The organism is Halorubrum sp. GN12_10-3_MGM, from assembly GCF_005435235.1.
In the GTDB taxonomy this organism is placed as follows: Archaea; Halobacteriota; Halobacteria; order Halobacteriales; family Haloferacaceae; genus Halorubrum; species Halorubrum ezzemoulense.
Genome location: NZ_SGUB01000017.1, coordinates 1 through 57,671 on the forward strand (window position 1 = coordinate 1; position 57,671 = coordinate 57,671).

Sequence of the window (57,671 nt, forward strand, 5' to 3'; positions counted from 1 at the left end):
GTGGAACATCCTTTCTCGTGGTCTTGAAGAAGTAGGAGTGGGATACTCCGAATCAACGCCTGTGGAGACTGCGCTCCCTGTGGATACGCCTGTATCTGCAAAGCGCGTCGTGGAAACAGGAAGCCCCACCCTCAAGGAGCGAACGGCGTCAGCCGTGAGCGAGTAGGGTGGGGTAGTTCACCGTACGCTAGTTACACAGGGTCTACACTGAGCGCTTGAGCGTCGACCGATTTTTGTGAAATGATACCATACACACAGTTGCTGATGCCCTCCGCAGATTACGGGGACGAACCTCCTTTGAGGGCCGGAGGGACAGGGGGCATCAGCCTTTTGTACGCTGGTAGTACGCCTTTGGTGGAAAACATTTAGCCGTATGTATTTCAGCTACAACCGCTAATTGTCGGCATGTGTATGCCCTCCATCTTCAACCAACTGGACGATCACCCGGTCTCACTTGTGGCCGGATTTGTGACCGTCGCCGGAGTGTATGTACTCACTCCGGCAGTGTGGTACACGGCGTTGATCGCGGGAATGATCGTGTCTGGCGTTCTTGAATTTGCGATCAAGGAGGTACCGCCTGACACCGACGAGTACGACCCGGAACAGTACCCGCTGTGGGCAGCCGCGGATTCGGGTGATGTTCCAACCGACGGCCGCAACACCGACTCTACGGATGATGCGTTGTCAACACTCCAAGAACGATATGCCAGCGGTGAGCTCAACGATGCGGAATTTGAAGACAAAGTTGAACGACTACTTGAGTCCGACAGAGATGACGCGCAATCGCATCTGGAAGAAGATTCTGTCACGGAAAAGTTGGAAAAGTAACTGTAGACGGCTCCCGTAACTTAGTTCTGCACTTCCTCCCTGCGTTGGTTGATGAACACGCGCCCGACGGATGTGCTTCCGAACCTGAAACACGTCTCGGAGCATTATCACCGAGCGCACGTCTTCTGAAACGATGCCCTCCAAACGGACGTTCGCGAGGCGCTTAGGTGCGCTCGTGGCAACCGGGCTCGGTGTTAATAGGCCCATTGGAGCACTGACTTCAGAACCCCCGCCCGCTGGAACGCTCGCAATCAACGGATCCGGTGAAACGGGAGCGGCGACAGGTAGCTCGGCCAAACACAGCCCTGCGCGGCAACTCCACTCAGCGGTTGCTAACGGGGCGTACAAGCCGGCCGCAGTTACATCACGGGGAGTTGACACCGTGGTTACTGCGCGGTTTAACCCGAGCCTGGTAACGATGACGGGGGTCCCACAGGGGGTTGCGGCCCCGATCCGTGACCTCCTCTCTCGGTACGACAGTGTATCGCTTGACCGACTCCAACAGGTGGTTGGCGGAACCGCACTCACGACAGACGGCCCTGAGGGCTGTGGTGTCATCGTCGGTGACATCGACGCACGGACACTCCGTCGAGAACTCACTCGAGACGCCGATCTCATCCGAGAGCCAGCCACCAAGGCCGGCTTTACCCGGTTCAAGTCGAAACGCACCACCACGACGCTTGGTGTCCGCGCGGACGAAGTTGTCATCGGGCACGCTTCATCGATTAGCAGTGCGGTGGCCCACCGCGACGCTGGTATCAGCGGTCACGACACGGAGCACTCACGGACAGACACAGACTACGGATCGCTCCCGTCACGGCTCCACGGAGACGCGACGGTCTGTGTCGACTTGGGGACAGAGACGCGGGAGTATCTGCGACGCACCCTCTCGGACGCACCGAAAGCGCTCCGGACGGCGGTTGATGCGGCAGCCGCAGTTGGCGTCGCTTGTAGTGTGACCCCAGACGGCTCAGGGCCTTCGAAGTCTCTGTCAGCCACGCCCCCGACAAGCCAGCATGACACTGCCGATACTCCGATGACGACGTTTCGGTACGGCGCAGTAGCCGATCCGAAACGGCTCGACAGAGAGACGGCAGAGGCGATTGCGCGCGCCGCACGCGAGGGAGAGTCCTCGTTTAGTGACGCAACCGTCTCTAGACACGGGCGTACAGTAATACTAGAAACTGCCGCCGACGGCGATATATTTGCGCCACATGCCGAACTGGCGGGGGTTACCGTCGGCGACGTTGAGTCGCTGTCAGACTCATGAGTTCCAACATTGCGTCCACTCTCGACACACGGCATCGGTTGCCGTATGACCCCAACGCAGCTACAGCGGTACTCCATTACCGCACAATCAGTTCGACGATGCAAGACCGACAAAACCTCCAAATACGACCGCGAGACCGAGCGAGGACAGGGCAATGAGTTCTGAGAAGGGCCCCACAGAATCTCCAGATGAATCGACGCCGGATACGGACACACGAACCGAGCGCCACTCGCCGACAACTTCCGACCGTGTTCTGCCACGCTCCGAGTCGGGATCGGTTGTCGACCGGCTGACCACTCGACACGCCGTTGGTGTCGCAGTGATACTGGCGCTTGCTGCGGGGCTGTTCGTCGCTCCCAGCGTGTACGGCGCCGTAACCGGTCCCGACGGCACCGTCGCTGTGATCGAAATCGACGGAGCGATAGACTCGTCGACAGCACAGCACGTCGAAGACAACCTCCGAGACGCCCGCATGAACGACTCCATCCAGGCGGTCGTCTTGGAAGTTGACAGCGGTGGCGGCCTGCCTGCACAGAGCGAACGGATGTACGCTGCGGTCGACCGTACTGCCTCGGTGATGCCGGTATACGCCGCAGTAGATACGCTCGGAGCGTCCGGCGCGTATCTCGCGATTGCGCCTGCCGATCGCATCTACGTAGCTCCGTCCGCGCAGGCGGTCGGTAGCGTCGGTGTTGCGGGGGCCGCGCCGGCTCCAAACGGGCCAAGTGCGGGTACGACCGGCCCTGACAAACGAGGTAGCGATCCGGACACACAACGCGAGCGGCGACAAACGCTCGCCAACCTCTTCATCGAGAACGTGATCGAACAGCGCGGCGAAGAGATCGAGCTTGACCGAGAAGCGATCGCGCACGCCGATGCTTATCTCGGAACCGAAGCCGTTGCCAACGGATTCGCGGACCGATTTGGCTTTGTCGATGGAGCAGTCGCTGATGCCGCAACTGAAGCCGGTATTGACGACTACGCGGTCGACACGCGTCGTACCGAGAATCGCGTTCCGGGGGGTATTCCGCTCTTACAACAGGACGACAGTACTGTCGTCGTTGTCGACGACTCTGAAAGCGATCTCAACGACGATCTTATCCTCGCGGTGGCACCGCAAACATGGGACGAGACTGTCGGCGAGGAAATAGTCATGACAAGCTACACTGGACGACTGCCCACGGACCAACTCAGTAGTGAGACGAACGCCGACGACGCCCGCACGCAACACGACGATACCGGCGCGACGAACGGAGGTGAGCCCGCATGAGCGTTAATCTCCGAACGGCAATCGGCGCATTCGCGCTCATATTCCTGGCTGTTGTCGGCGTCGCCGCAGCCGGGGGTGTCCTCTTAGATACGGCCCCACCGGATACGGAGCCTGTTACAGACGACCACTGGCGGCTCGACTCCGTCGAACCGGAAACCGTCAGCGAGGGCGGTGACATCGAAATGGAGAGCGGCGAGCCGTCGAACACGGTCGTCGTCCACCTCGGAAGCAGTACGACTGGCGCCGGTGGCGGGCTGCCCGTGCTTCCGATTGAGGACGGTAATGCCCCCACGGAGGCAGATATTGGGACGCTCGGTGGCGCCCGGCGTGGCGTCACACCGCTTACCTCGACACTCATCGAGAACGGCCACGAGGTTCGGTTCTACGGCGGAATCAGAAGCGGTGAGCGGCTCCAGTCGCTGCTCGCTGATGCGGATGCGTTCGTGACGACCGCCCCCGGCGCACTCTCAGGACCAGATGCTGATGCCGTCAACTCGTTCGTTGAGGCGGGCGGCCGAACCCTCGTCGCGAGTGACCCAGGCAACGCCGGGGCATTGACCGACTTCGGATCCCCGTTCGGCGTCTACGGCGACGCCGGCTACGTGTACGACATGGAGCACAACGACGCGGGCTACCTCAGCGTCCTCGTACAGCCGCCCGAGTCGACGCCGCTTACTGAGGGGGTTGAGCAGGTCGTCCTTCGTGGCGCGGCGTCCGTTGGCTCTGCTGACGATTCAGCAACGCTCACCACGGCGGAGACATCGCGTCTTTCGACCACTCGGGAGTCTGGCTCATACACGGTCGCAGTACGGAGCGAGTCTCTCGCAGTAGTTGGAGACTCGAGTTTCTTCGCGCCCGAAAACGCCCGTCGCGCCGATAACGGCGTCTTCATCGGGAACCTCGCTGACTTCCTCGTGAGCGGTGACGCGCCTGACGTGTCGTTCGGACCGCCGACCGGACCGGGCGGCGGGACTCCACCGGGTGGGGGTATGCCGCCCGGTGGCCCGACGCCGCCCGAGCCGCCTGAGCCGCCAGAGAACGCGACGGCTTAGCATCGGTTCATCAGCCGCTGCGTGGATTTTTGCTCTAATATTCCATAGGGCTAACTGCCGGTGCTATTCGTGTGTTCAGGGGAAACCAACGGGTTAGTCACAGTTCTGGAGACGATACAGAGTCAGCCATCTGCCCCCTAAAACGAGACTAACTCTCAACTCTCAGTAGCTCTTCGCCGCGCACACCAGCCGATCAAAAATAGCCTTCAACGACACTAACCACTCCGTTTCCAGTTTCGATCTTGGCACACTCATTCGGGTCGCTGCCGAGAAGACAGTCTGCGCGGTCACCCACACCGTTATCCAGTCGGACATCTACTCGGTAGACTGCGCGTTCGAGACGTGTCTGGATGCTGACGGTGTCTTGTGGACCGACAGAGACGGTCCGAGTGAACGCGGTTTCGCCGTTGTCGTCGGTGATTGTGACGTGAACATTGTGGGTACTATCGTCGTAACTCCTCAGTACCAGACTCTCACCACTAACCCGACGTGTATCTGGGTTTCCTGAGTGGTCGGTTGTGCGATGCGCAGCGCGGTAAGCCTCTTTTGCGGGCATGTACAGACGGTGGAAATCCAGTCCATAATAAGTTGAGTCACCGTTACCGGACGTGAAACACCAATTTCGCGACTTTGCTGACCTATGCCGGCTCTGTCACTGGCCCAGAAACACCGGACCCATGTATATGTCATCTCGACACTCTGGGGCACACATGCGACTTGAGATAGAATCGCTCGGCAAGCAGTACTCAGAGGGTCTTTGGGGGGTTCGAGACATTACCCTTCGACTCGGTGCTGGTGTACACGGCCTCGTCGGTCCGAACGGTGCTGGGAAGTCTACTCTCATGCGCATGCTCACGACGGTGACGCCCCCGACAGAAGGAGCGATCTACTGGGACGGAACTCGGGTGAGCGAATCGCCCGGTGTCGTCCGAAGCCTACTCGGATATCTGCCACAGGATTTCGACACTTATCCGACGTTAACGCTTGAGGAGTATCTCGAGTACGTGGCGGCGCTACGGGGGCTTGATTCCGAAGCGGCGAGCGCGCGGATCGAAGCGTTGCTCGACCTCGTGAACCTCACCGACGTGCGTGATCGGCGCCTCGACACGTTCTCTGGTGGTATGCGGCAGCGGGCAGGGATTGCACAAGCGTTGCTTAACGACCCCGAGCTGTTGGTCGTCGACGAACCAACCGTCGGCCTCGATCCGGAGGAGCGCGTTCGCATGCGTAATGCGCTGGCTGACACCGCTGATGATCGCGTCGTGATTTTTTCGACACACGTCGTCGCGGACATTGAGGCGACAGCTGACACGGTTACCGTGTTAGAAGACGGGCAGTTACTCACCCACGCACCAACCGAGTCGCTGATCAAGTCCGTTGACGGCGATGTCTACGAATGCCGGGTCTCCCAGTCGACGCTAGAGCAACTCGGACAAGAGTTCCCCATCTGTAACACCGTCCAGCGGGCAGACGGCGTCGATGTTCGGCTCGTCGCGGAGGATCCGCCGACCACCGACGCCGAGCAGGTCACCGCATCGCTCGAAGACGCATATCTCCAAACGGTTACGCATGCGAACTGACGTCCGCCGAGCCTATCATATTGCTCGGACTGACATTATCGCTCGTGTTCGGTCGCGAAAGCTACTCATCTTTTTTTGCCGTTGTCATCTATGTCGGATACCTGATCAACTCGGGCTCGTTTGGCGTCTTCTATACGGTTTCCAACGGGCCGAACGTCAACGGCGCGCTGACCTCTCACCTCGTCGGGCTCAACGCTGGGATGGCCGGATCAGCGGTCATGCTTCTGGCCGGATTCTACGTGCTTCGCGGGTCGATTGAACGCGATGACCGCCACGGGCACCTCCCGGTGGTAACCAGTTCACAGACCAGTAAACCGGTGTACCTACTCGGAAAACTACTGAGCAACACCGCCGTCGGCGTTCTCACCGCAGCGGTACTCGCAGGCGCAGCGGTCGTCAACCACTCGATCTACGGGGTCGGTGCCACCGACCCAATTGCCATCAGCTGGCCAGTCTTTGTGATGGTCGTTCCACTTACCGTGTTTGTTGGCGCGGTCGCGATGCTGTTTGGCACGATCAATCTGCTCGCTGGAACCCTCGGTCGGATAGCGTACTTTTTCGGGGCCATCTTCTTGCTCTCCGCACAGTCGGCGCGTCCGGAAACGGCAGTCCCGGCCGCTGTCCCGACGACTGTGAAAGCGCTCGATATTGTCGGGCTCACCCTCGCGTACGATCTCACCTTCGAATCAATACAGGCCGCTGTGCCGGGATTCGAGAGTAGCTTCGCGAACTTCGGAACGGGTGGATCCAACGCGCAAACGTTCCGGTACGAGGGAGGCCCGTGGCCGGCGTGGTTCTTCGCTCAGCGATTGGGTACCGTCGCCGTCGGACTGGCCGTAACGCTTGTCGCGGCACTGCCATTTAATTGGTTTCGGACGACCGGCGGGGTAGTGGAGAAGGTACGTCGGCGCCTCCCGCTCGACGAGACTCCCCCTGAGACTGCGACACAGACAGCGTCCAATCCACAAACTCCAACAGACACGGCTGATCCGGCTGTGTCCCCTTCGCCTGTTGGTGATGATGTCACGATTCCTCCGGTTACCCGTCGTGGTGCCGGCGGGTTTCGGCGCGTCCTCACGATGGAACTTCGTCGTCTCCTGCGTGGACAACCGCGTTGGTGGTATCTCGGTGCGGGGCTGTTGGCGGTCGTGCCAGCTGGAATCGCCCTCACTGGTGGTGGCACTGAGGGAGCTGCCCGGGGGCTGCTCTCGTTGGTCGCGGTCTGGCCACTCTTCGTTTGGTCACAGATCGGCTCACAGACCGCTCGTCATGGGATTCGCCCTCAAGTTCTCACGTCCGACTACCCGGTTGGCCAGCTTGTCGGCGAGTGGATTGCCGGCTGTTTAATCACCATCGTCGTCGGGGCCGGTGCGTTTGCGATCGCTGTGGCCACAGGAGGTCCCACCGCACTCATCGGAGTGACGGGTCTCGTCATCTTCCCGCCGTCGCTCGCACTCGCTGCTGGGTTATGGACTGGATCGCCTCGGCTGTTCGAAGCGTTGTATCTCGGACTTTGGTACATCGGTCCGCTCAACGGTGGATTCGTTGCTGACTTTGCCGGCGTCACCGCTCGGGGCACGTCGTTGGGAGTCCCGATTGTCTTCGCCGCCGTCGGTGTTGGTCTTGTTGTTGTCGCCGCACAGACACGACGGGTGTACACGAATCTGGGCTAGCTTCCTTCAAAAATTCGACGCAAGTTATCCTGGGCCCTCCTCTGATTACGAATGTTCTATTCTCTCTCACGCAACATCAACAGCGCCCACAATCCCCAGGTCGTTGGCACAGAGAGCGCAAGCCCATTCAACGGCGAATACACCACTGTTCCAATAGCGAACGTCGCCACCAACCAAACCAGTAGTGCCAGCTCTTTCGATTGTATCCCCCCCAGCATCCGGATAGGTACTGATGCGGTTGATTCAAAATTGTACTGTCGCGTTTCAGTGCCGGAAACGCAGGTCTGTAGTCCACTATCCTTCATCACCGAAACCGATCTTAACATCCTCCCTGACCTGAAAGGCGAGGTTTTCGCCCCGAATTTTCTGTCATGGAGAAACTGTCGTCGCCGGCGCTGGGTGTCCGGCGTCGCTACAGTTGACATCCTCCTCCGCGTAAACGCGGACGAATCCCCCGGCTTCAGCCGTGGGAGGATGTCAAGCGCGTCGTGAACCGCCTCGGGGTCAAGCCCCGAGGCTTCCCGTTTCAACGACGCGACTTACAGGAACCGACAAAGACTGTCCTCCATCGGTTTCCACAGCGGTCGCAGTCTCCACGGGCGTCGATTCGGCCTGTCCCAGACCTAACTCTTGAAGGCCGCGAAAAAGAACGTTGTACGACGCATTCGCGTCTCTATCCGCCTCGAACCCGCAACTCGGACAACTGTGTTCCCGCACCCACAACGGTTTGTCCGTCTCGACACCACATTCAGCGCACTCTTTGGTCGTCCCCGCAGGATCTACTTGGACGACGTGCGTACCGTACAGGTCGCCCTTGTACTCCAGCATCTCGATGAATCTGCGCCACGCGGCATCCTGCTTATTCCGAGCGTTCCCACGCTGTTGAAGCATTCCCGAGACGTTCAAGTCTTCCACGAACACGGCGTCATACGTCGTGACGAGCCACGTCGTGAGCTTGTGCTGGAAGTCTTCAACCCTCCGCTTGATTCTGCGCTTAATCTTGGCAACCCCACGGCGCTGTTTCTCCCAGTTGTTGCTCCCGTGTTCTTTCCGGGAGAGATTGCGCTGCTCCCGACGCAGGCGTTCGTACTCGTCGGAGAGGTCAAGCCAGTCCACGCTGTTGCCGTCAGACGTGTAGATGTAGTTCTGGATGCCGAGGTCGAGGCCAACGCAGTCCTCAACATCCACGTCGTCTACAGCGGGTTTCTCGGGGAGCGTGGTGTCTTCGACTTCGAGGCCGAACGTGACGTACCACTCACCCGTCGTCTCTTTCTTCAGCGTCACCTCTTTGATGTCTGCGTTGTCGGGGATGGAACGGTGATATCGAATGGGGATGTCACTGATTTTGGAGAGCCAGATTGTGGCAGTCCGGCCACTCGTGTTTTTGAGTTCGAAGCCAGACTGCGAATACGTCATACTCTGGTACTCGCTTGGGGACTTCCAGTTGAGCCACCCGACCTTGTGCCCGTTCTGCTTCTTCTCGGAGAGGTTCGAGAGGTTGTCGTAGAAGCGTTCGACGGTCTTCTGTAACGCCTTCGAGTGGACTTTGGAGAACACAGGCCACTCGTCCTTCCATTCGGTGAGGCGTTTCTGGTGTTGGTACGCCGAACCGATGTTGTCCTCGTCGGTGTCGAGGACACTGTATTCGTAGCGGGTGTGGTTGTATGCTTGGCGGTGGATGTCGATGTGGCGTTCCACTTCCGCAGTCACACCTGTTCGGTCAGGGTAGGCGCGGAAGCGGTAGTCATACCACATCGCCGTACCTCGATTATCGCTGTGTTGCTAGTTAATGGCTTGTGTCACGGAGTGTCGGCTTCATCCACGGGGTCAAGCCCCGTGGCATTCGCCTCGACAGCCTGTAAACTTTCAAGTCCACGGCGAACACAGTTCTGATAACTTCTTCCTATGTCTCATACACAAGACCAACCCAGCACGTGGCTCCTTGATATGGATGGAGTGCTGATACATGAGGAGGTTGCTCTCCCGGGGGCGAAAGAGTTCATCGGCCGGCTTCAAGAGCAGGACAAGGAGTTTCTCGTGCTCACGAACAACTCAATTTACACGCGTCGCGATCTGTCTGCCCGTCTTGCGGATGTGGGTATTGATGTTCCAGAGGAGCGGATTTGGACCTCGGCCGTGGCCACGGCACAGTTTTTGTCAAATCAAGTCCCAGATGCGTCCGCCTACGTTATCGGTGAGGCTGGACTGAAGACAGCGCTCCATAAGGTGGGCTACACGCTGACCGATACTGACCCAGATTTCGTCGTTCTCGGGGAGAGCCGCACGTATTCGTTCCAGAATATCACACAGGCCGTCCAACTGATTGATCAGGGCGCGCGGTTTGTCGCAACGAACCCGGACGCTACCGGACCCTCACCTGAGGGCCCACTCCCGGCTACCGGCTCCGTTGCTGCGCTCCTTACGGAAGCCACTGGGCAAGAGCCGTACTTCGTTGGCAAACCCAATCCAGTGATGATCCGGAGTGGCCTCAATCGGATCGGCGCGCACTCCGAATCGACGGCGATGGTAGGGGATCGCATGGACACCGATGTCGTGGCCGGCATCGAGGCTGGCCTGACTACGTACCTCGTACTCACTGGGTCGACTAGTCGTGACGAACTCACAGAGTTCGCGTACCGCCCGGACGATGTCGTCGAATCAGTTGCTGAATTGGTTGAGACTATATAATCTCCTGTATTGACCACAACCGGGCCAGAATATCTCACCTGCTGAGAATTTCAGCAGAGTCAAAAGGTATATTTTCGAAGCATTGCCGGACATCGCCTGTAGCGTCTTGTTTCGAAACTCGCACTAATTTGCGGTTTGCTGCTTTCGCTTCCACGAGACACACCAACGGATCATCGACATTCTTGACGAGAAGCGTTGTTGTTTCGCGGCGTGAAACACTGCTGATGGGTTGATGTTTCGAGGGCTATATGGTTCACGTAGCCGCCGGTCGGAGGCGGCCGACAACAAGTATCCGACTGTTGAGCTCGTCCCATCGCCGTGGCACAGTTGGTGGGATCTCTCATCACCTCCCCCTCCCCCGCTTTGGCGTTCACTGGCCGCCACTCACCCTGTGTATCGGCCCTCCACCGCCAGCGGCCCTGTCGTATTGTGTGCTTAGACTCAAGGAGATCCCTGCTCCACGATCATTTATGCCTTCCAAGCAGCGCCTGCCGAGCAGTCTTTTGCCCACGACTGAGCGACAACGAACCGCTCTCCTTCACGGTCTTCTCTGGATCGTTACAGTCTCAGCCGTTTCATTCCTTCTAGGAGACGCGCCAGTGGAGGCCATCTCTTACGGTGCCTTCTCCGGCATACTATACGGTATCGTAGTATACGTCTGGCAGCCATACTGACCACCCCAACGTACGGGCCAAACTGTTAAATTGCCACTGCGCGAAGAAGAGAACCTCTCGTCGGCTGAATACTGCTGAATCCAATATCACTTCGGTTTTTAAGATTCAGATATTAGTATTGACATCCTCCTCCGGGTAAACGCGGAGGAATCCCGAGCGGTGGGAGTTTCAGGTTTACAGTCCAGTCAGTGGACTACCAGCCCTTTCGGGCACGGGTAGTCCCACAGTGTCGGACTGGTGGACTGCTGGCCATGCCAACTGGCCGTTACCCCTATCCTCAACCGTGTACGGCGTCCCAGTGTTGTTTTTGCCACGGGGACGCCGGCAAGCGTCAACGGACTTGGGGGTATCGTCTGGTTTGCTTTGAGCAGTCGGCACAGACACACCCTTCGAGGATATGGCGTTCACCGACTGACCTTTCAGATACTGCCTCGTTACGCGGGCGGACGGGCCGCCTCCGAAGGACGGTTCGGAATCCGCTCCGTTCCGACCGATTCCTACCTTTGTATATAGCGGCCTGTCAGTTAAATCTCTGTCTGTGAAACTCGGTACAGACGTTCGGCTAGTGGATTGCTTCCCACTATGTCGGCTTCATCACCCGCCTGAAGGCGGGTGTATTCGCCTTCTAGCCTCTATAAATTGCGGTGTCGAGGCACACGACGAGTACTCCGCGCTCTTGTTATCGCTGTCCTCCCACAGCTCAGATTCCAATTCAACCTCTCTGTCCTCGAGTAGATTTCCGGTTCCTAGAGACAACTGTCGAGTGGGTCGACAGTTGAAGCAGTGCCTGCCGAACCCAACCGTGAGCAAGCAGTCTCGACGGAGCATTCATTCGGTCGGTCCATCGTTACGGAAGTGCGAAAAGAAAGCCCCGCCCTGAAGCCGGGGATGAATCTGACAGTCGCTGACACAACCAACTGATGATAGTACGGCCTGATATTCCTCGCTCGACCGCCTCAGCGGTGATAGCAGTCGTATCGCGTTAGATTTTCTGGAGCGAGAGGCGATACCCGAATCGGCGATGAGGATCGGGATCCGGCTCCACTTGGCTAACCTATCACCCGATCTGGGCGTCACGGAGACGGAGATACCCGATCGTAACAGGAACCACGATCCAGGCCAACAGGAGGAGAACCGGCAGCCAGACCGACGCGAACGGGTCCGTTCCGAAGAGCTGCCCCGCAACAGTGTTCCGATAGGCAGCCCTCGCGGCGCGGTTGGGCGGGAACAGCCCGACTAATTTCATCCACGCCGGCGCGCTGCCCTCGGTCATCAGACCCAGTTCGATGGCGCCGTACTGGATAGCACTCTGGATCAGGTTCCACAACGCGACCAAGATCATGTAGGCTCCGACGGCGACGGCGGTCGCACGACTGTCGCTCGAACTACCCGCGGAGATCCCCACTCCGATAGCGACGAACGCCACGCCCATGAGGCCGAGAAACCCGATAAATGCCGCCAGTGAACCGAACGTCCCACCCAGTATCGTGAGGACGACGAGACCAGTCACGAACCCGCTGATAAGCGTGGCGACGAGCATCAGGGCTGTCCGTCCGAGGAGCTTCCCGACGAGAACGTCCCGGCGTGACGGCGGCAAGCTCAGCAAGACTCGGAGCGACCCGGACTCCCGCTCGGCAGTGATTGCCCCTTTGGCGAGCACGAGCGCAACGATGGGAAGCATCGTCACAGCGAGTTGGAACGAAAGTGAGAACACCTCACCGGCTGCCATGTCGCTGGTTACTGCGAGGAGTGTCGTGATCCCGGCCGTCGACAGGAGGACGATTAAGATAACCGCCCACAGAGCCTTCGAACGACTGGCATCGGCCAAGTCTTTCCGGGCGATGGTGCGAACGCTCATTACGCGACACCACCCGGGACTACCGTCTCGGTCTGACTGTCCGTCGTGTCTTCACCGGTGTAGCTGGCGAACAGATCCTCAAGCGATGACTCCTCAATCCGCACGTCGGTGACCGTCGTCAGCTCGCGAACCCGGTCGATGAACTGGAGTTTCGCCGCTGGTTCAAGACAGGTTCCCCGAACGGTCCCGCCGCCTACATCGATGTCGCGTACGTTCGGGAGGTCACCCAGACTGCGCTCCGGTTGTCGGTCCACGTCGAGTATCACTTGCGCGCCAGTGTCGAGCTGGCGTCTGAGGCGGCCGATACTGTCAATCGCAACGAGCTCTCCCTCATTCATGATGCCGACTCGGTCGGCAACGGCTTCGACCTGTTCGAGAATATGACTCGAGAAGAACACCGTCACGCCGCGATCGTTTTCCGCCTGAATGATCTCTCTGAGTTCCCGGGCGCCGTTCGGGTCGAGACCGCTGGTCGGTTCGTCGAGGATGAGCAGATCAGGCGCACCGACAAGTGCCATCGCTAGGGCGAGTCGCTGGCTCATCCCCGTCGAATAGTCCCCGGCGGCCCGGTTCGCGTCTTCTTGTGAGAGGCCGACCCGATCGAGTAGCTCGTCGGGATCGTCGTCAGCGTCTTTCAGTTTGGCCGCGAGTTCCACGTGTCGCCGACCGCTCAGTCTGTCGTATAATCCGTAGTTCTCGGGAACGACGCCGATCCGGCTGTGGAGCGTTTCGCGGTCCTTCGAGACATCTAGTCCAAGCATGGACGCACTTCCACTCGTCGGTCGCACGAAGTCCAACAGCAGGTTGATCGTGGTGGACTTTCCAGCCCCGTTCGGACCCAAAAACCCGAAGATTTCGCCCGATTCAACGGTCAAATCAACACTATCGACAGCGGTCACGTCACCGAACCGTTTGCTCAATCCGTCTATTTCAATCGCGGGACCTGTCATTGTCACAACTTCACCGAACGCGGGAAACCTGTTAAACCGGAGGTCAGTGCTTCTAACTGTGAAACTCTGCTTACAGCATTATCGCGGAATTCGCTGCTACATATCGCCCATTCACCATTGATTGACACGCACTGAATGGAAACTACTCGTCTACTGCCTCGACATCAAACTTTGAGCGCCAGCGATAACGCCGACCTGCCCAGATGAACGTATCTCGGGTAAAGCCATACACTCCCAGTGGAACGGCTGCGATAAGCGCTGGCACAGCGAGGAGTAGTGACGCTCGGCGAACGCCGAAGGCAGCATACACACCTGCTGTTACTGCGGTAAGCCCCACTGCGAGGAACGGAAAGAATAGACACCCGACGAGAACGGCGGTCAACGCTCCGAAGGAGAGCTTCGCGACTCCGGGATCGTGGGTTGCGAAAATTTTATTGAATCGAACGTGTCGTTCGAGCGCCTGTCGAAGACTCCCACCCATTGGTACTTTGCGTACACGCCGAACGGACGTCACGTCGGTGTGCTCCCCGAGAAGGCCATCGTCGCTGATAGTCTGGCGGAGTTCCGAAAGAAACCCTGCCTCATCAAGATCACTTCGGTCAAAGATGACAGCTCCGCCCCAAGCGTGATCACCCACATACGTCCCGAGCGTGCCGCCGAGAACGTAAATCGGTTCCAACAGGATCGCGAGTGGGTCCTGACCCACAAACGCCGGCAGTTCCGTCGTCGGACCGTAGTCAGCGTAGTCACGGCGGAGCTTGTCGAGCCAGTCGGGCGGATGGTAAAAATCGTCGTCGGTCCAGACGAGACGGTCGTGATTGGCGGCCTCCATCCCAGCAGCGATGGCATTCGCTTTCCCGGAACACCCGACGGGGTCGCCAGCGGGGACCAACCGAACGTTCTCAGGGAACCGCTCTCGGTCCGTAACCGGGTCGTCCTCGGTATCGTGGATGATGAGGAGCTCGTCTTCTGAACCCAACTGTGCGGCGACATCGCCGCAGGCGGGAGTCCAAGACACCGTCGGGAGGAGTATGCTCGTTGGGGTGTGCGTCTGTCCGTCCGACATCCGTACTTGAAACGTGATCGCTGGTATCAATGAGAGTTTCCGACGGCTTCTCTGAGTGAAGCCGGACAGAAAGCCCAGAACGGCACAACCTATATTGCCAAAACAAGAGATGGCACACGCACAGTGTCCGGGGTGGGAGATCCCGAAGCGCTCGCAGATTTGCTTGGGGACGAGTGTACGCGCACGATTCTCGTCGAGACAAAGAAGGAACCTTGCTCGGCGGCGGAGCTCAGCGATTGCGCCGGGGTCTCGGAGCCGACTGTCTACCGTCGACTCGAACGACTCCGCGAGTACGATCTGGTTACTGAAGATATCCAGCCAGTCACCGACGGGAAGAACTACAAACTCTACCGGACGGATCTCGATGGCATCGAACTCGATCTCAGCGAAGACGGCTTTGAGATTACAATTTCACGGCGGAAACGGATGGCAGACCGCTTCACGCAGTTCGTAGAGGGAAGCTAATATGCTCGATACACCGCTCCAATCGATTGATCTCGAAACGCTACGAACGATTCGACAGGTGAGCGAGGTGATCCCGATGATCATCGGTTTGGGGATCGGTTACCTCGCTTACACGGCATACCGGCAGAATCAGAGCCGTCCGATGTTGTACATCGCGATCGGATTCATACTGGTGTTGTTCGTTCAGGCCCCGCTGGCCCTCATCTTCACTTACGTCTTGGAACTTCCCACCGCGGTCCTCAATCTCCTCCTCCAAATCCCCGAATTCACCGGTCTGGGACTGATCCTCTACGGACTGTGGATGCCACGCCGAGACTGATACCACGCCCGAGCCCATATACGACGGTAGGTTGACTTCAACCAGTGAAGCCAGGGAAATCGGCCTTTTTCTATGCGTCCATGCGTTCAGGTGTCGATGACCGAAGCAGACACCGACACCAACTTCGAAGGAACCGGATCCCGGTCGGCCGATGACGACCGGCGAACTAATTACGGTGGAATCATCGGACGCGTCGCCTCCGTGCTGTGGAATCGAAATGAGAATCGCCCCCGCGCACTCTGGCGGATCCTCGGAGTGTACGTCGCCGCGCTCGTGGGGATTTTCGTGCTCCCGGCGCTGGCGCTCGCGGGCACCGAACTCCCGCCGTCTGTCAACGGAGCCGCGACCAACCTGATCGGTGCGCTCGTTGGACTCCTCCTCGCAGTTGTGTTCGCGAAGTACGTTGACCGGCGACCGCTGACCGACTACGGACTGGCGTTCGGCCCGTCATTCCTGAAGGACTTCGCCGCTGGCAGCGTCGTGGCTCTGGTAGGGATGGGTGTGGCACTCCCCGCGAGTCCGCTCGCCGGGTGGGCGACCATCTCCGAGCTGTTTTCGGGCGGCGTTGGCGCCAACGTGTTGCCGTTCGTCGCTGCGTTCGGAGCGTACACCCTCCAGTGGGCGTTTGTGGCCTTCTGGGAAGAGCTGGTCTATCGGGGCCTCATTCTGACGAATGCCGTCGAAGGACTCCGGAGTCGGTGGCTGTCCGACCGCGGTGCGGCCGTGGCAGGGGTGGTGGCGTCATCGCTGATATTCAGTCTCGGGCACTTCCCGGGGACGCTAGAAAAGTTCGGCTTCCGGGTGATGTTGGGGCTCCTCCTCGGCGCCGCGTACGTGTGGACCGACTCGCTGGCGCTGCCAATCGGCGTCCACTTCCTGATCAACTTTGCGATAAACAACATCTACGGGCTGGCGAACTTCGGTGAGGCTGCGGAGGTTCTGCCGATGCTGGTCCGGCCGACGTTCACCGGCCCGGCACAGTTCGTCGGGGTGTACGGGGCAGTCAACGGCGCAGCGGTGCTCTGTGTCGCTGCGCTCACTGTCGGATACGTTGCTCTCCGGAACGGTGACTTGGGGTCGCGGCTATCATAATATCAACAATTAGTCGTGGTGAATACAATCATTCCCTCCCGCGAATTGGGGCCCTATCAAAAGCAATAACAGGAGCAAAACCCACACATACCTTGATCGTCCCCACTCGGCATGGCCACAGCCACGCGGAACGATCACCTCCAAGACCGAAATACAGAACCAAATAACGACTTCTGGCGCCATGCCTTCGAGCAGTTCATCGAGACACTCCCTGAGGCAGCGTTTGTCGTTGACGACGCCGGCGACATCACCCAGTGGAATACGGCAACAGCCGATCTCCTCGGCCTCCCCGCAGACAAGGCAGTCGGGATGAACGCATACGACGTGTTCGGTACCGAGGGCGAAGACGAGACCCTCGCTGAAGAAGTCGTCCGCACCGGAAGACCCATCCGCGAAGACGAGTTCCGATCTGCCGAGCGTCCAGATGGAAGACAGGCACACGCCCGAGCGATTGCGACCCCGATCCAGACACCCACTGGCGAGGTCGTTGGGGCTGTCGAGCTGCTCTTCGACGTCACCACCGTCGTCGAACAGCGGCAGACGCTCGCCGACCTCCAGGAAGAGCTCTCGGACAATGTCGAGACATCCATGGAACAGCTGAGCGAGTCGACAACCGAAGTCGCGGATCGCTCGAACGAGATCACCCAGCTCGTCGACGAGCAAGCAGCCGAACTCGAAAGTACCCAAGGCGATGTCTCCGGATTCAGCGCGACCGTCGAGGAGATCGCGTCCAGCGCCGAAGAGGTCAGCAACCAAAGCGCCGAGTCGAGAACCCTCGCCGAAGAGTCCGTCGACACTGCGGGTGAGGTCATCGACCAGGTAGACGACACAGCCGAAAAATCGGCTTCCGTCGCAGACGACGTTGCGGACCTTAGAGACGAGATCGAAGAAGTCGAAGAACTCGTCGGCGTGATCAACGATATCGCCGAACAGACGAACATGCTGGCGTTAAACGCCAACATCGAAGCGGCACGCAGCGACAGTGACGGCTTCGCGGTCGTCGCCGACGAGGTGAAGAACCTCGCGAATCGCTCGCAGGACCAAGCTGACGAGATCGAAGACATCGTCGCGAGGATCAAAGCGAAGGCTTCCAAAACGACCGAAGAAGTCGAAACAGCCAACGACGAGATCCAGTCTGCGAGAGACGACATCCAAGGCGTCCTCGAGAACCAGAAACAGATCCTGACGGCAGTCGAACAGACCGAAAGCGGTATCAGCGAGATTGCGGCCGCAACAGACGAGCAGGCAAGTGTGGCCGAAGAGATATCGAGTGCCGTCAACGATGTCTCCGAACGGGCTACTGTTGTGAGTGAGGAGATTGCGGAGATCGCAGACGAAAATAAGAGCCAGACAGAGATGGTCTCGCAGCTGACCCAGCAGGTCGAACAGATTGACCACGAACTGGCGGAGGTCATGAACACGTCTGTCTGAGGCAGGCATATCGTAATCGGACCGACAGACAGCCAGACCCCACGTTTCGTTCCAAATCTCCAATTGTACGGCAGTCACGTCGTGCAGGTCGAAGCTCGAGGCACGAGCAAAGAATGCGCGTCGTGCGGTATGGAGACAGCGAAACCAATCTGGGTTAGGGAACACTCCTGTCCGTCGTGTGGATTTGAGACAGACAGGGACGCGAATGCGGCGATGAACGTCCTGCAGAGAGGCTTTGCTGAATTAGGGCTAGGATGGCCTGAAGACACGCCCATGGAGACTGTGACCGCTACGGACACGACTCACTTCGAGTCCGTGTCTGTAAGTCATGTCGTGGAAACGGGAAGCCTCGGGGCTTGACCCCGAGGCGATTCACGACCGCCCTCTTCGTGTTCACTCTCACTCGGTCAATCGCTCGGTAACCACGAGAACTTGGCGCGGGAACCCGTACAGTGATGATTTTCCGTCTCTCGGACGCTTGAAGATCGACACCCTCCCCGCGCTAAAGCGCAGGGCTTTCTCCTCGATTCTCCGTAAGTTTCTGCCCGCTGATTGATATTAATCCATCACTTCAACGTACGCCTCGACGAGGACACGAGTGGGGTCGTTCGCTCCCGCATGGCGTCGGCGTCTCTGGGTACGCTCGGTCAGTCTCGCCGAAGGGTTATACCGGCCAGTCCCTTGTAGATAATAATGAGGCGGAACTCGGACGACGAGGACAAACCCGGTGGTGAATTCAACGGGATTGAAGACCTGCTGTCCGGAACGAACGGCGACGACGCCGCGGTCGACGTTCACGAGTACGACGAGGAGATCCGGGTAGTTGCAGACATCCCTCACGCTGTATCGGACGACATTACCGTCCAGTGTGACGGACGAACCGCAGCGATTCGGGTGGCGAGTGACCCACGACCGTTTGTTGTGCGCGTCGACCTCCCGTCCTACGTCGATGACACCTCTGGGGAAACGCAGTTCAACAACGGTATCCTTGAGGTGACCTTCGACCGCGATACGGACCCCGCGAATATCGGATTTCACTGAATTGATCGCCCCGAGGGGTGGCGTTCGCGAACGATCGAGGATCTCACAGCTCGTCAGCCGTGCTAACGTGCATTCCGACGAACTGCCACCCATTAGACGACTTCGTTAGTGTCCCGCTCCACCGTGTGTCGAACTCGTGACGCTCTCCAGATTCTGTATTGATCCAGCCCATTGACACAGTGTCGCTGAACCAGGCGTGAGTCCCGCGCTCACTGACTCGAAGTGCGTGACTAGTTACGGTCCACTCAGCCGTTGTTTCGGTCTGGGTGCGGAGGCCGGTTTGGATCTGTTCGCTCCCGACGAGACGCTCCGAGATACCAAACTTCACGAATGCGTCGTCGCCATCGTGCTCCTCGGCGAAGTACGGGGCAAGCGGGTCACCAGCCCGTAGTGCGTCGTAGTACTCTTTGACTGTCGATCGGGCATCCATGTGACAGACGAGGAGTCCAATAATCAAGTGTTCACGGGTCGCTCACCAGACCGAGATTACAATCTTAAACAAGGTCTCAAGCAAGGATTCCCACGCCGTCATCGAGTTCAACGGAGCGGACCAGTGAGGAGCTAATGTTGCTATTGGGCAAAATCCATACAAACGCTAGAACAATATCTATTGGTATGGTCGACAGCCCTCCTCGAATTGCTCTCATTATACTCGCACTGGTTTTAATCACAGTTCCATTCTGGGCACCCCCGCTAGACATAACAGGAACAGAATACGAGTATAGCGCCACACAGCTCACCGTTGAAGATGACCGAATACAGATTCGACAAGACTCACCGAGACTCAGACAAATCGATGGACTCGACTGCTTCAGAGAGCGGTCCCCGACCAGAATCTGTGGTTTTGAATCCGGGCTGGCCGGTGAGACATCGGGTCTCGCACCGTATCCCGGGGTTCGGCACGTCGCCGGAGACCCGTCGCTTGCTTCCCAAGATCGGTATCTTGCGTTCCCCAGCGACGGGCGTGTCTTCAAACGTGTTACAGGCTGGAACGAGTCGGCGCAATCTTATCGTCTCACCTTGGAGCGAGTAAATGCCACACAGGCGTTAGAGGACGTTTCTCGCCCCGTTGACCAGTACTCACCAGCAGTCAAGCAGGCGGTTGAGACTGGGGGTAGTCAGTCTCGGACGAATCTTCAAGAAGCGATTGTAGTTGACGCTAGCGGGCGATATTACGCGGTGTACACCTCAGGCACGACGTCGCTTCTCTCCGAAGAGCCAGACTCGGAACGTGTGCTCGGGTTCTTGACAGTCATTGGCGGTGCTATGCTACTGTTCGGGGCGGGAGCGATGGGTACCGATCCAGCATCCGGGATAGGCGACTAAGCTTTGCTACCGTTGTACCGGCCGTTCAAGAATATCGAATACATCGATAGCTTTGTACTCACGATTTCGCTGCTTGCCAGTCACTTCGATAACAATGCCATCCGATTCGAGTTCTTCAATCGCATTGTAGGCAGTCTGTCGACTTACGTCGAACCGATCCGTGATGTTGTCTGCGGTGAAGTACGGCAGTTCAAACAGTTCGCGGGCGAGTTTGTGACTTGTCTTTTGATTCGGATACTGCGCTTCGTACTCTCGCCGGAGTTCGAGTAATTCGAATGTTCGCTCGTAGGAGTCCTTCGCTTGCTCTTCAATGCCTTTGATAAAGAACGCAATCCAGTCGCGCCATTGGCCTTCTTCGCTAACCGCACGCATCGTCTCGACGTACTCCTGCTTGTTTCGATTAAAATAGGCACTCGGATAGAGGTACAGCTCAGACAGATAGCCAGCCTTGTGTAACTGGAGGACGATTAGAATCCGTCCGAGACGACCGTTGCCGTCCGAGCAGGGGTGAATTGTCTCCAACTGATAGTGAGTGATCGCAAGGTCAACCAGGGGGTGGTACTCGCCGTCCATCTGAATATATGCTTCAAGCGAGTCCATTAGCTCCGAGACATGATCCGCCGGTGGTGGCACAAATGGGGACTGTCCGGGACGGGGCGACGGAATATGAACATCATCATCTCGCCACTCACCAACAACGTCCCCCTCGTTCCGAACTCCGTCGAGTAATGTTTCGTGGAGTGATTTGAGCAGTTCGACCGAAATCGACTCTCCTTGTTTAATCGCGTCAAATCCATCACTGAGTGCGCGCTCAGCGTTCAGAACCTCCTGTAAGTCACGGCTCACACGCCCAGAACTGCCTGATTTCTGGCGTGTATGATACGCGTAGACTTCGTCCATCTCGACATCTGCGCCCTCAATTTCTGCTGTTTCGACTGCTTCGAGCCGGAGGAGCGACGTATACAGTACCGGCGAGAAATCGACAGTGGGACTAATCCCGTCGATACGTCCCAACTGGAACGTCGCATCTGATATCGTCGCTGTGAGATCCTCGTCAATCTCAACCCGCGATGAGAGGGGCAACTTCTCTGGAATATAGTAGGGATGCGGATGCGACTGTTGGTAGTGCCCCGGCGCATCTGGTGGCAAATCCTCTGCTCTCATTTTGAATTACTTTGTCTCTGATACGACTTAATCATACGGGTTATAAACAAATTTGGATAAGCGGGATCGAAGACCGCTCCAAATCAAATTCCAGTCGTTGTGCTACAACTATATCCGCTTAATCTAGCTGAGACAAATAGTGTCGACGGTTGCGCTAATCCCACATGAACAGTGGATACCGACGGTGCCGGCGGTGTGTTGTGATGTCTGAGATTTCATATCGATGGCGGGGTCTTCACTTCGAAGTTGGTGTGTGATGACATTGAAGAGGTAGAGAATTCATTTCGATGAAGGGGTGTTCATATCGACACCACCCCTTTCATCTCGACAAGGGTTATGAACTGGCTGTTTCAGAAGTCGTGCGAAATAGTTCGAGGTCCTTGTCAAGGAGATATGACTCAATATCCTCAATTGGGTGCCCATCTCGGATGAACTGTTTGTAGTCCTCGAACGCGTCGTCGCGACCAGCGGGGAGGATCACGATTCCGGTCATGCTTGAGTGGAAATTATTGCTGGGGAAAATATAGCTGGCTACAACTTCATTGACTCTGTTGAATACAGAGCGCGAGTCAGTCAGCGCCATCAGCACCGTTTCACGACCACACTATACTCGTCTCAGCGACGGGTACGCAAACCCCTCAATATTTGAGCGTCGCCGGAGACAACACGCGTGATGCCCTCCATTATCGATGAGACCGTGTTCGGCGAGCCCTCCAGAAGGCTTGGACTGGTTTTCCTCTGTGGCGCACTTCTGATAGCCGGGCAGCAAGCGTACTACGTCATTCTAAAGGAGGCGACGCTCTACTATGCCACACTATTTATTGGTGCTGGGATGGCCCTCTCCGGCATTGCCGAGTCCTTGCCAAAATCTCGACGGCGGGCTTCTGGTGCCCTGCGACTCACAGCGATCGCTGTACTGGCAGGTATTCTCGTGATCGGCTTCGTCAGGCCCGAGCTCCTCTTAGTGTGATTGAGCCGATTGGGTTGAGTTCATCGCTCTTGTAAGGAGTTCATTGACACGGAGAACTCATCAGGAGTGACCGAAAAGACAAGAGGTAAAGTTGCTACACACACCCTCTGTATCCCGCACGGAGCTCCTGACAGGTAGCAAAAAAGGTTGTATCTTGGGCAGTACGTGAGTCCACTGTATTGACCGATATTGATCCGGATATGTGGACTGTTCTATGACATCGCGCACGATGGCTACTCACGACCTGCGGTCACGCTGCTGTCCTGGAACAGTACTTTCTCCTCGCTCGCCCCGAGTATAGGTCACAGAGTCTCTAATTTTGAGGAGAGGGAGCACCGCTAAGTCGGTTTCAACAGCCGGATTAGCTCCAAAACAGAGTCACACGCTCCCTCTCTCCCTCGAAGTAGCCTGTGAACTCGTGAGCATGACCCCTGATGACCCAGAGACGATCCGTGGCGACTGCTCGTTCTGCGGCGAGACAGTCACAGGTCGGCACGCACTCATCCACTACGAGACCACTGACGGTGATCCGGGCGTGTGGGCCGAATGTCCAAGTTGTGGCGAGGTCGTTGACCCCACCGGTGTTCATTAAAATAAGTTGATCACAGCACCAAGAGCAAATCCGACTCCCAACGCAAGGGTTGAATAAGCAGCTTGTTTGCCCGTAGCACGAAAAATACCGGAACACGATATTCCAACCGAGCATCCGAAAAGGAACCCATGAACTGGTTTTCCGTCACTCCCGACAACTCCTGATAATACGAATTCAACGAGGAGTATACCAACGAGGCCGATTAGAAACAGAGAGCCATCTCGCCAAATGCCCCGCTCTCGTTTTTTAATCATACATATTGTGAGTAACTGTCTGTCCACAGTGGATGTACGTCTGGGTACACTCATTGGACTGTAGTTCAGGGTGATTGGTGGCTGCGTCGAACTGGATTGGAAGGCCTGCGCCGATGTACGGCATCGAATGGTCTTGGACGTGAAAGTGGAGGTGTGGTTCACTCGAGTTCCCAGAGTGGCCACAGCGGCCGATCGACTCCCCCCGCTTGACGTGATCACCTGATTCGACACAGATACTTCCTTGTTTCAGATGCGCAAAGAAGCTGTATTCGTTTTCAGCGTGTTTGATGACGACGTAGTTTCCAGCGAGGCGATACTGGAGCGGGTCAATCCAGCCGGTAGTCCGATGATGATCCCGGTGACCATCTTTCGCCCGCACCACAGTCCCATCAGCTGGTGCCCAAATCGGCTCGTCAAAGCAATAGAACGACTCTACTCCATCACCGCCATCTTGCGTACTGCCGGTGTCGTCAGTGATGACAAAATCGTATGCGTACCGTTGTCGAGGCGGAAACCAAGAGTGCGAATACTGTTTATCTGGGCTCCCGTTCAGTACAGTCCACTTGTCGTCAAACGGGGGGCGGTACTCGACCGTCGACTCGAACGTCTCCGGACGCGGAAGCCGTCCGCCGTGCCTGAGATAGGCGACGATAGCGCCGGCTGTCTGGAACAAGCCACGGATCGCGATAGTCGGATGAACGAACAGCGCCAACATTTGGAGGGTCTTGAACGGACTCGGCTCGTACCCGAATTCGATCCACGCACGCGGATCATTTTTGCCGATCAACGATGTCCCTCCGTGTCCTGTTCCTGTCACCTGCCGGAATACTGAATAGATTCGATTCCAAAAACCACGTAACAAAACGAGACCTGGGGGGATAAAAAAGAAAAGGAAAAACAGGTAAAATATCTCTGCGATCTCGAACACCCAGTAAACGTCTTGGAGCCATCCGAGAAAGCCAAGCGGTCCTAAGAGGCCAAGAAGCAGTGAGATGCGGGCAACCCGATCGACGAGGGACTCCTCTGCTGAGGGATCAACAGGATGAGTCGCGGACGATGTCATTGATTATGCTCGTCCAATAGTGTCTGCTGTGTGTATCTTCCGTGGAACGCGACCAGATCGATGCCCATTGCGGTAAGCGAGAGGCCGCCGAGGCCCGTGACTAATAGGAATATCGAGTCCCATGCGGTACCGACGAAGCCAAGTGGGAGCGACAGTCCCAGCAAGATGTTTCCGAGGCCGCCCCAGCGGTACCACGCCCAACCGCCGAAGCTGCCGGTGGCCGCGACAAGATCACAGATGCCTGCTAAAGCAATCATCGAGACCTGTATGGCTAGTACTGAAGTCGCAAGCAGATCGCCGCCGAGCAGCACGGTCACAGCAGCCGCAGCCGCGGTCAGGAACACGCCCGAAAGCGCGTAGAGCCGTCGCTGATTTTGGTAGCTACTCATGCTTTCCAGTCTGGGGAGGAGCCGTACTCGTATCGGTCTGTCCAGAGGGCAGATGGACGTTGGTCAGGGTGTCGCAGTACAATTCGGTGGGGGCTCATTCTCTATCGACCAGCCGCGAGAGTGCGGCGCCAATCGCGAAGATGATACCTACAGGTCCAATCGCGTTGGCGAACTGTTTGAACGCGGCTGTCAGTCCTGACTGATCGTCCGTAGTGCCGAGAAAGAGTATATACGGCTCTGTCGACGGTCCATAGATGCTCATTTCTCGTCCCTTCTCTGAGTAACACATGTCGAGTACTTCGATTAACCCGGCGTCTTGGAGGTTATCAACGTGGTAGGAAACCGCTTGTACCGACATATCCAATTCGGCTGCGAGGTCTTTCACAGGCTTCGGTTCCTCGTTGAGTTCACAGAACACTGCCTGGCTCGTATCCGAAGAGAGCGTCGAGAGAATTTTGCGGGCCCGTTCATCGTCGATACACAGGAGACTCGGATCGTCGGACCGGTCGATGGTTGCGTCCGATTGGGTTGGGAGTAGCCCAGACATGGGATCAGTGTGGCAGAGATAAGTCTGAAGGGAAAATAGTAATTTGGGTGACTAAAGCTGAATTTTCAGTAGCTATCCCCAATAGATTGAAGAATTCATCATCATATGTGTTGCTAGGAGCCTCCATGATCCCTCCGCGTGACGACATCGACGGGTGTGGGTGTATTCGCTGTCGCGGTATTGATCCAGCGATTCTCGGGCGATCAACGGCAGGTGATCTTCGGTGGAGTATTGATCTGCTCCAGAAGCGGCTGTCAGTCCCGGTAACAGCCATGATATTCGTCGTCATGCTGGCAGCACTCGAACTCGTACTGGCGCCGTTTGAGCCGACGGTGGGGTGGGTCGATACTCCAATTCACAATCTAATCGGAAGCGTGCTGCTGGGTGTCCTGCTCCGGGGGTACGTCTCCACCGTCGTCGCAAGCGAACTGACCGACCAGCAGATGACAAGGCGAGAGACAGTCGCATTCGCCATACGCCGGCTTCTGCCTCTGTCAGCTACACTGCTCGGGATGATGATCATCGGTATGATCGCATTTGCGCTGTCGCTCATGATTGTCTCGCTACTCGTATTCGACGCAGGAGTGCTTGGACCAGGCGTGTTTGAGGGAGTAACGCCGATACTCCTGTTCGGCCCGGTTGTGACGGTCGTGTTCTACAAGTTCTGGCTCGCGCCGGATATCGCGGTTGTCGGTAGGGCAGGGCCCGTAACCGCCCTTCGGATAAGTTGGACAACCACAACCAGTCAGTGGCTACGAGTCGCGTCTCTGCTGGTGAGTTTTATCGCGACTGTTGCCGTGCCCGACATCCTCAGCGGTGCGCTCGCGGCAACTAATGCGGAATTCGTGCTCGGCGCCCTGGGAAGCGAGACCCTCGTTAGCGGGTTTCGATGGTTGACCGCGTCTGTCTGGTACTCCGTTGGCACCCAGATATACGTCCGATCGATTCTCGGCGGGTCCGGGATATCGTAAATGGTGTATCTGCGGAGTGTTGGCAGTCATTTTCGAGGTTAATAACATCGACCGCCGCCGGCAGCACGATGCCGGACAGCAGCAGGACCCGCTTTCGTGTCGGCATGATTCTACGGTCAATTTAGCTGAATTTATAAATAACTTAATCGACCGAAAAAGCAAGAAGAGAACCGGAGAGAAGGCTTCTCAGACGACTAATGCGGCTGAAAGTACGAGAGACCGGTCCGTGCTCTACTGCTCTCTAGATCGGTACGCCTTCCGGACGGACAATATGAAAATGAAATTAACCGCTATCGGTTCCTAAACGACCAGTATCCGACTATTATTGGAGCGACGATCCAGATTAGTACGACGACAACTCCGGCGGGTTCCGAGAGATAGAATGGTACATCTCCCTCGATCAGATCTGATGTTTGACGGACTGAGACGTACTCGGCGTTGCGCATCCACTCGAATCGTGCGACAGTAAGGTCGCCGATGGCTGTTCCAGGATTTAGCCGTGTCAAGAATGCGAACCAACCAGGCCGGGTGTCTCCACTCGGGAACGACCCGTTAACGAGCCAGTATACCGCCTGCGGGATTCTTTCCCAGAAGAAAAACAGTACGACGTAGGCGCCGAACGCACCGCCGACTGCGCCAGTGGACGAGTCGACACTCGCGGAGATAGCGACACCGACAACCGCGTAGACGACGCCCACAGTGACCAGTCCAACCACTACTAGAAGTGGCGGGCCCAACGAGGTCGAATCGTACAATCCAACCAAAACAAGTAGGCCGACGACACCGCCGATCCCTGTAACGCCAATCGTCGCTGCTACCCGTGATAATGCCATTCCGAGGACGACGTCGAGCCGTCGGTTTGGAAGTCCGAGCAGGAACCGCATCGTACCGGATTCGCGTGCGCCAGCGATCACGCGATAACCGAGACCAAGTGCGACAAATGGCACTACAGTACCGAGCGTAATGAACAGCGTCTCTACACCGAGTGTATAGCTTAGACCTGAGCCATCAGTAACCAATGCTGGAACCGCTGTACCCAGCCCACACAGTCCGGCAACGATAGCGGTCGCCAGCCAGATTAGCTTTGATCGGCTAAGCTCGCGGAGATCGGTCTGGGCGATGTAGTGCCAGTTCATGCGTCACCTCCTGTCTCGGCGGCTGCGGACATCCCGTTGCGGGTCATCTCCTCATCTTGATCCGTCACCGTCGCGAAGAACTCCTCTAACGAGGGAGTGTACGTCTCGATGTCAGTCACAGTTGCCCCCGCAGCCTCTGTGGCGTCAATAACTGCGGCTTTTCGGCTGGCCGTCGTCAGTGAGGCGGTGAGAGTCGTGCCGTCAATCTGGACATCTGAGATAGCGTCCAGCCCACCGAGCCGATCGGGGAGGCTGTCCGGTACGCTCTCGACTGTGAGGGCGAGTCGGTGACCACCGAGGCGTGTCCGAAGCATCTCAACGTCACCCTCAGCTACGAGTTGCCCATCCCGGAGTACACCAACGCGGTCACAGACCGACTCTACCTGTTCCATACTGTGGCTAGAAAAGAATACGCTTGCCCCACGCTCAACTTCCTCACGTATGATGGATCTGACAGTTCGGGCACCGTTCGGGTCTAGTCCTCGCGTTGGCTCATCAAGCACGAGTAAGTCCGGATCGCCAGTCAGTGCCATCGCAAGTGCGAGCCGTCGTCCCATCCCCGTTGAGTAGCCACTCGCCCGCTGGTCTGCGACGTCGGCGAGGCCGACTCGGGCAAGGAGATCGTCTGGACTCTCGGTCACATCTTTACAGTTTTGCGCGAATGCGACGTGTTCACGCCCAGTCAGTCGCTCAAACAGCCCGAACTCACCCGGAAGGAGTCCAACGGCTTGTCGGATCGATATCGAGGCCGCTTGGGCGTCGTACCCGAGTACGGACACAGACCCGGATGTGGGTCGGGTTGTCCCAATCAGGGTGTCAATCGTAGTTGACTTGCCAGCGCCGTTCGGCCCAAGAAACCCGTACACTTCACCCTGTTCGACAGTGAGGTCGAGATCGTTGACAGCGACGATGTCGTTATACCGTTGTGTCAATCCGTCCACCTGGATCGCTGGATCGGAAGAGCTCATCAACGAAAACGGGTGGTGGGAGTATACTATGGCTGTGGGATGTTCAAATTCCGTTTTGAGCACCGTACTGCGAGGAAACATCGTCTACGACGCTTCAGGACGGTCAAGTGTCGAGTATACGTCTATCTGGGCACCAACACGGGTAGTATTGAAAAGATGGAAAATGAGACAGTCAAAAAATCGAGTAGTTCATAGTCAGTTTCAACCGCCCTAACGGTGATAGCGAATACGCCGTTACAAATCATGTTTGGAGGGGTCACAAACTGCGATACGCGCCTTATCAGCAGAAACGCTGATTATCACGACTTCCAACCCGTGTTCAGTGGCGATGTTGCGTATGCGTTCCGGGGCGTTTTCTGGTGTAGCATCCACGGCACCACCGTCACCTGATAATGCGTCGAGAATCCGTATCAATAGCGATTGATTCTCGTGTTTTAATCCCCCCTCGCGTGCGATTTTACCGGATACCCACTCACCGGATAGTCCCGACACAGCCGTATCGCCGCTATCGAACTCAAATCCAGAATAGCCAGCCTCTGTGAGTTCCTGTTTCACACGCTTCCAGTCCGTCATCAACTGTCTGATCGAACAATACGAGCATAAATATACCGCGTATACTGGATGAGATGTAGTTCACCTGCCTTGTTTTGCCGCCGAGTGACGGCTATCTCAGACGCTCTCACGGAAGGATTCCGTCAAGCTAACCGGGAATTGGACGCCGTCTGGCGATATGGCATCGCTCAGACGGCTTGCCTGGATGTGTCGAAACCTTGCCAAACAGCACGTTGATGAGCCGGACGTACCCGCCGCGCCAGACGGCGCGAACGGGTACGCCGAGTGGACGCAGATCGCATTGATTCTGTTCCGCGTCGAATTAGAAAAGAGTCTCCGTGAGACCGAAGATTATCTCAACGAGATGCCTGGCGTCCTCGCCGTGTTTGATCTCGACGAGGCACCGCACTACAGTTCATTTTGTCGGTGGGAAAACGAGTACCGGATGCGTGAACTCCGCCGCCTGCTCCGCACTCGGCGGAGCAGGCGGGCTGGAGTGGTGAAGCTGCAATTGACGCAAGCGGCTTTCAACGTGATCAAACCAGCTACCACTACCGCGACCGCGCGAACTACTCGTTCCAGTCGATGAAGACGACGATATTGATCGACGTGAACACCCTAGCGATCAAAGACGTTCATTTTACGACGCAGAAGGCGTGGGACGGCCACATCGGGATGCAGGTCTTCCGCCGGAACGCGGAAGACCTGCGGGTGCTGTCTGCCGACGCGAACTACTCGTGGGGAGAGCTTCGTGAGGAGTGTCGCTCTAAGTCAACGCGCCCACTGATCAAGCACAGGGAACAGACACCGTTACAGAAAGCTCACAACGCCCGGATGAACGAGGATTACAACCAGCGGTGGATGAGTGAAACCGGCTTCTCGCAGTTGAAGGAAGACGACGGCGAGAAGCTTCGCTCCCGGAGCTGGCACGGCCAGTTCCGGGAGCTCACGCGGAAGTGTATCATCCATAACCTGACGCAGGCGGCGAGTTAAGGCTCGCCGCCTGCTCCCTTTCTCCGGACGTATCCGGGAGAGGCATCGCCGTCGTCACCTGATCAAGGGAGCAAGGTACCATAGTTTTGACCCTTTGACGACCACCGCCAGCGGCAGTTACTGCATCTTCTGAGCGCAAGAACCGCTCTTTGACGCTGTGAAACCGTGAGTTATTGACCCTACCCCGACGCAGTCTTGCGTTCAACAGGGCATATCCCATTCAACGTCGAAGTCTTTTTTACAGGTGAATCGGTCACGTACCGCCTCGTCATACATAAAACTATTCCAGAACGGTAGTCAGGGGACCTGTCGAGTAGCCTCTAGGACATAGCTATAGATATGGTACGCAAGAGCGTCAGTGTCCGGAAGGTTCGCTACAAGGGCCACACGGTCCGAGTCAAAGTCTACCGGCGCAACGGTCGTATCGTCCGGCTGAAGGTGATCAAATCCCCCGTCAAAGTCAAGCGGAAGGTCCTGATCCGTCGGATCCGTCGCCGGTAGGGACTGACCTCTTTTGCGGACTGTGGCCGTTGATACTACAGCAGCTGTGGACTGAAACCCGATACTCCCGAGTCGAGCTACTGCTCTGAAACACCTTATAAAGACTTCGCAGATTCCTGTTCTCAGTCAGTTCCACTGTGTCTTCATTCTAATGAGGAAGTACGCCATGACGAAGAAGCTCACCACGATGAAACGGCGATCCAAGGGGTTCGTCGACGAGATCCACTGTGACGGTCGCCACTACGGGGTTGTCAACAGCTTCGACTCCTCGTGTTGGCTCGGTACGCTACGGTCGTCGTCAAGCGATCTGAAGGCAGACGTGGGGAAGCTGTCGGCCGGCGGCCAGACGGCCCTGTACGACTCGGTGTACCACTCCATCGGCTCGCTGGCCAAGGCCCACTACGAGGCCAACCGCCAGGGAATCCCGATGGCCGTCCTCACCTTCACCGACGGGAAGGAGAACAACAGCTCGCGTGACGTGCGCGACGTCCGGAAGCTGATCCGCGACCTCGAGTTCTTCCCGTCGAACAACTGCTACTTCATCATCGCAGGGGTCGGTGACGCCTCGGACCGACAGATGCGGGAGCTCTGTCGGGACGACTACGGGCTGTACATCTCGGCGTCGGACATCAACGAGGTGTTCGACACATTCAAACGGCTGCTGCTGAAGCTGGTCCTGAAAGACAAGCGCGCTGCGGTCAAGACCCGGAAGAACGGGAAGGTAGTGAAAGTCAAAGGCCGCAAACGTTCGGTCGGCGCGTCGATCAAGGAGGTCGACTACGCGCTCAACCTCGACTGCTCCGGGTCGATGGGGTGATTCGGCGACCCGTCTCGAAACCTCCATCCGCCCCCGGAATCCACTGGCAGTTACTGTGGCCGCAATCCGATGTCGACCGTAGGCGGAATCTTTGCCAGCAGGTCCACGAGCATGACTTTTCCCCTGATGTCGAGTAAGCCGTCCGCGAAAAGATCGACGAACGTGTCGCGGTGCGCTCTGAGGTCGACCGGTCCGTTGTCGGCGACCGTGGCGATAGCTTTGATGAGGTTCTTTTCAGTCTGTGTCCCGTGGCGTTCGATATCTCTCCACATACGACAAGTCGATCCACGCGATACGTTCGCTGAAGCGTTCGATTTCGGTCATAGACACTCTGAAGTCGAGCACCTCATCCTCTAACTTAACGCAACCAACACAGCAGTGCGAACATTTATTAAGTTATCATACCGACAGGAGTTCGTCCCTATTGAGAGACATAAACATGGGCGGACCGACCGGACTTACAGGAATCCGTGGGGAAGCATTTCCAGCACGAAGTCTGATCCGGCTGGACATCGATTCTGATGATGCGAATACAGTTAGAGCGTTTCAGACGTTCAGACTTCCGGAACTCCTGCTATCAGGATATCGACAGAGGTTCACCCCAAGCCGTTCAATTCGCGCACTCCAGCGGACGGCAATTGATACCCTATTTAACGCCGCTCGTGGGAGGACCGATATTGAACTGGCTGCTGATCAAATTAGTAGTTCATGTGAGACAGCACGACAGCTTCAGGAGACGTGGCGGCCAGCCGCTACGACCGTCGATCGCTTCTTTGTTTCTACCATGATCAGCGAGGAAGGATATTTGACGCAAATGGCTGCAGTGTTTGACGCTATGCATCCGGAGACAGATGAAGACGCTATTTTGACCACCTTACGTGATCAGGCAGCGGAGTTCACGGCGTCCGTCCCGGATGAAGCGATACGCGAAACCCTCAGTGAGGTTGCGTCCACGTACGGTCGCGTTCCCTCCGAGGCAGTCGCTGATGTCGCACTTGATGCCCCGTTCCAGCTTGGACCAGAGCATTCTCCGATCAGCTCGTTCGATCCTTATGAGCGGTTGGTTCGAGCCGCCGACGAACTAGACTTCGTCGATGACGTGCCGAGTTTCTCAGCACAGGAACTCCGAGAGCGACTTCGACGCAACATCGAAAAAGACGGATCAGCGACTCGTCTAGAGAATCCGCTCTTGACGACGCCGATGAAAACGGTAGATCCGGAACGTTTTCCGACACCAGACGTAGACCAGGTTCCCCTATCCGGAGCGGCACGTGATCAGGCGATTACTCGCTGTTTCTGCCAAGGTGGATTCGGAGCGGTAATCTATTCGACTCCCGATTCGACTGATCGGCTGATTAATCCGACCGTTGCGAGTAAACCCCTACATGAGGATACCTACGAGACGTACTGGCACCGAGCCTACCTCGGGACCGAGCTCCTCACCCAACTTGTGTCAGAAGAGAGTCTAGATCCGCTCGACTGTCCTCTCTGTGCCATCTCTACTGATCAGTGTGGTGGCGACCACTGTGGCAGTCGCTCGGTTCTTGAACCGATCTCGGAGATCGTCGACCCGCTCTCGAGTGCCCTTCCCTGATGAGTCCGACCAGATTCAACTGAGGTGTCACAATACATGGTGAACGACCAATACACTGTCGAGACCGTTGTCGAAACGCTCTGTGAAGAGTTCAACCCCCCGCGATCCATACGGCGTCTCGAACGGTGGCGCCAAATTACCGACGCAGCCACGACGTACGTAGATGAGAATCCGGAGCCCTTCGTCGACGTCGCCGACCAGATCGTCGCGGCTGCGTATAGAGAGGCCACCCAAGAGTACGCCCGAGTCGAGGAAACGACGGGCAAGCGAAATCTCTCGAACGAGATCCAAGATAACCTTTCCAATATACTGCTTTTAATTGCACAGGAAGACCCAGCAAGTATTGCTGATCACCAACATCGACTTGTGAGCATGAGTCTGGAGGCAGACAATCAGAACCAGACATGGAATTTCTTCCATCTATTCTCGGCGCTTGCGGACTATGACCGCAACATTGGCGTTGATATTTTTGACCGCCTCACCACGGTGTTAGACGATCCAGATTCAGGTGACCAGCGGTCTGTCGCAGGGTACTATGTTCGCTGTTTTGCAACGGATCATGAAGCCATCGCAGAGCGGGGGATCTCGGAAATCCAATCCGCACTTCAGAGCGAGGATACTGCGGTCCGAGTTGAAGCCGCCAAATTCCTCGAGAATATGGCGACGACAGGTTTTCTAGATGATGAGGACCCATCGGAGGCTGTCTTCGAGTTGACCGATGATCTTCGAGCGCTTTTTGATGACGAGTCCGAGGCGGTACAAGCGGCCGCTCTCGGGGCTGCAAGAAAGGTATCAGAGTATGTTCCGGCACGGTTCTCCGGGGACGTCGACTGGTTGACCTCATTTATTGGCCACGAGGAAGCTTCATTTTCGGCTTCGCACACACTCGAGCAGGTTATTGAGGCAGACCCCAGCGTCATCGACAACCTGCCATCGAGGTTTACAGCAACACTCGAAGAAGATGATCCGAAAGCAAAAGAACATACCCTCCGTGTTCTATCAACAGTTGCGGAGGTCGAAGGTGAGCGGTCCGAGCTCCCACCTGTGCTCGCGGAGTCTCGTTCGAACATCATTGCCGCTCTCGAAGATGATGTAGGGGATGTACGTGACGAAGCGTCGTCAGTGCTGTCCAAAACCGCTGATTCCCACCCAGAGGCACTCGTCAACGAAGCGGATCAGATCGTTGTCGGACTGACAGCCGACCAGAGTCAGCTATACACACAGCGGACGCTCCAATCGCTACTCAAGTACGAATCGTCTGTATACGATCGCGTTCTGCCTGCATGTCAGGAGTTGCTTCAGGAGGACACAACGACTCGTTCGACACAGGAGGCCGTTGTTGAGGTAATCGAGGATGCCGCAGAACACAACCCCAGACGGGTTCGAGATCTCGTTCCGGATCTCGGTCAGCTGCTCGAAAGCGACGATGACGATATTGTGTTTTACGCCTGCTCTGCCCTTCTCGATATTAGTTGGGAGTATCCGGAAGACGTAGTCGACTATGCACCGGCTCTGCTTGACATCGTTGGCGATCAGAACTCCCGAGCGCGCTCAACAGCCGCGATGACACTCGAGAAGGTTGCTGAAGTGGAGCCCGATGTAGTCGCTGGAGGAGTCGACACACTGATCGATATGTACTTTGAGATATCGAGCGGAAAAGAAGCGACAAAAGCGAACAACGTCTGTACAACCATCCTCGAACAACGGCCGGGAGTGGCTGAGGAGCTTGTGCCGGAGATCCGAACCGCCTTGAAGAGTGACGACACTCAGAAACGTCGGAGAGCCCTATTTTTCACTTCCAGTGCTACTCTATATCAACCAGAACCGTTCTTCGAACTACAGCCGCTGGTTGCCGACTCTCTCACCGCTGAGGAGGACCAAGTGTCCGAGATCGCAGCCGATTGTCTTGGTGAATTCGCCGACCAGGACCCCGACCGTGTTATTGATGTAGTGCCAGATCTCGGGGAGGCTCTCCAACACGACAACTCGGATGTTCGAAGTGAAGCGGCAGATGCCCTTTGGCACGTTGCCAGCACCAACTCCGATACAGTTGCGCCTATCATTGACGACATCACGCGTGCGTTCCGCACCTCGACAGATCATACGAAGGATTCGATGTGTCGTGTACTTTCCCAACTCACGGAGGATCTCGACGATGTCTCTGAAGATCTGTTGACCGAACTCGTTGAGTTCGGACTGTCCTATACATCGAGTATTGGGACCTCTAATGCAATGGATGCGATCGGGGGGGTCTCCAAGTCGGTCGCGGAACTCAACGAAGAGACTCGAGTCGAGTTGCGGCACGCTCTCCAAGCAGAGTCGTCCGATCGGCGGGAGAACGCAGCAGCGGTCTTGCGGGTGCTTTCAGGCCAATCACCCGGAAGTTCAATTCTCGGCGATGATGTGATCCATACCTCGCCACCAGCCGGAACAGACGAGTTGCTTGACCCGCTTACAGAGGTATTCGATGATCCGAACGAAGATGTCAGAAAACATGCTGCATACGCAGTTTGTGGGCTTGCAAGAGCCACACCGGATGCCGTGGGTCCGATTCTCGATGATGTCGAATCTCTCGTCGAGTATGAAATGGAAGCTAATGGGCAAGCGATGTTCGGTGCGGCAGAAGCATTGTACTATCTCGCGGACGAGTTCCCAGACAGATTTGTCGCTGAAGAGTCCGATCTACTCGACTATCTCGTGTCGCTCGCGGTCGGTCTGGATAAACAAGTATACGCAGACTCTCCGGCAGCCGATAAATTGGATATGTCCCATCTGTCCCTGTACACGACGCACGGAGCCAAGGCGCTTGGTCGAGTAGCAGACGTCCATCCAGAGGCAGTCCACGAAGCATTTGAAGACGATGATGAGCGGTTGATAGAAATATACAATGAGTTTTCAGAGACACAGGAAAACTTCCTGGGACTTCTCAAAGAGCTGAGTTTTGCGTTACCCGAGTTGTTTGGTGAGGAGAATGAGGAGCTACGGGAACTGTTCGAGGGGGTTGACTCCACCGATCGGGGAGATGTCGCCGAGATATATTCGATACTGGCTGTATCTAATGTCGATGCATTCGTCGATAACGTTCCAGAACTTATGGACGCACTAAGTGAGGGGCTTGCACCTCTAACTATGAAGAAGCTGCTCAGATCCGTTGCTACGATCGTCGACAATCAGCAAGTGGATCTCACGTCCTACCGGGGGATGATGCGTGACTTGTTCAATGATGACTCACTCGATATGGTGGGAGAGGTAATACTGATAGATCTCCTTGCGCGTACACGATCGACCGTTGATCTGGATCTAAGCGTATCATGATGTCCTCCATGGCGTGAACGCCACAAGTCTCTCCTTGATTCACGGAGTCTCTGCTTCGTCACTGCCTTTGCGGTCTACTCGACCGAACACCACAAGAGAGTCCTGATCGAAGAGTTTCTCGAAGAATTCGACGTGTTCGGCCCGGCCGAGACGGAGCGAACACAAGAGCACGAGTCACCAGAGATGATGCGTGGTGTTCTCCGATGCTACACAATGACATCTACGGGATTCGTCCCGTTGAGCGAGAGTTTCGGAACACGGTCGTGTGGCTGAACTGTTGCTTCGATCGACCGCCGTCGAGAGACGCGTTCCAGTTCCGGACGGACCGTAGCGATGATCTCGGGGGGACTCAGTCGCGCGACTGTGGTTTGTACGGCGGTGTTCAGATAAGGATTGAAAGGTGAGGCGGTGCGTTTTCAAAGTGTCTATGCCCGAAAACGACCGCCTCAGCGGCTGTTTAGACGAGATCAACTTAGAGTTTGTGGAGCGAGAAGCAACACCGAAACTGTTGATGAAGCTCAGTATTCAGCTACATTTGTCTAGATTGTCTCTCTCGGATACTGTTTTGTTTCTTGAGGTATTCGGTGTTGATCGGGTTCGATCCACTGTTCATAACTGGGTCCACAAGGCCGATCTACAGCCGGAATCTGGTCGGAGCCCGAATCACGTTGCGGTCGATGAAACCGTGATTCAGCTTGACGATGAACAATATTGGCTGTACGCTGCCGTCGATCCTGACTCAAAAGATTTACTCCACACAAAGCTTGAGCCGACAAGAACAAACGTGATCGCAGATCAGTTTTTCGCAGAACTCCGTGAAAAGCACGACGTGGATGACGCGATATTTCTCATTGATGGTGCGGTTCCACTTCATCGAGCATGTGAAAAACATAGCCTCGATTTCAGATACGAACGACATGGAAATCGGAATAGCGTTGAACGTGTCTTTCGTGAGGTAAAACGCAGAACTACCAGCTTCTCAAACTGTTTTAGCAACGCCAAAGCAGAAACTGCTGACGAGTGGCTAAAATCGTTCGCTTTCGCATGGAATCAGCTTATCTGAACACGAGGGATTCGAGCGGACCAAGATTTTTGTAAAATTCGCACGGCAAACGACAGGGCTGGAACTACCCGGGTTATAACGATGTTCTTGAAGATACTGGCTCGATATCCCCCTGGACTCCGGCTTCCAGCAGATGAACGACAGACTCGAATCCGGATATGATTGTTGTTGCTTCTATGAGAGCAATTTAAAAATGCTTCCCTGAACCGACATTCGCGATAATACAATCCTCAGATAGAACAAATGATGAGATATGCTGGAAAGCATGCTCGGAATGGTCGTAACACAGTCGGGCGGCTTCGGTGGTATGACGATGCTCATGATCATCGGCGTGCTGCTGACCGTCGTGTGGATTGCTGCTGGGTCATCGGACGACAGTAGCAGTGACGAAGAGGACGAGGAGGGGGGCCGCGTGGTCCGAGTCCGTCGGGTTCGAGTCCGTCGGCGGCGACGCAAGCGCTGACCGCGCTCACTGCTTTTTTGAAGTAACAGATGTTTACTGTCGATCCTCGAGGGATTGGAACGCTGATTCGACCTCAGACCCTGTGACTTCGCACTGGTGAGGCGCCTACTCGCTGTCGTCTGGCGCAGAGTGTTGATCTAGTTCTGGGTCGAATACGTCTTCATCCCACGCTAAGAACTCGTCTTCGTGCGTGTCGGCGACTCGCTCGATAATGTCGTGGAAGTTTCTCCTCACTTCGTCGTCATCCCGTTTCTGATGAACTATTTGTAGGAGTACGGCAACGACATCGAGATGTCCGGGTGTCCCTCGATCCTCAGCATGGGTCACTAACTGATCAGCGGTCGATAGGGCCTTTTCTCCGTCAAATTCGGCCATCCGGGTGGCGAATCGGCTCACCGCAGCCTTTGTCGACTTGTTGGCGACAAGCGGCGTATCCGTCGAACCATCCTGCCCGCCCACCCCACTGTCATCGATGAGCAGCCGAATGAACCGATCGCCGACAACGTTTGGCGCAACCGCCACAAAGCAACCGGCGGCGGCTGCCACGAACAGTTTGACACCCTCGTCGGGCCATCGTTCTAGCTCATCGAACACCCCATTACCAACCGCGTCGGCGAGTTCTGGGAATTCTGGAGCAAGCGTTTCAACCGCGGCGAAGAGCGTTGCCCGAGTCAGTGCGTCCTCTTGAATGGCTGCCTCACTACCGTACACGCTTGTGAACCGATCGTCGTGTTGGAGGGCCTTCACGAATGCGTCTCCAACCCGCTGGGGGACGGCCTCTGGATTGTGCTGGGCAACTCTCTGCAAAAATTGGATTGCGAACAGCGGCAGCGTCGGGCCATCTCGTTCAAAAGGACTATTCAATGTGAGAACGCCAGGCCGGAGCGCTTCCCAGTTGACTTCATCACAGAGCGCGAGAAACGCACGAGCGGCGTCCCGCCTGACGGCGAAAGACTCTGCCCGAAGATGTGTCGCCAGCTCGACGGTGTATGGTTCAAGAAGCGCTGGGTCCTCCTGTGCGACTCGGGCAACGAACCGGAGGAACCCCTCACGGAGGTTCGATTCCGTTCGGTATAGATACTCTCGAAGGTCGATCGACTCAGCGACGAGCGTCTTCGCGTGGTCACCGTTGTTGGTCCGGCCGAGGATACCGTAGCCCACCGCTGTGAGATTCGCTTCCTGTGTCCCATCGGTATTCTTCGAGAGAGCGAGGAGGTGCTCAGCAATCCGCTTCGCGATCTCGTCAGCAGGTTCGTATTCTCCGGTGTCCATCGCCGTCGAAAGGAGGAGGGTGCCGGCGGTCGTCAGCCATGGATTCCCCTCATCCCCCGTCCCGTCACGGATCAACGATTCTCCTAACTCTGTTCGTAGCGGCGGGTCGACCGATGTGTTTGAGTTGATTTTGGCGATGACGCGAGCTGCCTTACACGCGGCTTTCGGAAGGTCTTCGTCGAGCGTCCCAACAACACTGGCCTCTTCCAGCAGGTCGAAAAGGTACTCGCTAGTCGCGTCCCAAGCTCCCTTGCTCATTTTACCCTCTGAGAGGATACCGGCTGCGTGTTTGGACTCCTGGAAACCCCCTTCCTCGAACCCCCGTATCGCGGTGTTGAGTTCCTCGTCGGTGAGGAGTTGACCGTCCTCTATGGAAGCTTTCGTCGAGATCAGTTCAAGGCCGAGCTGTGGCACCGAATCAGGCATACCTGAACAGTCGACAAGCGTCCATATGGTCGTCATCGTAGCCGTGAACAGGGAACGGCAAATCATGAGACAGGCGGCGAGTAACTTGATTATACACCGACCGATGAAGAGTACGACGGCCACCCCGATTGGAATCGGGGTTCCTCAATAACTAACGTTCGAGTCGGTAACGCTGTCTGGACCGACTGTAGTCGGGTACATATTCAATATAGTCTGGGAAATTCCATTCAAAATTGTTTCGCTAAGTGCGGCTGTGCGGTCAACCTGGTATCACATCCGCCTGTATGATGAACTGCGATGGCAACGAACGAATCCGAACCGGCCGAGGGTGGTGAGAAGTCCGCGTCGATGAACGGCTTCGCAATACAGGCAATCCGGCAGCGAATCGCTAAACAGGCCAGCCGACAGGAGGACTTCCAGCTGTCGATGCGCGTCAAGACTAACCCGGACGAGGAGTCGGTGAAAACGTTCCAGCAGAAGCTGATTGAGTTCATCCAGCGGAAACTCGAGGCCGGTGACGTCCGGACCCCTGAGGCCGTGATAGCGCTCTGGGACGAACTCAACCGCATGGAGGAGATGCTCCGTAAGACGAGCGAGGAAATGGACGACGAAGAGATGGCGTCCAACGACGAGGGCGAGGGACACGATGGTGACGGCACCGACGCATCCGCGATCAACGAGCGGTCCTCGATGGACGACGAAGGCGCCGAATCCGAAGCCGACTCCGGTCAGTCCGAGGACCCGGCGTTCCACTGACGGCCTAAACTCCTTTTTGAGTGACAACACGTTTGCCGAACCAGTAATGTCGACTACGTCTGGGGCACGGTTGTTGGCTACCTCCGACACCGGCTCGAGTATCGCCCTGACAGCAACTGGGCTGAAACCCGTTCGAGGGACGCTGTCTCTCACTATCGACCACTAGTCTGTCACCACGCAGTGGCGTACTCACACATGGAATTATCTTGGAGACTACCCTACACGACGGACTATGGAACTGAACGAAGCGTTCGCTCGCTACCTTCACTGCTGATCACTAGGAAAATATATCAAGATTTTATGTTATAGTAATAGGAATTAGGTATGACGGAAGTTGATCAGGACGACGTCTCTATCGTTAACGAGTTTAGTGTGAATCATGTGAGGACGAGGTCGCTCTCATACAATTCAAGGGCAAATATATGATTGTAGGCAGTGCGATCGTTCCTGCTCTCTTCGGTGCAGGAGGTTACTCCTTAGGTGGCTCTGCAGGAATCGCTGCGCTGGGAACAGCAGCCAGTGCCAGTTGGCCCTTAGCAGCAGTTGGTGCTTTAGTCGGTACTTCAGCAGTTTGCTCTGTTGAATCCGCAGAAGGCGTCAGGATAAGGCCACTCTGTACTCGGTTCAGGAGCGCTGTCGAGAGAATTCAGAGATGGAATCTTGGCAGAGAGAGTGAGGATCGAGATCACTGAGTGGATTGATCCAACTCCTTGACGACGAAGAGCGAGATAATCCTATCTTCGGGGATCGTGATCGCCGTGCCGTCATCGGATTCAACAGAGCAGTCCAGTCCGGATACCGTGTTTATACAGTGACAAACTGTTCAGGGGTCACGCTGGCGGAAGGGCAACGCTTCTTGTTACGGCCATGCTGAGGTATACTAATGACAGAAGGCTCTGGAGATGATCCCGGACTCCCGGGCCCGCCTCGTAGTGACATCTCTACTCAGCCGGGTGGTACATCTCCACTCTCCCTATCCGAGCTACGAGAACTGCTCTCTGGTGAAGAGCCAACAGTTCCTTCACCGAAACTCGTGCCGGCGCTCGTGGCGACTCTTCTGCTCGATGGACGAGAATCAGCGGATTACAAGCGTCGTGCGCTCGCGGGCACAGTCCTTGCTAAAATAGAATCTGCGGATGTGTTGCGACCGTACTGTAGACATGTAGTCGTTACACTCAAAGAATGGTTACAGACGGACCTCGCTGATACGGAGTCTCTCTTTGCGGATCAATATTCAGCTCCCAAACAAACACTCGGCGAAGCACTTGTCGAAGTGCTCACGACAGTCGTACGCTCTTCGCCATCCGACATGACAGCGTATACGCCCGTATTATTAGCCTACCTTCTGGATGAACGGGGCGAGGTTGAGCAAGTTCTCGTTGCGTTAGAGGCAATTGTCGACGCAGAGCCCACTGCCATTCCGTCTGCTCAATTGGCCCGAGTCTTCGACACTGCGGATCCGTATCGGGTCGCCGCGGGCGCACGACTCCTACAAACGCTTGCCGCTCACGGACAGGCCGATGCTGTTCTGGATCGTATCTCGTTTGACTCACTTGAGCTCGCTCTGACGCATCCCGACTCCGATGTCAGTGGAGCGGCTGCGCGTACTCTTGCGGATCTTGCTGAAGCGGGCTACACCGGCCGAATTGTAGCAGAAATTGATATCTCTGCTTTTGAATCACCGCTACAACAGCAGGCTACTGACAGCTGTGTCACCGCCACTGCGGCGCTATGTGAGATTGTTGCCGCGGGGTATACGAGTCCCGTGGCGACGCAACTCGATATGGCGGCCCTCAATTCAACGCTTGAAGATCCGCAACCTAACGCCGTTGGTAATACAGCGATTGTGATTGGCTATCTGCTTGATGAGGAGCAGGACCGGGCTGTTCATCTCGCCGACGATATTGATCATCAGACGCTCGCAGAACTGCTATCACACGAATCAGAGTTCGTCAGAGAGAACGTCGCGTCAGCGCTGGGCTATCTTTTAGAATACGTGGATGCCGTAACTGTTGGGTCAGCAATTTCGCCGCGGGATCTTGAGCCACTGGTTACACATGGAGATCCGTCTGTCGCCGGGAACGCTGTTGCTCTGCTCAATGAGCTGTTTGCTGCCGGGTATATCGATCCGGTCCTCGCCGAGTTTGATCTGGTCAAGATATCCACGGCGTTATCGCAGAAGGATCCAATCCCGAGGGGTAACGCAGTTGCGACAATCGGCTATCTGGCTGAACATGGCTACGGCGGCGCCGTACTTGACACGATTCCACTCTCCGACTTAGCTGCGGAACTGGACGCAGAGGCCGACCATGTCCGTGGGAATGCTGCCGCCTCACTCGCAGATTTGGCCGAAGTCGGCTATGCGGACGCGGTTATTGCCGCCACAGATCTTGAGATCTTAACAGCCCTATTCGAGGCTTCGGACCCATCTGTGGTTGAGAACGCAATCCTAGCGGTTGGCCATCTCGCTTACAGTGGCTATGCCGACGATCTTGCCCCCCATATCGAACCAGAGAGACTCACAAAACACCTCACACATCCAGACTCAGAGATCGCAAAAAATACAGCCACACTGATTGCCGCATTTAGCTTCCGCGGTTGTGTGGAGCTTGTTTTTGCCTGTGTCCCAGCCCTTCTGTCGGCGCTTGACGCTTCCTCGCATCCCAGAACGCCAGCTGTAGTAATGGCACTGAGCCATCTCTGTATCGGAGCCCCCAAATCGGTCATTGAATATGAGTCCGCCAATGTATTAGACGAGTTGCTCACTACCGCAACACAAACCGATCTCGCGTATATTATGCAGATTGACCCGGAGGAACGGCTCCTTCGAACTGTCGTCGCTGCTGCCTGTCATTCAATTGCTGTAGCGAACCCAACGATAGCAGCTGACCACCAGCCGTCGATCCGTCGGTTGCTATCGGTGCCACCGTATCTAGAACGAGCCGATAACGGGACGGCAACCACTCTGTTATTCGCTACTCTTCACCGGATTCCATCCAAGTCGACTATTGGCCCTGTATAAAACTCACCCAGAGGGACTCGAAGTACAAGTGGCACAAATACTCGCTTCAGAATTGAACGCCCCTCAGAGAGAATACCACAGTAATGAGTTCAGCGAATAAACGAATGTAATTCTCACCGTTAGCGCAGCTTACTGGCTAGCGGCTTGTGCGTAGATTTGGAGCAGTTTCTCCCGGACGGTCTCACCGAACATCTCCGGATCGTCTTCGTCGATACTCAGCGTTTCCCGGAGCTGATCATACTCTTCACTGGAAGATTGAAACAGCTGTGTCTTTGCGATATCGAGAGGATGTTTGTCAACGTTGCTGAGCGCCCTCGTAACAAGAGATGGGGAGCTTCTGCTACTAAGCATTTCATCAGAGTCGGGTCAACCGAATGACGGTCTTTCCACCAAAAGTCGGTTCTTTTCGACGAGCACGATTCTGGGCAGGAAGCTGCTCTTACAAATACACACCGTGTGTTCTTGTATGGGAAGCTGCCCACACTGTGAGTTCACTGGAAAAGCGGATGTCGAAGAATTGAGTAGTCATAACGGGGAAAACGACCAGTTCTACCGGGGTCAATTAGTGTGTCCGGATTGTAGCACTATTCTCGGTGCTGTCCAGTCGTACGGGATTGAGGGAGGAACTGACGACGGGGTGTTCTGAAGCTGATTTGACGCGGACATAACAAACGGTCCCTTCCAGTACGATAACAGAATCAGATCAACAAAATAGAGCCAATCGTTCAAAGTGAGAAGCCACTAGTGGACATGCCTCAACTCAAGTACTGAGGTATGAGGATTCGACTCTAGTGATGACCAGTTACTCGATGAATATCGTCTGAACGACCCAGCGAAACGTGATGTCGTTTCGGCCAAGATTAGGATCAAACTCCTCGAAACTAGAGTTGTCACTGATGGCTTCGAGTCGTGCGTCCTTCTTATCATGCTCATCATCATCTTCGTCTTGGTACAGCCCAACACGGAAGACCTGCTTACCGTGGGCAACCTGTTCCGCGTACTTGGTGAAGACCTCGTCGAGCTTCTCCTTCAGTTGAAAGTCGGAGCAATCGGGGGCTATCTCCATTGATTCGGCAATAAGACTACCTTCAATAACCAGCCCTTTCCCAACGCCAGCACCGAAGTCGTCCGGACGAAACTCACTAAAAGTGAGCTTTGGCGCGGTACAGCGCAGGTGCTCACTCAACTGTGCGTACGTATGTGCTGCCGTAGATCTCGCATCGAACGGGACCAAATCTGATTCCGCATCGGTCTCATTTCCGCCATCATGAGAGGGGCCAGACTCGGGGTTAGTACAGAGCTGATTAGTACGGACGTACTCAATCGCAGCCTGAACCTTTTCGGACTGGGGGTGGTGGAATGGGTTCACTAAGTAGTTACACATGGATTTGAACGGCACGAAGTACCAGTGTTCCGGCCGTGCCAGACGGGGGATGCGATACCCGGCGAGTAGATCACACAAAGCATCGAGGTCTCCGTTGTCACTAAGATCTGGCGCAGTTGACATGGAAGCAAAGTGCGGCCGATCCATTGCTGCCCGGGCAATTGATGCGCCCTGAAGCGGCTCTTCGGAGTCCGCCAGTTCGCGGACAGTCATGAACACGTCGCGCTTGCGGGTTTGCCCCAGAAGACGCCAAGCCTTATTTCGGAACTCCTGCGGTGCCTCCGAATTAAGATTCCAGACCTGTTCCGTGGGTTCTCGATCGTTTCCACCGTCCGTAAGGCCTTCGTCCGACATACATAGATACATTTGGGTGATACAATCTCAGCAGTTCCACAAGCCACCTGTCTTCGAAAACTTCATATACCTACTTACTTCATGTTAATTTTGCGGAGAGAAGAATATATAAATCTTTCACAGAGTGGGGTTCTCCGGCGGCCCAGACTTATGTGAATTCAATTACCATGCTATGTCAACACGAGCGCGCCGAATGCCACGAAAAGGATCCCACTCTGGAAAGGATGAACAGAAAAAGGCCGGTGCTGAAGAGACAGAACATAACGACGGCATATCAGCAAAAATACAGAGTTACGAAAAAGCTTGCCACAGGTTCTACAAACTGGCAGGAAGTCACAATCTGATCACGTCTGCAGATGATTCTCGACTTCCTGGTCAAGGGCCTGATGAACCTGACCGGGTACGAATCGCGCTCGATCAAATCATTGATCTATATCGACGGGAGACTATTCTCACAGATCGAGATGAAATCAAGGATCTAGTCTCCCGCCGAAAAGCAAATCCTGAAACCGGCTCCCAAGATTTGTTTGACAAGCTCCTCTCACATTCAATTCTTGTGCCCGTTCGGAGAGTTACCGGCGGTACCGATGATACGTATTTGATCCACGGCGATGTTGTCCGCTGGTTTCAGAGAGTCCTACACCAGGGAGCGGACATCGAAACAGATTCCGCAAGGCTGGAAGCAATCATGCGGTTTCTGACAAGCGAGGCGGTGCTTGACTCAAACAAAACTCCGCGAGAGATTGCTCAAAGTGCCTGGTTGTTTGGGCGAATGACCGCAGATGTCGAAACAGACGCTTTGGACAGTCGAATTACACATGAGGGGAAGCTGAAAGCGAATGAGAGTCCTGATGAGGGCTTCCTTCTACATGACAGATATGTTCCCGAGTCGAACTGGGGGAATCTGTACAATCAGTATATTCTTCAGGGGTGGCTATCAGATAGTGTCCAGCCAGCATCGAAACAGATGTACAAAGAGGATTTAGAGCAACACTTGAGTACTTTCTTAACGACAGCATTGTACGAAACAGGAGCATTTCAGGATATACGTAACGAGCTCGAATCCGAAGAGCGCTCAGGTACCGAAAAAAAAGACAACTCGACAGACACACCCACAAGTCTAGAAGACACCTCACTTGCTGAATATCGACGCGCTCTGGCTGGGCTTAACGAGAATTCTGATCTTTCAGAGCTCTCGAAGAAGCTACCGACTAAGGCATTAGAATTTGATACGGCAATGGAGGCTTCGCAAACGCGAACAGCCGCTTATTATGCGATTAGGAGTGATGAGGTGAGCCGATGACGGACGACCTATCCATGGCTCAAGCCGAAGACGAACCACCACTCGTTGAGGACGTCTGGGAAGACATTCTGGTTGAATTTGGATTTGATCGTGAGCGGGCAGCTCAGATCAAAAGGGCGGTTTTCGGGATGGGAGAACTAACGCTGACAGAACGGCAACCCGAAGAGATCAGACAGATTGTCGCCGATGAATTGGAGGCGCTCGATTTTGAGTCAGAGATCGGATCTCAGAGTGAAACACTCCGAAAGCTATTAAAAAGCTTTCTCGATGCTGGTCTCGAAGGGAAGCTGCTCGGGCCTGCGTGTGCACCGGGTGAAATTAAGTACGCGGCAGCAGATTCCCGGGCAACGGCGTTCGATTCAATCAGGAACCACGTCTCGAGATCAAACGTGTCCCTGGAAACAATTGATCTCTCACAATTCCCTTCTGATGATGAATCTGATGAGCCGTTAAACAAGGAAACAGCTGACACTGAGATGTCTCCTTCACCTAGCTTCTCTCCCGCAGAACAGCGGTACACAACCGCGCGATCTCAGGCCACGGACCTAGAAGAGGTGGGGCGGTCTGGAGAAACATCGGACTCCTTGACCTCAGACACTGAGCGAATACTCGAATTCATCCACAATACGATAGATGATGACTCTCCAATCGTTCGGAAACAAGCTATGACCAGCCTGGCTTCGCTCGCCAGGGTACCTGGTGTCAGGTCTGACAGGCATATTGAAAGGTTAATTCAAGCGTACCAGAGTGAGCCGGATCCTGAAGTTAGGGCTACGATTGTGGCTGGCTTAGAGGAGTATCTAGAGGAAGATCAGATGTCTGGAGATAGGAGTTCAGGTGGCAAAAACAACGGTAGCACGGAAACGGATAAATCGGAGAATATGAGTGATGATCCACGAGACGCAGACACAAGTCCGTTCTAACAGCAAGACATATCTAAATTAAACATGGCAAATAGGGATTTACCGGACCTCAGACACGGGTTCAACATGGCAGTGAGTGAAGAGAACTGGCAATCAGGCATAGAACTTCGTGACTCACCCGGTCACAAGGACAGACCCGATTTACCAGAAGACATCAAAGATATTGAGAACCCACTCGCGACGGTCGCTCCGCAGGTAAGTCAGTTCGTGATCCGTGTCAGACCGGATAGACCAGTTCATCTACGGTATTTTCAGACATTCGGCTTAGCCGAAGAGATGATGCATGGTCGGCGGCATCAGTTTGGACTGACCAGAAGCCACCACCTGCTCCGGATGCAAAGTATCAGGGCACTGTTTGAGTTTATAAACGGTGAGAAAGACCTCCAATCGACTGGACAACGAATCGCCAGAGTCGAAGACGAAATTGAAATGCTACATGAGGAGCGGTTCTCATTTCTCGAAGGGGTCGACAAGTACCTGTGTCAATCAGTGATGTCCGAGGAGGGCTACCTGGACAGACACATTAAACAATACCAGTCGTTAAACCCAGAACTGGATACAACTACTGTTGAGAACCGATTCGAGAGGCTGCGAGACCATCTGAACACACGAGCTCGGGAAGAGGCCCCAGAGGTTTACGATACCCTCGCTGGACTGGAGGCCGAGTATGGCCGTCGAGTCACAGAAGTCATCGCAGACGCCGCTTTGGATACTCCATATCTCGTCGGACCGCATAACATCGATGGCTTCGATACAATTGCCGTCAGCGAACTAGATCTCGATCGGCGGTTCAACGCAGCAGTCGATGCAGCACATGCTCTCGACCCTGATGATGTGGATGACAAGACGGCAGAGGGTCTGCTTGCTGATATTGGTGCTGAACTCTACGATCCAGTACAGGATCCAGAAGGGGTTCATCCTCGTGAACTCAATCTCCCACTTCTGGATATCCCACAAAAAGTCGATTCTGCTGAGACGCTTAGGAACAAGTACGACGTTATTATGGAAGCTCCAACTGAGATGGGGCAGATCATTAATGCTGCTTTCAGATTCACTGGCAACTTCGGTGGTGTCATCTACAAAATTGAGACGCCAGACAAAGAGGAACCCCAGCCAAACTGGCTGGTTAATCCACTAATAGCAGACGAGGAAATACCGAGCGACGGGCTCGGAATCCCCGTTGAGTCCGCTGGTTCGTACAAAGAACTCTGGGAGTGGGTCTACGCCGGTGACCGTCTGCTGGATTCGATTCTGATGAAAGTTGGACGCCACACTGAACCGGATATCGGATGTCCACTTTGTGGAGTTTCGGTTTCGGGAAGTTGCCATCCGGATGGTTGTCCACTCGAATCCAAGATATCCACACTTGAAGCCCAGAAGTTGGATCTCGTCAAAACCATCGAAGACTGTCGGAACTGAGGGAATTTTGGGAAGACAGAGTTAGGCAATATCAAAGAAGTTCCCCGACAAAAGTCGGGTAGCCGGAATCACTCATATACGAATCGGACAGATCTCTCCTGACCGAGTTCGTTGTTGGTTCTCCTATTTTCCCATTCTGGGCCGCTCACAGAGCCATACTACAGGGGCTGGTATGCTGAATTGGATATGGTCGTCAGTTCTAGTGGACGACTCAACCGATGTACACGCCGCGATACCGCCGAGCAGCAGTTGTACAGACAACGACACACCGCAGCCTGGTCGGTGATCCAGGCAAGCCGACGCAGAAACTAAAATCAAACAATGGGACAGCTTGTTACCGTCGAAAACCAGGAAATTCCGATCGAAGACGATACGACCGCAGCCGAACTGAAGGAACAGGCCGAACTCGATGAAAACGCTGTACTCACATATCGTGGTGAGGACGGGTTTGAGTCACTCAACGATGACGATGTGGTCGCAGAACACGTTGATGAGGGTGAACAACTGAATCCTCAGCCACTGGCTGAAGACAACGTCTTTGGTGATCTATGACGCTGGCACGCACACTGAATGATGTTCGGGAGTTAAAACAGGAACTACAAGAGGAATTTAGTGGGAGACTCCAATATGATCTCTCGGAGAGCCGTGAGATCAGGATTGATGGGTTTGCTTTTCCTGATGGATGGCAGCACCGTTCAGGGGGACGTCATGGCCCCCTCCTGATTGAGATTCCTGAAAAGTACCCAGAACATCCACCCCGCGTCTACATCGCCGATGACATGCGGTATAATGGATCTAGGCCACAGTGTATGGCCCCAGCTAGGGTCGACTCAACGGCCGAATGGGCCCCGTTGAGTCTGCTCGGTAATCAAAGAGCTTGGAACCCAAATTCGGATTCCCTCGTGACCCTATTTGACCAGCTTGAGCGAGTGCTGTCGAATCCTATCGGGATTGAAGATCAGAAAGGCAATACTGGTGATAGTAATGACTGATGAGGATTCAGGCCTCCAACAACGGGCTTCTGGGGAGGTACATACGGTCCGAACTGAGCCAGTAACCGAGGGTGAGACATCCGAAGAGGAGGACGATCGACCTCAAGAAAACACCGATTCTGCGACGGAGCTACATGTGAATGGATCCTCAGTTCAAGTCGAATCCGAACAAACCGCAGGGGAACTTCGTGAAATGGTCGGTATCGATAGTGGCGAGGTCTTTACCCATCGATCAGGCGATGGAATCCAGGCACTGTCCGATGGCGATGTGTTAACTGAGCATGTCGAGGACGGTGCTGAACTCCACACGCAGCCACTTGCGGACTCACTGGTGTTCGGAACGCCATGAATCCTCAACGCGTTATTCCAGAGGTACAAGACCTCCACGAGATGATCAAGCAGCGGCAGAACCCGATAATGTCGTATGACCTAGCGGATGATCTCGTGGTCAAGATCGAGCAGCTCAAATTTCCTGACGGATGGGAAAACAGCGATGGAGCCCAGTTCGGGGATGTGATTTTTGACCTGAGCTCGACCTACCCGCGCAAGCAGCCAAAGGTGTACGTCAGTGATGACATGTCCTATCGGGGCGGTAGTCCACATGTCCTGTACGCACAGTCAGTCGCACCAAATGGGTTCACCAAGTATTGTATCCACACCCTATCCGACTGGGACCCTGACAAGCACAGCCTCAAGACGATGTTTAATATCCTAGAGGTATCGCTTGAAAACCCGAAGGCAAAGAACCCGCTACAGGAGGCCTAAAATGTCTGAATCACAGGCTGTAGCTGTTGACACGGGGACAACCAGCAGGGAGCTCGAACTCGTCTTAACTGCTACCCAGTTAGAACGCGTACGGGAGTGGACACTACAAGAAGATGGTGTCGAACGGTTCGCATACATGTACTGTGAACCGACAGAGAACCGCCTCTTAGTCCGGGAAATTGATCCCATTCCAGCAGAGGACTGTGCGGTCATGGAATCCAGTGCGGTCCGTCCAGAGCTTTCCATCGAGCGGGAGCGGCTTGGTGATGCTATGTCAGATGGTCTGGTTCCGATTATGGTTCATAGCCACCCTTTCAGTCAGGATCCCGGATTCAGCGCGCTGGACGACAACATCATGGAGTCTTATCGCGACTGGCTGGGACAGCTTTACCCAGAGGTTCCGCTGGGGTTCATCGTCATAGGTCACGCGGGTGTTGACACTGCGATTTATACCGACCCCTCCACGCCCCGACGTGAGAAGCTCCCGATTAGCGTTGTCGGTGAGTGGATGCTAGAGACGCCACTGGACGCTCCCAAGGTTGAACGAGACCGATCGATCGATGGTGAACGGTATGATCGTTCGATCCGAGCTCTTACTGATACCGGCCAGAAGCATATCGCCAATACCCGAGTTGGAATCGTTGGTCTTGGTGGCTTGGGCTCGATGGTAGCACTCCAGCTGGCACGCTTCGGTGTTCAAGACTTCGTCTTCGCTGATCCAGACGTGGTCGAGCGGTCGAATCTCCCCAGAATATATGGGGCTACCAACTCCGATGTCGGCCGTCAGAAAGTCAATGTGGTTGGAGAACAGGTTGCCAGGGCTAATCCCGAAGCCACTGTGGAAGCCTACCCGGCCAGGGTCCAAGACGTCCCTGAGTCAGACTTGAGCAACTGTGACGTAATCATTGGTGCCGTCGACAGGCTTGATGCTAGGCTCTACTGTAACGAGTTCGCTATCCGCCATCTCCGATACTACATTGATGGGGGCGTTGCAATCGAAACTGATGACTCCGGGCGAGTCACAGATGAACGTGGCCTCATCCAGCTCGTTGCGCCGGGGGCTAATGCATGCTTGGACTGTATGGGGCGGAATGACGCTGAACATCTCCGGATCGAAGAGATGTCTGAAGAAGAGATTGAGGCGGACATCCAGCGCGGGTACCTCGAAGAGGATGTCGTCGCCCCAGAGCCTGCGATTACCCCGTTAAACGGCCAGGCAGCCTCATTGATTACTCGGCAGTTTACCAAGCTAATCACCGATTACTCACCACCAGCTGACTTCATCCGTTTTGATGGTCTAGACGACGGGTTGGTCGCTGTCGGGACTCATCCTTCCGAGGGGTGTATCTCCTGTAGTGCCGGCGCAGATCTTGCGTCTGGTGAACGGTCGTTTAATCGTAAAGATCTCGTCGGGGGCGATGGAGAAATTGAAGTTGACTTCGCCGATCCGATGGATGCGCCCGGAGTCGACTCTGCTGACTCTCAGACGATCGACCAGTCGGTGGTTGACCAGTCAGTTGGGGAGGAAACCGGCGTGTCTGAGGGCACCGGATCTGCCAGTCAACCAGCGCCAGAACCGGAACCGAAACCAAAAATTCGAGGAAAGGCTGTTAGTTCACAAGAAAACGAAAGCGGTGAAAAAGAGTTAGACGTACCTGAGCCTGAGCATGGTTCCTCTGATCGCTCGCTTGCTGGAGCGCTGTTTACCGCTACACAGCGAGCGGTTCGAGAGCGATCTGAGCCGCTCACACTGCTGTTCTTGATTGCGGTGGTACTCAAAGTGCTCCGTGGTAGACGCTGAATGATACCTATCTTTTAATCCATGTTGTGCGGTGTTGCCACGTATCGGCTACGGCACTTGGGAGTAGCCACTGCTGTCTGAGACATTTTATCGAGGCTGTCGATATAAGCTGAGATAAGAGCCCAATACAGATCAGCTAGTCACCCCCAGCCAAACTGCTACCGGGGGGATTTGAACCCACCTCTCTCAATATCTGATGAGAGCCGTAGAATCAGGAGTTGAAACCGATGAGCCCAGTGGTCCTTTGGGGAGTGTACTTGATGAGTCCAGCCTCAATTCGATGACGTTGCTGAAGTCGCGATATACAGATTCGTGAGCAGCAATCTGAGCTTGATGTAGACCAGCCATTCAGTGCTGCTGTGAAATTCCAGCAGCTAGCCTAAGAATCTGGTCAACCTTACTGGCCTCTCTTGGTTGGAACTATTCTGTTTCGAGCTGATCAACCTCGAGATGATCTGTTTTAGAGGGATTGATGAGATCGGAGATTTGATTGAGGGTTCAGATTCAATAGAGAAGCAATACCTCAGTGACGGGCAGCTCAACGCATTTAGCACAGCGTGAAACGGCGTTGAGCTACCACAATCCACCACGGGAGACGATTTGACACAAACAGTTACCACGAACTAACTGAAACATTGACCGAGATGGGTCCTGGCGACAAAGGCAGCGAAGTGGCGAGCGATCTTCAAGCGCTTCGCGAGAAGCGCCGTGAGCTGGAAGCCATTGAGGGAGATTTTACATACAGCCAGGAGTCGCTTGCTACCATATGTGACCTTGTCGCACCGGAATTGACCAGAAACTTCGCGGAGGTGGAGAACGTAAGTGGAAAGACTGCCCTCTCTGTCGGAATCTGTGAACTGGGCCTTAGTATTCTGGCCAGTTTCACCGTGGACTGTCCCAAAAAGGTAGCTCCCCGTACTGACTTTCTCGCACAAGCACTCTCATTTGAACCCTCAGAGGATGTTCGAGTCCTCGCAGCAGATTGTCTCCGGATCATCGCTGAGGAAGACGCCTCAGAGGTAACCGAGGTTTTGGTTCATTTATTTGATGCGGTGAATGATTCGTCCTGGAAGGTTCGACAGCACAGTCTTTCAGCGTTGACTGAAGCGCCTGAGCAGGCAGTGGACTTGCCGGAGGTCGGAACTGCGATAGAGACGCGGCTGGAAGACGACATGTGGTTAGTGAGAGCCGCAGCAGCCAAGACAGTCTCAGCCCTCGGAGTGATCAGCCCGGAATCGGTAGAAACGACGCGAGAGCAATTGATTGCGGCCCTAGGGGATGAGGAACCGGATGTACGTCGTGAAGCGGGTGTTGCTCTGGCCAGAATCGCAGCTGGTGACCCACTCTCGACGGTCAAAAGAATAGACCGGCTCGCTATCGAAGGATCTCCACCACGTAAACGCGCTGGAGCACTACGATGTGCTGATGAGCTCTGTTCCCGGTATCCCGAACACTCTACTCAGTTGACTAGCACGGTCGTTACAGGCCTGTTTGCCGAGAGCGAGAAAGTTAGATCTGCGGCGGCTGATGTTCTCGAAACATTTGCTCGGTTACTCCCAGGCACTCGCGATCGTATCGTTGACGAACTTATTGAGGCACTTGACGATGATGACTGGACGGTCTCTTCTGCAGCTGCGAGGGGTCTTGCGATAATTGCTGAAGGCTTTCCTGAGCGTGCAGAGGCGTTCGTTGATCCACTTCTATCGACACTCTCCCGTGACAGCGTACTCACGAGGTATTATTGCGGCCGATCGATCGCCCGTTTTGTTGATGCTGTCCCAGAGGTATCAGAAAAGGTCGAAGCTGAACTCACCAACAGGTTGATGAACGGCTCCTTAGAACTGCGCAAAAGCGTTGCTTCAGTCTGCCACGAGATGGATTCCGGTGAGCGTCGGTACAGTACCTCAATCTTATCCAACCTGACCCGTGAGTTGACCACTGGATCGCCTGACGGTCGTGCTGGTGCGGCCAGCGGAATCGCGGCGATGGCGTACGTAAATCCGGAACTGCTTGAGGGATGTGATCCGAAAAAAATAGCCCAGCCGCTGCTAGCAGAACGTAGCAGAAACTCGACGGCTAAAGAACAGTATACGAGGCAAATGATCGCTGCTGCTGTTCTATTCGCGATTGAGGAGGATGTATTCAATACTGTTCCAGGTGTTGTTCGGGAGGCACATGCCATCCTAACGGAAACTGGCACTAGCGCGTCTTCCGAAGTACGGATATTTTCTACCCGAGCTATTAGCCAAGATGCGGTGTTTACTCAGTGTGAGTCTCCTGAATCTGTTGTCGAATATCTACTGGAGATGCTGTCAGATCCAGAAGATGAAGTCCGTTTACGAGCGGTTAGTGGTCTAGCAACTGCCACAGAGCACTATCATTCGATCGTTGCCCACCATCTTGGTGCGCTCGAAAACGCAGTTTTTGATCCGGTTACTGATTGTCGGAGCGCAGCAGTAGATGCTATTGGGAATATTGGATCGCAGATCCCTCGGCTCCGAAGACGGTGTCTGCGATCCCTTGCTTACGCCCTACAAGATGAACCATGGCAAGTTCAGTCCGAAGCTATAGCAGGATTTCACGAGATTGCGACAGTCGAGATAGGTGTTGTTGTTCCCTATCTATCTGTATTAGTTAATTGCCTTCATCATCAGCACGATCTTGTCGGTGAGCGCTCCGCAGACACCATATCAAGAATCATCCGCTCAAGACAAAGCATTCAGATTAACAGAGCATTGGTACCAGACTTAGAACAGCTTTTGTCCCACCCTCAAATCACGCCAGGTGGGAGAACGATTGCTGTCGAGCTATTGAGTTTGACCCCCAGTCAAATGGAAGGTTGAGTCAGTATTGACTGGAAAGTATACGTATCTCTTATATGTCAATTTGTGTATTGGACTGGCGATATACAAGGAGACCAGTCGTTAATGTTCGGCCACTTTCAGATAAGTCAGAGTAAGAGGCTGACTGTGGAATATTATCCATAATTTCTGAATCCATACAAAGGTCATTTAGGAAAGTGGATCGGTCGATTTGGAGTTCAGACATCCCTTCGAGTACCGACGCCCCAGTAACAGTACAGCTTGAAAGAATTGTGAGGAAAGCATCTTGGAGTGCGGCTTCAGGCCCCTCCATAGGCAATTCTTTCGCCATTCTGTTGAACACCTGTTTCTTCTCCTCAAGTATCATAAATGAATCATTTTCAATATCTTGTTCCAGGTGATTTATTGCGGTCATCCACACATCTTCCTTGACTGTATTAACACAGATTTCACCGATAGTTTCCACACATTTCGCTTCAATCGAGGCATTATTCTCAGAGAAATCTGATGAAAGCGCGGGGATTAACTGTAACCGGGTTTCGTGACCGAAGTTCTCCGCGTGTTCAGCAAGCTCAGCAATCAGATCTCGTCGAAGCTTCAATTCCCCTTGTCTCAGTGTTTTCTCCACAACAGTCGAGAATGCCAAGCCTGATCTAAGGTTAATATCAACTTTCCTATGTATTTCTGAATGTGTTTTATTAGTCACAAAGCGTGCCAGACGCGGATCAGCATCGCCTACAACAAAATTAACCAAGGCAAGAAGGTCATCAGAAGTTGTATCGGAATTCGGGGGAGTAAGAGGGAGATTATCCATACTCCATTCGAAACCGAATCTGACAAGTTGACGGTTTGTCTCTATTGCTGACAACAACAGATCTTTTGATTCTTTTGTGTCAAGCTGAACCAAACTGGCCAGAGCGAAAAACTTGATACCAAGATTTTCGGATTCACTCAGATTTTCAAGCAGTACATGTACCCAATCAACTCTGTCATCGCTATCCGTCGCTTCGAAGTATTCATGACAGGTACGTAAAGCCGATAGCTGAGTCGGGACTTCTGCCTCAGATGGCTCACATACCTCGTTAAGCATCTGGAACACCTTATTTTGGAGTTCATGTGACCTCTCTGCGATCCACTTACCGGGGATACCGTCGATAGTCGCAGTACGAACAACAGTGTGAGTATTCTGTAACCCAGCTTGGATCACTTCGACGGCAGTATCTTCCAGATCCTTATCGAGTGAGCACAAGAGTGACGGGTATTTTATGAAAATCTCGGCTGCTATTCGAGATTCCGTATCCACGATTGACCGAACAGTCTCAAGAACTAGTTCTTGAATCCGGCGATTACTCGAACGAGCAGCAATATTCATGATTGGACTTCGGGCACCATACAGTGGTGTTCCAGTCTCAGGGAGTAAATCGTTCTTCAGGATATCTAGCGCGTTCCGAGCGAGTTGTATGGAGCCAGATCCTGCCACGGTTTCGCCGATTGCTAGCGCAGCTGCACCCCGGATCAAATAGTTATCCAATCGAAGTCCTTGTTTTAGTTGGGACACGATATCCTCACACAATTCCGGATCATTAACCCTCTCGGCTACTTGCGCAATTCCCCAGAATGAACTATGTTGTATGAATAGATTATCGGACGCTTGGCCAATAGTAACAAGACCATGTATCGCCTTTTGTTTTATTTCAGTTCTAGGTGTATTCTCGAATATACGTTTTAATTCGAGCAGGCACATCATTTGAAAGTGGGTCTTAGAATTGTGAATAGCCGCAGATATGACATTTTTATAGTCCTGGAAATAAGCAGGATTATGTATATTAGCACCGACTTCAAGTAGGGACGAAAAAAAATCGTCATCTGATAGTCCCCAGCCCCTCAACCCTGTTTCATAAACAGACATCGCCTTAGCTGGATCAACCGATTCCATATTTTCCTCTATATTTTCACGTAAAGTACTCAACACCCTCTGTATCTCGCTGGGAGACTCGGCAGGTTCCATTTCAGATAGAATCCCTTCAATCGCGTCCTCAGAGAATGTCCCAAAACCGTTTTTTGCTCCGATTACTCCGTGGCTACCCAGCGCAAATATGCGCTGTTGGCCTTCATAATGCTCAGCAAGCATTCTAAGGGCCTCACCTGCCTCTTGCTGTGCGTTGGCTGAGATATCCATAGAAGCAAACTCTCGTAGTGTCGCGACAACGGCTAACTGGATCCCCTTTGAATCAGTATCTTCCCCCACAGTCCGAACTGCCCGGATCACATCTAAGGAGTCATCGTTTGGGAGTAGATCTTCTGAGCAGAGGTGCTGGAGCGTGTCGAGTAGCGAGAGTGTGATGTATTCAACGGATTCGGATCGTACAGAGCGGTTCAGTGATGTGAGATGAGTAGTCAGTGATTCTGGAGACGATTCAGCAGTCTGTCTGAATATCTTGGCACATATTTCTCGGATTTCGGTGGTGTACCGATCAATTTGAGCAAATTCATCGAC

At 54.9% G+C, this 57,671-nt stretch carries 46 protein-coding genes and 4 pseudogenes (1 of these 50 running past the window's edge); 34 read left to right on the forward strand and 16 right to left on the reverse strand.

Features of this window, described 5'->3' with window-relative positions; all coding sequences use genetic code 11:
* From EXE47_RS12530 to EXE47_RS12560, 7 genes and pseudogenes are all read left to right on the forward strand, one after another.
* Positions 1–166 (forward strand): annotated as a pseudogene (locus EXE47_RS12530) (RNA-guided endonuclease TnpB family protein); the annotation flags it as partial.
* A gap of 245 nt (positions 167–411) precedes the next feature.
* On the forward strand, positions 412–828 hold the full coding sequence (locus tag EXE47_RS12535; RefSeq protein WP_179233699.1) for an SHOCT domain-containing protein: 417 nt from the start codon (positions 412–414) through the stop codon (positions 826–828).
* Between the two features lie 418 nt (positions 829–1,246).
* Positions 1,247–2,098, forward strand: a complete 852-nt coding sequence (locus EXE47_RS12540) for a hypothetical protein (protein ID WP_307718958.1) — start codon at positions 1,247–1,249, stop codon at positions 2,096–2,098.
* 154 nt (positions 2,099–2,252) lie between these two features.
* Positions 2,253–3,368 (forward strand): S49 family peptidase, encoded by a 1,116-nt coding sequence (locus tag EXE47_RS12545; protein WP_089309445.1) that lies wholly within the window; start codon positions 2,253–2,255, stop codon positions 3,366–3,368.
* On the forward strand, positions 3,365–4,420 hold the full coding sequence (locus EXE47_RS12550; RefSeq protein WP_089309444.1) for a DUF4350 domain-containing protein: 1,056 nt from the start codon (positions 3,365–3,367) through the stop codon (positions 4,418–4,420). The genes EXE47_RS12545 and EXE47_RS12550 overlap by 4 nt, the downstream gene beginning before the upstream one ends.
* Before the next feature lie 710 nt (positions 4,421–5,130).
* Entirely contained in the window at positions 5,131–6,000 is an 870-nt protein-coding gene (locus tag EXE47_RS12555; RefSeq protein WP_089309443.1) for an ABC transporter ATP-binding protein, read from the forward strand.
* A gap of 44 nt (positions 6,001–6,044) precedes the next feature.
* Positions 6,045–7,673, forward strand: coding sequence for a hypothetical protein (locus EXE47_RS12560; protein WP_241988226.1), 1,629 nt, complete (start codon positions 6,045–6,047; stop codon positions 7,671–7,673).
* A 504-nt stretch (positions 7,674–8,177) separates the two neighbouring features.
* On the opposite strand, the gene EXE47_RS12565 is transcribed toward EXE47_RS12560, so the two are convergent.
* A complete protein-coding gene (locus EXE47_RS12565) occupies positions 8,178–9,428 on the reverse strand; it encodes an RNA-guided endonuclease TnpB family protein (protein WP_096593637.1) in 1,251 nt (416 codons plus the stop codon).
* A gap of 192 nt (positions 9,429–9,620) precedes the next feature.
* Here EXE47_RS12565 and EXE47_RS12575 point away from each other — a divergent pair, with 192 nt between their 5' ends.
* Positions 9,621–10,361 carry an HAD-IIA family hydrolase gene (locus EXE47_RS12575; protein WP_241987264.1) on the forward strand — a complete coding sequence of 247 codons (741 nt, stop codon included), beginning with the start codon at positions 9,621–9,623 and terminating at the stop codon, positions 10,359–10,361.
* A gap of 1,731 nt (positions 10,362–12,092) precedes the next feature.
* On the opposite strand, the gene EXE47_RS12585 is transcribed toward EXE47_RS12575, so the two are convergent.
* From EXE47_RS12585 to EXE47_RS12595, 3 genes are all read right to left on the reverse strand, one after another.
* Entirely contained in the window at positions 12,093–12,893 is an 801-nt protein-coding gene (locus EXE47_RS12585; protein ID WP_089309326.1) for an ABC transporter permease, read from the reverse strand.
* The gene (locus EXE47_RS12590; protein WP_049933521.1) at positions 12,893–13,843 is read right to left on the reverse strand and encodes an ABC transporter ATP-binding protein; all 951 of its coding nucleotides are present in this window, start codon (positions 13,841–13,843) and stop codon (positions 12,893–12,895) included. Before EXE47_RS12590 ends, EXE47_RS12585 begins: the two co-directional genes overlap by 1 nt.
* Before the next feature lie 142 nt (positions 13,844–13,985).
* On the reverse strand, positions 13,986–14,909 hold the full coding sequence (locus tag EXE47_RS12595) for a glycosyltransferase (protein WP_089309327.1): 924 nt from the start codon (positions 14,907–14,909) through the stop codon (positions 13,986–13,988).
* Between the two features lie 123 nt (positions 14,910–15,032).
* On the opposite strand from EXE47_RS12595, the gene EXE47_RS12600 reads away from it, so the two are divergent.
* From EXE47_RS12600 to EXE47_RS12625, 6 genes and pseudogenes are all read left to right on the forward strand, one after another.
* The gene (locus EXE47_RS12600) at positions 15,033–15,374 is read left to right on the forward strand and encodes a winged helix-turn-helix domain-containing protein (RefSeq protein WP_199237896.1); all 342 of its coding nucleotides are present in this window, start codon (positions 15,033–15,035) and stop codon (positions 15,372–15,374) included.
* Position 15,375: 1 nt separating this feature from the next.
* Positions 15,376–15,693 carry a hypothetical protein gene (locus EXE47_RS12605; protein WP_049933516.1) on the forward strand — a complete coding sequence of 106 codons (318 nt, stop codon included), beginning with the start codon at positions 15,376–15,378 and terminating at the stop codon, positions 15,691–15,693.
* A gap of 96 nt (positions 15,694–15,789) precedes the next feature.
* Positions 15,790–16,785, forward strand: coding sequence for a CPBP family intramembrane glutamic endopeptidase (locus tag EXE47_RS12610; RefSeq protein ID WP_089309329.1), 996 nt, complete (start codon positions 15,790–15,792; stop codon positions 16,783–16,785).
* 111 nt (positions 16,786–16,896) lie between these two features.
* Positions 16,897–18,216, forward strand: coding sequence for a methyl-accepting chemotaxis protein (locus tag EXE47_RS12615; RefSeq protein WP_089309330.1), 1,320 nt, complete (start codon positions 16,897–16,899; stop codon positions 18,214–18,216).
* 63 nt (positions 18,217–18,279) lie between these two features.
* Positions 18,280–18,576, forward strand: a pseudogene (locus EXE47_RS12620) (zinc ribbon domain-containing protein); the annotation flags it as partial.
* Positions 18,577–18,909: 333 nt separating this feature from the next.
* Positions 18,910–19,257, forward strand: coding sequence for an Hsp20/alpha crystallin family protein (locus EXE47_RS12625; RefSeq protein WP_089309331.1), 348 nt, complete (start codon positions 18,910–18,912; stop codon positions 19,255–19,257).
* 43 nt (positions 19,258–19,300) lie between these two features.
* Here EXE47_RS12625 and EXE47_RS12630 read toward each other — a convergent pair whose 3' ends face one another.
* Positions 19,301–19,687 carry a nuclear transport factor 2 family protein gene (locus EXE47_RS12630; RefSeq protein WP_049933511.1) on the reverse strand — a complete coding sequence of 129 codons (387 nt, stop codon included), beginning with the start codon at positions 19,685–19,687 and terminating at the stop codon, positions 19,301–19,303.
* A 902-nt stretch (positions 19,688–20,589) separates the two neighbouring features.
* On the reverse strand, positions 20,590–21,747 hold the full coding sequence (locus EXE47_RS12640; RefSeq protein ID WP_089309333.1) for a Fic family protein: 1,158 nt from the start codon (positions 21,745–21,747) through the stop codon (positions 20,590–20,592).
* A gap of 673 nt (positions 21,748–22,420) precedes the next feature.
* Between EXE47_RS12640 and EXE47_RS12650 the strand changes: the two genes are divergently transcribed.
* Positions 22,421–22,717 carry a hypothetical protein gene (locus EXE47_RS12650; protein ID WP_089309334.1) on the forward strand — a complete coding sequence of 99 codons (297 nt, stop codon included), beginning with the start codon at positions 22,421–22,423 and terminating at the stop codon, positions 22,715–22,717.
* A gap of 838 nt (positions 22,718–23,555) precedes the next feature.
* Here EXE47_RS12650 and EXE47_RS12660 read toward each other — a convergent pair.
* From EXE47_RS12660 to EXE47_RS12670, 3 genes are all read right to left on the reverse strand, one after another.
* Positions 23,556–24,626 carry a M23 family metallopeptidase gene (locus EXE47_RS12660; RefSeq protein ID WP_089309336.1) on the reverse strand — a complete coding sequence of 357 codons (1,071 nt, stop codon included), beginning with the start codon at positions 24,624–24,626 and terminating at the stop codon, positions 23,556–23,558.
* Complete coding sequence (locus EXE47_RS12665; protein WP_089309337.1) at positions 24,623–25,015, reverse strand: hypothetical protein; 393 nt, start codon at positions 25,013–25,015, stop codon at positions 24,623–24,625. Before EXE47_RS12665 ends, EXE47_RS12660 begins: the two co-directional genes overlap by 4 nt.
* Positions 25,016–25,109: 94 nt before the next feature.
* Entirely contained in the window at positions 25,110–25,562 is a 453-nt protein-coding gene (locus EXE47_RS12670; RefSeq protein WP_089309338.1) for a transcriptional regulator, read from the reverse strand.
* Between the two features lie 272 nt (positions 25,563–25,834).
* On the opposite strand from EXE47_RS12670, the gene EXE47_RS12675 reads away from it, so the two are divergent.
* Positions 25,835–26,533, forward strand: a complete 699-nt coding sequence (locus EXE47_RS12675; RefSeq protein WP_094495659.1) for a hypothetical protein — start codon at positions 25,835–25,837, stop codon at positions 26,531–26,533.
* Between the two features lie 290 nt (positions 26,534–26,823).
* Here the strand turns inward: EXE47_RS12675 and EXE47_RS12680 are convergent, their stop codons facing one another.
* The 3 genes from EXE47_RS12680 to EXE47_RS12690 all read right to left on the reverse strand — a co-directional run bounded on the left by EXE47_RS12680 (position 26,824) and on the right by EXE47_RS12690 (position 29,210).
* A complete protein-coding gene (locus EXE47_RS12680; protein WP_089309340.1) occupies positions 26,824–27,669 on the reverse strand; it encodes an ABC transporter permease subunit in 846 nt (281 codons plus the stop codon).
* Positions 27,666–28,637: an ABC transporter ATP-binding protein gene (locus EXE47_RS12685; protein ID WP_241996733.1), complete on the reverse strand. Its 972-nt coding sequence runs from the start codon at positions 28,635–28,637 to the stop codon at positions 27,666–27,668. The genes EXE47_RS12680 and EXE47_RS12685 overlap by 4 nt, the downstream gene beginning before the upstream one ends.
* A gap of 234 nt (positions 28,638–28,871) precedes the next feature.
* The gene (locus EXE47_RS12690; protein ID WP_089309342.1) at positions 28,872–29,210 is read right to left on the reverse strand and encodes a hypothetical protein; all 339 of its coding nucleotides are present in this window, start codon (positions 29,208–29,210) and stop codon (positions 28,872–28,874) included.
* A 157-nt stretch (positions 29,211–29,367) separates the two neighbouring features.
* Here EXE47_RS12690 and EXE47_RS12695 point away from each other — a divergent pair.
* Positions 29,368–30,182, forward strand: a pseudogene (locus tag EXE47_RS12695) (IS5 family transposase).
* Between the two features lie 667 nt (positions 30,183–30,849).
* A complete protein-coding gene (locus EXE47_RS12700) occupies positions 30,850–31,500 on the forward strand; it encodes a VWA domain-containing protein (RefSeq protein WP_158293610.1) in 651 nt (216 codons plus the stop codon).
* A 50-nt stretch (positions 31,501–31,550) separates the two neighbouring features.
* Here EXE47_RS12700 and EXE47_RS12705 read toward each other — a convergent pair whose 3' ends face one another.
* Positions 31,551–31,772 (reverse strand): hypothetical protein, encoded by a 222-nt coding sequence (locus tag EXE47_RS12705; RefSeq protein ID WP_089309212.1) that lies wholly within the window; start codon positions 31,770–31,772, stop codon positions 31,551–31,553.
* Positions 31,773–32,284: 512 nt separating this feature from the next.
* Between EXE47_RS12705 and EXE47_RS12715 the strand changes: the two genes are divergently transcribed.
* The 5 genes and pseudogenes from EXE47_RS12715 (at position 32,285) to EXE47_RS18475 (ending at position 37,935) form a co-directional block, all read left to right on the forward strand.
* A complete protein-coding gene (locus tag EXE47_RS12715) occupies positions 32,285–33,094 on the forward strand; it encodes a hypothetical protein (protein WP_141396208.1) in 810 nt (269 codons plus the stop codon).
* Between the two features lie 36 nt (positions 33,095–33,130).
* Complete coding sequence (locus EXE47_RS12720) at positions 33,131–36,409, forward strand: HEAT repeat domain-containing protein (protein ID WP_089309213.1); 3,279 nt, start codon at positions 33,131–33,133, stop codon at positions 36,407–36,409.
* A 111-nt stretch (positions 36,410–36,520) separates the two neighbouring features.
* Positions 36,521–36,735: pseudogene (locus EXE47_RS12725) on the forward strand (hypothetical protein); the annotation flags it as partial.
* A 101-nt stretch (positions 36,736–36,836) separates the two neighbouring features.
* Positions 36,837–37,472 (forward strand): IS6 family transposase, encoded by a 636-nt coding sequence (locus tag EXE47_RS12730; protein WP_089309231.1) that lies wholly within the window; start codon positions 36,837–36,839, stop codon positions 37,470–37,472.
* 307 nt (positions 37,473–37,779) lie between these two features.
* Positions 37,780–37,935, forward strand: a complete 156-nt coding sequence (locus EXE47_RS18475) for a hypothetical protein (protein WP_158293611.1) — start codon at positions 37,780–37,782, stop codon at positions 37,933–37,935.
* 105 nt (positions 37,936–38,040) lie between these two features.
* Here EXE47_RS18475 and EXE47_RS12735 read toward each other — a convergent pair whose 3' ends face one another.
* Positions 38,041–39,633 carry a hypothetical protein gene (locus EXE47_RS12735; protein ID WP_137708392.1) on the reverse strand — a complete coding sequence of 531 codons (1,593 nt, stop codon included), beginning with the start codon at positions 39,631–39,633 and terminating at the stop codon, positions 38,041–38,043.
* 297 nt (positions 39,634–39,930) lie between these two features.
* On the opposite strand from EXE47_RS12735, the gene EXE47_RS12740 reads away from it, so the two are divergent.
* The gene (locus EXE47_RS12740) at positions 39,931–40,389 is read left to right on the forward strand and encodes a hypothetical protein (RefSeq protein WP_089309216.1); all 459 of its coding nucleotides are present in this window, start codon (positions 39,931–39,933) and stop codon (positions 40,387–40,389) included.
* Positions 40,390–41,434: 1,045 nt separating this feature from the next.
* Positions 41,435–43,411 (forward strand): HEAT repeat domain-containing protein, encoded by a 1,977-nt coding sequence (locus EXE47_RS12745; protein ID WP_158293612.1) that lies wholly within the window; start codon positions 41,435–41,437, stop codon positions 43,409–43,411.
* An 802-nt stretch (positions 43,412–44,213) separates the two neighbouring features.
* On the opposite strand, the gene EXE47_RS12750 is transcribed toward EXE47_RS12745, so the two are convergent.
* Positions 44,214–45,149 (reverse strand): hypothetical protein, encoded by a 936-nt coding sequence (locus tag EXE47_RS12750; protein ID WP_137694723.1) that lies wholly within the window; start codon positions 45,147–45,149, stop codon positions 44,214–44,216.
* Between the two features lie 193 nt (positions 45,150–45,342).
* Here EXE47_RS12750 and EXE47_RS12755 point away from each other — a divergent pair, with 193 nt between their 5' ends.
* The 9 genes from EXE47_RS12755 to EXE47_RS12790 all read left to right on the forward strand — a co-directional run bounded on the left by EXE47_RS12755 (position 45,343) and on the right by EXE47_RS12790 (position 55,195).
* Entirely contained in the window at positions 45,343–46,452 is a 1,110-nt protein-coding gene (locus EXE47_RS12755; protein ID WP_137708394.1) for a hypothetical protein, read from the forward strand.
* Positions 46,449–47,375, forward strand: coding sequence for a HEAT repeat domain-containing protein (locus tag EXE47_RS12760; protein WP_137708395.1), 927 nt, complete (start codon positions 46,449–46,451; stop codon positions 47,373–47,375). The genes EXE47_RS12755 and EXE47_RS12760 overlap by 4 nt, the downstream gene beginning before the upstream one ends.
* A 66-nt stretch (positions 47,376–47,441) precedes the next feature.
* Entirely contained in the window at positions 47,442–48,794 is a 1,353-nt protein-coding gene (locus EXE47_RS12765) for a hypothetical protein (protein WP_137708396.1), read from the forward strand.
* Positions 48,795–49,115: 321 nt separating this feature from the next.
* On the forward strand, positions 49,116–49,346 hold the full coding sequence (locus EXE47_RS12770) for a hypothetical protein (protein WP_089309221.1): 231 nt from the start codon (positions 49,116–49,118) through the stop codon (positions 49,344–49,346).
* Positions 49,343–49,786 carry a ubiquitin-conjugating enzyme E2 gene (locus tag EXE47_RS18855; RefSeq protein WP_141134128.1) on the forward strand — a complete coding sequence of 148 codons (444 nt, stop codon included), beginning with the start codon at positions 49,343–49,345 and terminating at the stop codon, positions 49,784–49,786. Before EXE47_RS12770 ends, EXE47_RS18855 begins: the two co-directional genes overlap by 4 nt.
* Positions 49,779–50,135, forward strand: a complete 357-nt coding sequence (locus EXE47_RS12775) for a hypothetical protein (protein WP_137708397.1) — start codon at positions 49,779–49,781, stop codon at positions 50,133–50,135. Before EXE47_RS18855 ends, EXE47_RS12775 begins: the two co-directional genes overlap by 8 nt.
* Positions 50,132–50,551, forward strand: a complete 420-nt coding sequence (locus tag EXE47_RS12780; protein ID WP_137708398.1) for a hypothetical protein — start codon at positions 50,132–50,134, stop codon at positions 50,549–50,551. The genes EXE47_RS12775 and EXE47_RS12780 overlap by 4 nt, the downstream gene beginning before the upstream one ends.
* Before the next feature lies 1 nt (position 50,552).
* Positions 50,553–52,352 carry a ThiF family adenylyltransferase gene (locus EXE47_RS12785; RefSeq protein WP_089309223.1) on the forward strand — a complete coding sequence of 600 codons (1,800 nt, stop codon included), beginning with the start codon at positions 50,553–50,555 and terminating at the stop codon, positions 52,350–52,352.
* A 644-nt stretch (positions 52,353–52,996) separates the two neighbouring features.
* Positions 52,997–55,195: a HEAT repeat domain-containing protein gene (locus EXE47_RS12790; RefSeq protein WP_137708399.1), complete on the forward strand. Its 2,199-nt coding sequence runs from the start codon at positions 52,997–52,999 to the stop codon at positions 55,193–55,195.
* A 31-nt stretch (positions 55,196–55,226) separates the two neighbouring features.
* Here the strand turns inward: EXE47_RS12790 and EXE47_RS12795 are convergent, their stop codons facing one another.
* Positions 55,227–57,671, reverse strand: the 3' portion of a protein-coding gene (locus EXE47_RS12795) for a hypothetical protein (protein ID WP_137708400.1). Its footprint extends 198 nt past the window's final position; the window shows 2,445 of its 2,643 coding nt (coding positions 199–2,643); its start codon lies off the right edge, out of view; it ends in the stop codon at positions 55,227–55,229.

What these genes read in the sequence shown, in the direction of transcription:
- EXE47_RS12590 (WP_049933521.1), bottom strand. Translation starts at nt 13,843, where the DNA reads ATGACAGGTCCCGCGATTGAAATAGACGGATTGAGCAAACGGTTCGGT.
- EXE47_RS18475 (WP_158293611.1), top strand. Translation starts at nt 37,780, where the DNA reads ATGACGATGCTCATGATCATCGGCGTGCTGCTGACCGTCGTGTGGATT.
- EXE47_RS12765 (WP_137708396.1), top strand. Translation starts at nt 47,442, where the DNA reads ATGGCAGTGAGTGAAGAGAACTGGCAATCAGGCATAGAACTTCGTGAC.
- EXE47_RS12660 (WP_089309336.1), bottom strand. Translation starts at nt 24,626, where the DNA reads ATGACATCGTCCGCGACTCATCCTGTTGATCCCTCAGCAGAGGAGTCC.
- EXE47_RS12675 (WP_094495659.1), top strand. Translation starts at nt 25,835, where the DNA reads ATGATATTCGTCGTCATGCTGGCAGCACTCGAACTCGTACTGGCGCCG.
- EXE47_RS12670 (WP_089309338.1), bottom strand. Translation starts at nt 25,562, where the DNA reads ATGTCTGGGCTACTCCCAACCCAATCGGACGCAACCATCGACCGGTCC.
- EXE47_RS12680 (WP_089309340.1), bottom strand. Translation starts at nt 27,669, where the DNA reads ATGAACTGGCACTACATCGCCCAGACCGATCTCCGCGAGCTTAGCCGA.
- EXE47_RS18855 (WP_141134128.1), top strand. Translation starts at nt 49,343, where the DNA reads ATGACGCTGGCACGCACACTGAATGATGTTCGGGAGTTAAAACAGGAA.
- EXE47_RS12565 (WP_096593637.1), bottom strand. Translation starts at nt 9,428, where the DNA reads ATGTGGTATGACTACCGCTTCCGCGCCTACCCTGACCGAACAGGTGTG.
- EXE47_RS12625 (WP_089309331.1), top strand. Translation starts at nt 18,910, where the DNA reads ATGAGGCGGAACTCGGACGACGAGGACAAACCCGGTGGTGAATTCAAC.
- EXE47_RS12700 (WP_158293610.1), top strand. Translation starts at nt 30,850, where the DNA reads ATGACGAAGAAGCTCACCACGATGAAACGGCGATCCAAGGGGTTCGTC.
- EXE47_RS12755 (WP_137708394.1), top strand. Translation starts at nt 45,343, where the DNA reads ATGCCACGAAAAGGATCCCACTCTGGAAAGGATGAACAGAAAAAGGCC.
- EXE47_RS12780 (WP_137708398.1), top strand. Translation starts at nt 50,132, where the DNA reads ATGAATCCTCAACGCGTTATTCCAGAGGTACAAGACCTCCACGAGATG.
- EXE47_RS12730 (WP_089309231.1), top strand. Translation starts at nt 36,837, where the DNA reads ATGCCCGAAAACGACCGCCTCAGCGGCTGTTTAGACGAGATCAACTTA.
- EXE47_RS12610 (WP_089309329.1), top strand. Translation starts at nt 15,790, where the DNA reads ATGACCGAAGCAGACACCGACACCAACTTCGAAGGAACCGGATCCCGG.
- EXE47_RS12595 (WP_089309327.1), bottom strand. Translation starts at nt 14,909, where the DNA reads ATGTCGGACGGACAGACGCACACCCCAACGAGCATACTCCTCCCGACG.
- EXE47_RS12665 (WP_089309337.1), bottom strand. Translation starts at nt 25,015, where the DNA reads ATGAGTAGCTACCAAAATCAGCGACGGCTCTACGCGCTTTCGGGCGTG.
- EXE47_RS12540 (WP_307718958.1), top strand. Translation starts at nt 1,247, where the DNA reads ATGACGGGGGTCCCACAGGGGGTTGCGGCCCCGATCCGTGACCTCCTC.
- EXE47_RS12705 (WP_089309212.1), bottom strand. Translation starts at nt 31,772, where the DNA reads ATGTGGAGAGATATCGAACGCCACGGGACACAGACTGAAAAGAACCTC.
- EXE47_RS12740 (WP_089309216.1), top strand. Translation starts at nt 39,931, where the DNA reads ATGGCAACGAACGAATCCGAACCGGCCGAGGGTGGTGAGAAGTCCGCG.
- EXE47_RS12575 (WP_241987264.1), top strand. Translation starts at nt 9,621, where the DNA reads ATGGATGGAGTGCTGATACATGAGGAGGTTGCTCTCCCGGGGGCGAAA.
- EXE47_RS12750 (WP_137694723.1), bottom strand. Translation starts at nt 45,149, where the DNA reads ATGTCGGACGAAGGCCTTACGGACGGTGGAAACGATCGAGAACCCACG.
- EXE47_RS12790 (WP_137708399.1), top strand. Translation starts at nt 52,997, where the DNA reads ATGGGTCCTGGCGACAAAGGCAGCGAAGTGGCGAGCGATCTTCAAGCG.
- EXE47_RS12715 (WP_141396208.1), top strand. Translation starts at nt 32,285, where the DNA reads ATGATCAGCGAGGAAGGATATTTGACGCAAATGGCTGCAGTGTTTGAC.
- EXE47_RS12535 (WP_179233699.1), top strand. Translation starts at nt 412, where the DNA reads ATGCCCTCCATCTTCAACCAACTGGACGATCACCCGGTCTCACTTGTG.
- EXE47_RS12555 (WP_089309443.1), top strand. Translation starts at nt 5,131, where the DNA reads ATGCGACTTGAGATAGAATCGCTCGGCAAGCAGTACTCAGAGGGTCTT.
- EXE47_RS12550 (WP_089309444.1), top strand. Translation starts at nt 3,365, where the DNA reads ATGAGCGTTAATCTCCGAACGGCAATCGGCGCATTCGCGCTCATATTC.
- EXE47_RS12770 (WP_089309221.1), top strand. Translation starts at nt 49,116, where the DNA reads ATGGGACAGCTTGTTACCGTCGAAAACCAGGAAATTCCGATCGAAGAC.
- EXE47_RS12775 (WP_137708397.1), top strand. Translation starts at nt 49,779, where the DNA reads ATGACTGATGAGGATTCAGGCCTCCAACAACGGGCTTCTGGGGAGGTA.
- EXE47_RS12630 (WP_049933511.1), bottom strand. Translation starts at nt 19,687, where the DNA reads ATGGATGCCCGATCGACAGTCAAAGAGTACTACGACGCACTACGGGCT.
- EXE47_RS12545 (WP_089309445.1), top strand. Translation starts at nt 2,253, where the DNA reads ATGAGTTCTGAGAAGGGCCCCACAGAATCTCCAGATGAATCGACGCCG.
- EXE47_RS12650 (WP_089309334.1), top strand. Translation starts at nt 22,421, where the DNA reads ATGCCCTCCATTATCGATGAGACCGTGTTCGGCGAGCCCTCCAGAAGG.
- EXE47_RS12785 (WP_089309223.1), top strand. Translation starts at nt 50,553, where the DNA reads ATGTCTGAATCACAGGCTGTAGCTGTTGACACGGGGACAACCAGCAGG.
- EXE47_RS12640 (WP_089309333.1), bottom strand. Translation starts at nt 21,747, where the DNA reads ATGAGAGCAGAGGATTTGCCACCAGATGCGCCGGGGCACTACCAACAG.
- EXE47_RS12685 (WP_241996733.1), bottom strand. Translation starts at nt 28,637, where the DNA reads ATGAGCTCTTCCGATCCAGCGATCCAGGTGGACGGATTGACACAACGG.
- EXE47_RS12720 (WP_089309213.1), top strand. Translation starts at nt 33,131, where the DNA reads ATGGTGAACGACCAATACACTGTCGAGACCGTTGTCGAAACGCTCTGT.
- EXE47_RS12690 (WP_089309342.1), bottom strand. Translation starts at nt 29,210, where the DNA reads ATGACGGACTGGAAGCGTGTGAAACAGGAACTCACAGAGGCTGGCTAT.
- EXE47_RS12605 (WP_049933516.1), top strand. Translation starts at nt 15,376, where the DNA reads ATGCTCGATACACCGCTCCAATCGATTGATCTCGAAACGCTACGAACG.
- EXE47_RS12585 (WP_089309326.1), bottom strand. Translation starts at nt 12,893, where the DNA reads ATGAGCGTTCGCACCATCGCCCGGAAAGACTTGGCCGATGCCAGTCGT.
- EXE47_RS12735 (WP_137708392.1), bottom strand. Translation starts at nt 39,633, where the DNA reads ATGCCTGATTCGGTGCCACAGCTCGGCCTTGAACTGATCTCGACGAAA.
- EXE47_RS12760 (WP_137708395.1), top strand. Translation starts at nt 46,449, where the DNA reads ATGACGGACGACCTATCCATGGCTCAAGCCGAAGACGAACCACCACTC.
- EXE47_RS12615 (WP_089309330.1), top strand. Translation starts at nt 16,897, where the DNA reads ATGGCCACAGCCACGCGGAACGATCACCTCCAAGACCGAAATACAGAA.